Here is a 57,671-nt window from a genome sequence, read left to right as displayed (position 1 = left end):
ACAGGTCCAGCCTCACGCGCACTCGGCTTCGGCTGCGGATCCACTGTTCGACACCGCCGTCGAGGTGCCCGGCGACACGCAGTAGATCATGGCGGACAACGTGTCCGAACTCGCGCCCCCACACGGAGACCATGGCTGGCGGCCGGTGCGAGGCTGGTGGGTGACTCTGTCGAAGCGTGCGTCCTGGTTCCTGGCCGCTGTTGGTGTGTGGACGTGGGCGATCTGGCCGAATTTGTAGAACATTCACCTATGACCTAGGTACGGCGCTCCCAGAGCTTGTGTCGTGTCTCCTCGTGTCCAGGACGCCTTCTTTCACACGCGGATGTCTACGCTGGATCGCATACGTGATCATGGTGTGGAGGTGCGGGTGGAGGCGTTCTCTCGAACTGATGGTGACGGGTACCGCCGTCGGCGAGCCTTGATCTCCATGTTGTCGTGACGGGGGAGTTCCCATCGCTGAAGGCTCGGCAGCTCCTGCGCGTGCTCGGGCGGCTGGGGTACCAGGTGACCAGGCAGGACGGCTCGTCCCACCGATGGCTGGAGGCGGAAGGGCGCCCGCGGCTCCGGTTGGCGTTCCACGATCGTGTGACTGTTGGTCCGGGCCTGGTTCGTCAGATACTGGTGAAGCAGGTGGGCCTGACCGTGGAGGAGGCACTGGAGGTGATCCACGGTGGCTAGGGTGATCACGGTGATCGTGCGGCGGGACGGCGAGTCCTGGTCGGCATGGTCGCCGCAGTGCCCTGGTCTGGCGGTTGCGGAGCCGACCGCGGCGGAGCTGCGTGGGGCCCTGCCCGAGGCGCTTACCTGGTACTTCGACGGAGACTCCGACTTCGAGATCCTTGTGCATCTTGAGCAGGAGCTGCGCGGGGTCGTCGTTCGGATTGCTCAGGATGCCTTCGGGTGGGAGCGGCAACTGGTCGCGGAGCGGCTGGGTGCTGCGCTCGGCGTCGAGGACCAGGCGGAGCGGCTGCGTGCGGCGCCACCGAACTCCGCGGGGGAGATCGTTTATGTGTGCGCGCTGCCGACTGACCCGATCTCCTGGCTGACGGCTCAGGTTGACGACGTCGCCGATCCAGTTGTCGTTGCGCTGCCCGTGCCACAGTCGATGCTGTGGACCCTGCAGTTCGGTAACGGGAGCCGAGTTGGCGCCGGGCCGGTCGACGTCGGCTACCTGCCAGACACGACATTCGGCGAGATCATGACGACCTTCACCGGGCCCGGGCTGAAGCTCAGCGCATAGGGAGTCTCGGCGATCCGGCTTCTGGAGGTGGTTGTGCCCGCCGTGCTCGACCTCACGTGGTGCGACCGTCCTTGATCGGCTGGTCCGGTCGCTCGGGTGCGAAGCTGGTGGGGTGACTCTGTCGAAGCGTGCGTCCTGGTTCCTGGTCGCTGTTGGTGTGTGGACGTGGGCAATCTGGCCAAATTTCCTTCGGAACGTGTGGAAGGATGATCGTTCCTGGGACAATGGCCCGACCAGCTTCTTTACAGTCCACCTGGTCCTGACCGTCGCCTCCCTCGCCATCGGCTCGGTCGTCGGCTGGCTCGGCATTCGCGGGGCGCGCGCGGCCCGTCTCGGCGCCTCCAGCGAAGCTGTCGCGTCTGACCGATTGATCGGTTCCGGTCGCTGACGCCTCCAGCGGGTCCGATCCGCGGATTGCGATCGCGGCTCCTGCGCGGGAGAGTCAGTGGAGCTCGCACTCCCACGGTTCGAGCTCCGGTTCACCGGACGGATGGCGTCCCGTGCAGTACCGGTAGAGCCAGAGGGCAGCGCGGCGCTCGGCGTACTTCTGGTTGGTGGGTTCGCCCTGGTCGTCGAGTTCAAGGACGTTCGTGAAGATCGCGAAGCAGATCTCCATCTGGGATGGCGACTCCTTCAGCTCCGTCCAGTAGTCGATGCCGTCCAGCAGTGGATGGCCGACCGAACCCCTGGCGACCCACCCGGCGAAACGGCCGATTGCTCCCGACGCACCATGGCTGATCCGCTCAGACACGCCGGAACCCTACCTGCGGCACACCGCGCACACCGCGCACGGCAAGGACCCCGGCGGCCCGATGCGCCGACGGGGCCCACCTCGCTTCGCTCGACGCCCGTGCGTCGGAGCGTGTCCGAGTGTCGCCCGCTGATCCCGGCGGGCCGCGGCGTAGTTGCTTCTGCGCGTCAGGACACGGGAGATCATCGGCGTGTCGTCGGCCTCGGTCACGGCTCGAGGGCTCGGCTTGAAGTGGCAAGCGGATGGGTCAGCGTGGCCGCGGCAAGGCGTGGTCGGTCGGCAGGGCGACCTGGCCGGTGACGAACTCGCTCCACAGGCCGAACGAGTACGGGCCGTGTGGGTCGGCCGTCTCGACATAGCTGACCGGACGGCCGCCGGCGGTGGTCGTGGCACCGAAGGTGATGACGAACCGGGTGGTGCCCGGCCTGTTCTGCGGCGGGGTTTCGTTGGGTGGCAGCAGTTCGTCGATCGCCCAGGTGTACTCCCGCTGATACGGGATCGTGGCCCGCTCGAGCGTCTGCTCGAGTACGAGGCCGGTGGCGGGAAACGCGAGAAGGACGCCGGGGCCGCCGGCGACCTGGCTGTTCACCGCGACGGCCTCCACCTGGCTGCCGTCCAGGTAGGTCCCGACCGCCGAACCGACTCTCGACCCAGGCGGGCAGGCGGCAACGCCCTCGGTGTCAATGGTCTGCCTGGAACAGACCGGGAACGCGGTGGGATTGAAGCGGAGGGCCGAGTCGAAGAGAAAGACGAATCGCCGGGCGCCGGCCGGTATGCCGCCGTCGGCCGTGCGGCTGTGACGGTCGAATGTCACCCGCACGCCTCGGGGGGTTCCGGTGCGGCTGACCGAGACCTTCAGCCGGTCAAGATTCACCGGGCCTTCGACCTCCGGATCCGCAGGGCGCTGTGGTCCGAGTGGGGCCGGATCCGGTGGGGATGGAGATCCTGCGGCCGCGCCGGTGGCGGCGGTGAGAAGCCGCGAGGATATCCCTGCTACGCAGGCTGCGATTATCCGCGCGGACATCGCCGCGCCTCGACGCGGTCGCCCCGCGCGCCTGCCTGTACGGTTCGCCGACACCGCAGCGGACGTCCGTAATGCGGTTGGGTTTCCCATGCCAGCGGTAACGGCCGGAGTGTGTGTCAGGTTCCGAACGGTGGCGCGTGGGCGGACGATTCACGTGCTCCGCAGCTCTGCGTCGAGTCGTTGTGGCCAGTCCTCGTCAGCCAGGCCGCCGGCAACGAGAACGTCGCGCCAGTCGGTCCTCAACAGGCGCAGACCGGCGGCGAACCGGCGCCATGATCCAGCCGATGAAAGCACCAGCGCGGCCTGGACGCGCTCGACGTTCTGCCCACCGTAGAATTCCGTATCCAGGGCGCTGAGCTGCCCGATGATCTCGGTGCTCGTACCGGCGTCGAAGTCCCGGTCGATCCGGCTCGTCAGGCGCCTGCTGGGTTCGGCCACAGTCCCGCATTTTCTCGTGATGGTTACGGCAGCGGGACTGTACGCGTAGTGTCGCTGCCGGCACGGGCGCGGTTAACCCGGTCGAGCGGTTCCGAGTGTCCTGAGCCGATGATCCGGAGGGGACGTCGTGCGGGTTCGAAGCGCCGTTGTGTGTGGGGTCGCACTGGTATCGCTGGCCGGATGTATCTCGGCCGAGGACGGGGAGGCCCGGCCTCCCGCAGGTCCGACTTCCGTGGCAGGCCCGCTCGGGACGTTTCAGCAGCGGGTCGAGGTGACCGCCTTCGTGACTGCCTTCCGCGCGACGTTCCCCGCCCTGGCCGACGGCCGGTCAGACGAGGCCATCGCATCAAACGTGACTCAGGTCTGTCTGAACGACCTGCGGGACCCGTCTACGGGTCAGCCCGTGCCCGACGGGGAAGCTGTCGCCCTGCGGCGAATACCGAGCAGGTTTGAGTGGAACGGGATCACCCCGGACTGGACCATGTCGAGGACGATCCTGGCGCTGGCCACGGGCACGGCGTGCAGCCCGGTGGAGGGGAGGTCAGTGCGAGCTGGCGTCCTGAGCCACAGGCCGCAGCCTCGTCCGCCTACTGTCTGATGAATCGCACGCGACCCTAGTATCGACGGTGTGACCAGGACGGGTGCCCGGCCGGTGGCGGCTGAGCTGCTGCCGCATCTGCGCCGGGTCCGCGATCACATCGATCGGCACTACCGGGAGCCGCTCGACCTCGACGTGCTTGCCCGGGTCGGCCGGATGTCGAAGTTCCACCTGGTCCGAAGCTTCGAGGCGGCCTACGGGGAGACCCCGATCCGGTACGTCACGCGGCGCCGGATCGAGCGTGCGCAGGACCTGCTGCGGCACGCGAACCTCACGGTCACCGAGGTGTGCGTGATGGTGGGCTTCGCCAGCCTCGGGTCCTTCTCCGCCCGGTTCACCCAGCTCGTCGGGGAGAGCCCGACCGCGTACCGGAACCATTGGGCGGCCCGCGGCGGCCCGCACGTGCCGGGGTGCTACCTGTTCATGCGCGGCGCGATGGACCTGCGGTGCACCTCCGACACGACCTCGGACGGCGCAATCTGAGAGAAGCGTTCCCGCGGCCGCGCGGCGTACGGTTCCTGCATGATCACAAACATCTCGCTGGTCACGATCTACTGCCTTGACCAGGACAAGGCCCGTGACTTCTACGTCGACGTGCTCGGTTTCGAGCCGCGTACGGACGTCTCGATGGGCGGCGAGTTCCGCTGGGTCACGATCGGCCATCCCAGCCAGCCCGAGCTGGAGGCGACCCTGATGGTCCCGGGGCCGCCGCTGGACGCGGACGCCGCCGACTTCGTCCGCCGGCAGCTGGGCAAGGGGCAGATGGGCGGGCTCGGGCTGCGGGTCGACGACTGCCGCAAGACCTTCGAGGAGCTGAGCGCGAAGGGCGTCGAGTTCCTGCAGGAGCCCGCCGACCGCCCCTACGGGGTGGAGGCTGTGCTGCGCGACAACTCCGGTAACTGGCTGGTCCTGGTCGAGCCGAAGACCTTCAGCCCGGAGGACTTCGCCTGACGGCTCGCGCCCGCTCCGGTGACCGCACCCGCGTCGCGGGCGGTTCCGGCGGCCGCGGGCCAGGAGCTGTCGGTGGGGTCCGGTAGACAGGTGGCATGGCGGATCAGGCGACGGTCAGCGGGACACTGCGCGATCGGGCGGAGGAGCTGCTCCGGGCTCTGGCCGGGCCGGGCGCGGTCCTGCGTGACGACCAGTGGCAGGCGATCGACGCGCTCGTCAGCGGGCGGCGGCGGGTGCTGCTCGTCCAGCGCACGGGCTGGGGGAAGTCCGCGGTGTACTTCCTCGCCACGGCGCTGCTGCGCGGTCTCGGCGGCTCGGACCCGGGCGGCTCGGACCCAGGTGACTCGGGTTCAAGCGGTCCGAGGCCGGGCGGCGGTCCGGTGGCCCGGGTGGGGCCCACGGTGATCGTCTCCCCGCTGCTGGCGCTGATCCGCAACCAGGCGGCCGCGGCGGCACGGGTGGGCATCCGGGCCGGGGAGATCCATTCGGGGAACCTCACGGAGTGGGACGAGGTCTACGCCGCGCTGCGGGCGGGGGAGCTGGACCTGCTGCTCGTCGGCCCGGAGCGGCTGAACAACCCGACCTTCCGCGACGAGTACCTCCCGGAGCTCGCGGCCACGACGGGGCTGCTCGTCGTCGACGAGGCGCACTGCATCTCCGACTGGGGCCACGACTTCCGTCCGGACTACCGCCGGCTGCGGTCACTGATCGGCGGGCTGCGGCCGGACGTGCCCGTGCTCGCGACGACCGCCACGGCCAACGCGCGGGTGGTCGAGGACGTCAGCGAGCAGCTCGGGGCCGGCTCCACGAGCGCGGAGACCGTGGTCCTGCGGGGGTCTCTCGACCGGGAGAGCCTCCGGCTGGCGGTTGTGTCGCTTCCCGCGGCCGAGCAGCGGTTCGGCTGGCTGGCCGACCATCTCGCCGAGCTACCCGGCTCCGGGATCATCTACACGCTCACCAAGCCGGGCGCGGAGGAGCTGACCGCGTTCCTGCGCGGCCAGGGCCACGAGGTGACGACCTACCACGGCGGCACGGAGCCGGCCGAGCGCATCGCCGCCGAGGAGGACCTGCTCGGCAACCGGGTGAAGGCGCTGGTGGCGACGAGCGCTCTCGGGATGGGCTTCGACAAGCCCGATCTCGGGTTCGTCGTCCACGTCGGTGCGCCGAACTCGCCGATCGCCTACTACCAGCAGATCGGGCGGGCCGGGCGTGCGGTGGAGTCCGCCGAGGTCGTCCTGCTGCCCGCCACCGAGGACCGTGACATCTGGCGGTACTTCGCCGACACGTCGTTCCCCCCGGAGCCGGTCGCCCGGCAGGTGCTGGACGTCCTGGCCCAGGCCGGGCGGACGATGTCGACGCAGGCGCTGCTCGCCGCCGTCGACCTGGGGCACTCCCGGCTCGAGCAGATGCTGAAGGTGCTCGACGCGGACGGCGTCGTCCGGCGGGTCAAGGGCGGCTGGGAGGCGACGGGCGAGCCGTGGGTCTACGACGCCGAGCGCTTCCGCCGCGTCGCCGCCGCGCGGGCCCGCGAGCAGCAGGCGATGCTCGACTACATCGCCACGCCGTCCTGCCGGATGGAGTTCCTGCGCCACGCGCTCGACGATCCGTACGCGGTGTCGTGCGGCCGGTGTGACCGGTGCACCGGCCGGGTGTGGTCCACCGAGGTCTCCTCCCGGTCGCGGGACAGCGCCCGCGAGGAGCTGCGCCGGACGGGCGTGCCCGTCGAGCCGCGCCGGATGTGGCCGACGGGCATGCGCACGCTGGGGGTCGCCGCGTCCGGCCGGATTCCCGCGTCGGTCACCGCCGAGCCCGGCCGCGTGGTCGCACGGCTCAACGACCTGGGCTGGGGCAACCGGCTGCGCCAGCTGCTCGCCCCTCCTCCCGCGGCCCTGGACGGCCCCGTCCCCGACGACCTGTTCGAGGCGGTGGTGCGGACCCTGACCGAGTGGCGGTGGGAGCGGCGCCCGGCGGCGGTGGTGACCGTGGCGTCCAGGACACGCCCGCGCCTGGTGGCGGACCTCGGTGAACGGATCGCGGGGGTCGGGCGGCTGCCGTTGCTGGGGCAGCTCCCCCGCGTGGCCGGCGGGCCCGCGGCCGGCCGGGTGCACAACAGCGCCCACCGCCTCGCCGGCCTGTGGTCGGCCTTCGAGGTGCCACCGCCTCTCGCCGGCCCGCTCGCCGAGCTGACCGGGCCGGTACTGCTCGTCGACGACCTGATCGTCACGGGCTGGACGATGACCGTCACGGCCAGGGCGCTGCGCCAGGCCGGCGCGCCGGGCGTGCTGCCGTTCGCCCTCGCCGTCGAGACCGGCTGAGCGGGCGGCACCGTGCCGAGATCACAGTGCCGAGATCACAGTGCCGAGACCAGAGCGCCGGGATTACCACGCCGGGATCACCGCGTCGGCTGGCGAGCAGGCTCCTTCCGGGTGGGTCGCGGCGCGGTGCGGATCAGCTCTGCGGCTGGGCGTTCGGCTGTGGGTCGAGGTACCTGGAACCGGAGATCCCCGACGGGACCGTGGCGAGGGGAACCTCGAGCTCCTGGCGGTCGAGGACCGACGTGAGAATCTCGCCGGCCCGGACGGAGATGTTCGACAGCAGGGACGAGGAGATCCCATGGGAGTACTCGCTCGCGCCGGGCACGTAGACGCCGGCGGTGGTCCCCGCGACGGTGTCGACGCTGTAGTCGCGGCCGACCTGGAGCTGGCCGTCCTCGGCGGTGAGGCATGCCTCCGCCAGCCCGCCGAGCAGGCGCCGCGGATCGCGGGCGCGGTATCCGGTCGCGAGCACGACGGTGTCCGCGTCCACGGTGCGCTTCTCGCCGGTCGGCAGGTACCGGATGTGCACCCGGACGCCGTCCGACAGCTTCTCGAAGGATTCGGCGCGGGAGGCGCGCAGGAAGTGCAGCCGCCGGGGGCCGCGCACCTTCTCCTGATACGCACGGCGGTACAGCTCGTCGATGAGGTCCATGTCCACGGCCGAGTAGTTCGTGCCACGGTGGTAGCCGAGCAGCATGGCGCGGACGCTTTCGGGCGCGTGGTAGAACTCGTCGACGGCGTCCGGGTCGAAGATCTGGTTGACGAAGCCGCTGTTGTCCGCCGGGCTGAAGCCGTAGCGGGAGAACACGGAGAAGACCTCGGCCTGCGGGAAACGGGTGTGCAGGTGCTCGGTCACCTCGGCGGCGCTCTGGCCGGCCCCGACCACGACGAACCGGCCGCGCGGTGTCGAGGGCATCCGCGCGAGGCGGTGCAGCAGCTCGTGGTTGTGCCAGGTCCGGTCGTCTATCTCGACACCGTCGGGCAGTCTCGGCTCCAGCCCGGCCGCGATGACGACGTTGCGGGCGCGGCGTACGACCGTCCGGTCCGGGTCTCCCCGGTGCCGGCTGATCACGTCGACGTAGGCGATCTCGCCCTCGTGGGTCACCGGTCGCAGGTCCACGACCTCGGTGTCGTACTCGACGAGGTCGTCGAGCCGGCCCGCGGCCCATTCCAGGTAGTCGTGGTACTCGGAGYGCAGCGGATACATCGTCTTGTGGTTGATGAAGTCCACCAGGCGGTTCCTGGAATGGAGAAACGAGAGAAAGGTGAAGCTGCTCGACGGATTGCGCAGGGTCACCAGGTCCTTCAGGTAGGACACCTGCATGGTCGCTCCGTCGAGGAGCATCCCCCGGTGCCATCCGAAACGCACCTGGCGTTCAAGGAAGACGGCGCGCAGCGCCGCACCGGCGGAGACACTGCTGTTGTGTTCCTCGACTGCGATCGCCAGAGCGATGTTCGAGGGCCCGAACCCGACTCCGATGATGTCGTGCACACCGAGTTCCGCGGTCGGCGGACGGTCTACCACGGCTGCCCCTCTGGTCGGTCAATAGTAACCGGGCGTGTATTAAAGTTAACCTTACTTATATTCCGGGGTGGCGCGTCGAGCTGTCAAGGAGTTCCCCGAGGTCGGGCGGTTGGCGGCGGCCCCGCAGGGTCAATCACGCCGGGATCCATGCGGGTCGCTGAGGTCGTTCTTCGATGCGCCCGGCCCGGCCGTGGGGTGGCTGGGAAGCGGTCGAGGATTCCGGCCTGTCGTGGGGCCGTGAGTCGCCTGACGGATGTGTTCCCGCGGTGATCGTCTCGTGGGCGGTGGATGCCGGGCTTCGCTGTGGATGGGGAGCAAGTTAAGTGAGGCTAACTTAGGTGGGTTGGGGTTGATGGTCAAGTGGATCCGATGCGTCGGTTCTGGCGCCCGCCTGCCCTTGACCCGCAAGTTCGCATCTGATAAGGAAAATCTAACCTAACAACATCGCCTCGGCTGGAGGCCGCGGCCCGGCGGCGGCCGGGGGACGCGTTCCGCTGGTGACAGGAGGCCAGACCCCGCCAACGGACGGCTCGAAACCCGGTGGCCCGCACGTTCGGCGCGCGGGTGCCCTTGTGGGGCCCACAGCTCGGCACATGGGCGCGGCGCGCGGGATCGGCGGGCAGGCTGGCGCGGACCGTCGAGCGTTCCCGGCGGCGGTCGGCTGGGAGGCGCGGACCGCCGAATGTCCCTGGCGCCGGCCGGCCGGGCGGACATCCGACCGCTCAGCCGGCGCCGACAGTCATCGCCGCGGCATCCGCGGCTTCGGTCGCCTTCGTCGCGTCCGTCGTCTCTGCCTCCGAAGCGGCATCGGAGGCCGTCCCGTCGTGCTCGTTCGCGCGCCCGGCGAGCTGCCGGCGCCGGGCGCGGGAGGCGGGCACGACGAGCGGAGTTCCGGTCTCGGGGTCGGGAACCACGCTGCACGGCAGCCCGAAGACCTCCTCGACGAGCTCGGCGGTGACGATCTCGTTCGGGACTCCCTGCTCGACGATCCGCCCGCCCTTCATCGCCACCAGGTGGGTCGCGTACCGGCAGGCGTGGTTGAGGTCGTGCAGGACGGCCACCAGCGTGCGGGCGGAATCCTCGTGCAGGTCGGCGCAGAGATCGAGGATCTCGATCTGGTGGGCCACGTCGAGGAACGTCGTTGGCTCGTCCAGAAGCATGATCGGTGTCTGCTGGGCCAGCGCCATCGCGAGCCAGACCCGCTGGCGCTGCCCACCGGAGAGCTCGTCGACGTACCGGTCGGCGAGGTCGTCGGTCCCGGTTGCGGCCAGTGCCTCGCGCACCGCCGCCTCGTCGTCGCGGGACCACTGGCGAAGCAGCCGCTGGTGTGGGTACCGCCCCCGCGCGACCAGGTCGGAGACGAAGATGCCGCTCGGCGCGATCGACGTCTGCGGGAGCAGCCCGAGCCGGCGGGCCACCTCCTTGGACGGCAGTGACCGGATCAGTGCCCCGTCGAGGTACACGGCGCCGGTGCGTGGGCGCAGCATGCGGGCCAGCGCGCGCAGCAGCGTCGACTTGCCGCAGGCGTTCGGCCCGACGATCACGGTGAAGGAGTTGTCCGGGATCTGCAGCCCGAGACCGGTGGCGACGACGCGCTGCTCATAGGCCAGCGTGAGGTTCTCGGCGCGCAGCCGGGCCTCCCCGGACCGGCCGGGTCCCCCCGCCTGCCCCGGAGTCGCCGCACCGGCCGGGGTTACCGCGTCGGCTGGGGTCACCGAGCCGGCCGGGGCCGCTACGTCGCCCGCCGCCACGCCCTCGCCCGTCCCGCTGCCTCCGGACTCCCGCGCCGCGCGCGGCGCGGGAGTCCGTGGTTGTCTACGTCCTGTACCCAAAGCGCCGCAACCCCGATTCGATTAAGTTAGCCTCACTTATCGTGTGGGCAGCTCCGTCCCTGGTCAAGGTCGGTCCGAAACGGTCGGGCCCGCGGCCGTCGCTCCTCATGGCAGCGGTTGACTGGAGAAGGTTAGCCTGCCCTAAATAGCCTCCGTGAATCAGGGAGCGGTGGTCCGGGTGGCCGCGGAGCAGACCGTGCTGGTGCCACAGCTGTCGGGGCACGCGGACGGGCGCGCCCGGGAGCCGGCTGACGCGCCGGTCTGGCGCCCGCCGCGTGCGGCCGGACTCGTGCTGGCGTTCGGGCTGCTCGCCGTCGTCGGCATGCTGAGCATCGCCGTCGGCGCGAACCACCTGCCGCTGTCGGACGTCTGGCGCGTGCTGTGGCACGACGACCGGTCGGAGACCGCGGTCATCGTTCACGACCTGCGGGTTCCGCGCACGCTGGTCGGCCTGGTCGCCGGGGTGGGGCTGGGGGTCGGCGGCGCGCTGGCGCAGGCGCTGACGCGCAACGCGCTGGCCGACCCGGGCATCCTCGGCGTCAATCTCGGCGCTTCGGCCGCGGTCGTCGCGGCGGTGTCCTTTCTCGGCGTGACCACCCCCGCCGGCTACGTCTGGTTCGCGATGGCGGGTGCCGCCGTCGCGGCGAGCGCGGTCTACGTCCTGGGCGCCACCGGACGGGCGGCCGTCGCGCCCGAGCGGCTCGTCGTGGCCGGGGCCGCGTTCAGTGCGGTGCTCGGCGCGTTCACCTACGGAGTCGCCTTCCTGGATCACCAGACGTTCGACCGGCTGCGCTTCTGGGACGTCGGATCCCTGGCCGGCGCTGGATCGTCCCAGCTCGGCGCGCTCGCGCCGTTCGCCGGCGTGGGGCTGGCCGTCGCCTTCGCGATCGCCGGCCCGCTCAACGCGATGGCGCTGGGCGATGACGCCGGGCACGGCCTCGGTGTCGGCCTGGTGCGCACGCGGGCGCTGGGCGTGCTCGCGATCGCCCTGCTCTGCGGCACCGCGACGGCCGCGGCCGGCCCCATCACCTTCGTGGGGCTGGCTGTGCCACACGTCGCCCGCACGATCTGCGGGCCGGACCAGCGGTGGGTGATCGCCTATTCCGCGGTCCTCGCGCCGGTGTTGCTCCTGGCCGCCGACGTCCTCGGGCGGGTGGTCATCGCTCCCGCCGAGCTCGAGGTGGGTGTGGTCACCGCCTTCGTGGGCGCGCCAGTCTTCATCGTGCTGTGCCGTCGAGCACGGTTGGGCCGGTTGTGAGCGGACCGGACACCGATGCGATGACGATGACAGTGCGATGGCGATGACAACGACGGACGGGCAGGAGGCGGCGAGGGTGGCTTCGGTGGCGGGCCTGCCGGCGGGCGGCACGGCACGGGTCGGCCCGGCGGCGGTCGGCGCGGCGGCGGGCGGCCTGGCGCCGCGCGGATGGGTCCTGCGGGACCGTGCCGACCGGCTGTCCCTGCGGGTGGACGGCCGTTCGGTCGCCGTCTGCGGCGCGCTGCTCGCCGTCCTCGCCGCGGTCTGCGTCGCGACGATGATCACGGGGGAGTACGCCGTCTCGCCCCGCGAGGTGTTCGACAGCCTGCGCGGCCAGGGCAGCGCCGGGACGGACTTCGTCGTCGTCACGCTGCGGCTGCCGCGGCTGCTGACCGGCCTGATGGTCGGCGCCGCCCTGGCCGTCAGCGGGGCGATCTTTCAGACAATGACCGCGAACCCGCTCGGCAGCCCCGACATCATCGGGTTCACGGCCGGCTCGGCGACCGGAGCGGTCGTCGTCATCCTGGTGCTGCACGGCACCGTCTACGAGACCTCGCTCGGTGCCGTCGCCGGCGGTGTCGTGACGGCGGTGGCGATCTACCTGCTCTCGTTCCGGCGCGGGGTGGCCGGGCCGCGGCTCATCCTGGTCGGGATCGGGGCCGCCGCGATGCTGACGGCGCTGAACTCCTACCTGATCACCAGGGCCACCCTCGGGGACGCGATCACGGCGCAGACCTGGCTGCTGGGCAGCCTGAACCGCCGCGGCTGGGACGAGGTCCGCCCGCTCGCCGTCGCGGTGGCCGTCCTGCTGCCCGCCGCAGCCTGCTACGGACGGCGCATGTCGATGCTGACGATGGGCGGCGACACCGCGAAGGCGCTCGGCGTGCCGGTCGAGCGCAGCCGTCTCGCGCTGCTCGCGGTGGGCGCGGCCCTCGCCTCCTGCGCGACGGCCGCGGCCGGCCCGATCGGCTTCGTTGCGCTGGCGGCGCCGCAGCTGGCCCGGCACCTGGCCAGGTCGCCGGGCGCCGCGCTGCTGCCGACGGCGTTGCTCGGCGCGCTGCTCGTCGCGTCGAGCGACCTCGCCGCCCAGCGGGCGTTTGCGCCCACCCAGCTCCCGGTCGGCGTGGCCACCAACGCCGTCGGCGGGATCTACCTCGTCTGGCTGCTCTCCCGGCAGCGGCGGGGGCTCTGAGCACGCCGTCATGCCGGCCCATCGGTTGACGCTGACCTGCGACTTAATTAACCTTTACCTAAGTTATGTCGCTGGTGTGGTCTGTCGCCGACTCTGCGAACTCTCGTCTCTTCTTGGCCCGCGCACCGGGACGCGTCACCACGGCGCCACTCGCGTGCCCTGGCCCAGCACCCACCCTGGAGCGGTCCTGGATGGCCATGTCGGCAGGCAACACCGTGTTGTGGGCGCAGCTCCGCTCGATGCCCGGACTGCTCTCGCTGAGCGCGCTGGCAACCTTCACGCAGCAGGTGGCGATGCTGGCGCTGCCCTGGTGCGTCCAGCACGCCCTCGACGACGGCATCACCCCGCTGGACGTCGCGGCCACGGTGCGGTGGTCACTCATCACCGCGCTGGTCTCGATCGCCTTCCTGCTCGGCGGGGCGGGCGGGCAGTGGTGGTCGGGCGTCACGGCGAACCGGATCGCGCACTCGCTGCGCGAAGCGCTGGTGGGCAAGGTGGTGACGCTGGACCGGCCGGCCCTGACCCGCTTCGGCCGCGGTGACCTGGCGATGCGCGTCACCCGGGACGTCGACCTCATCCGGCTGTGGGTGCAGAACCTCGGGCTGTGGGTGCGGGTCGTGGTGACCGTGGTAGTGGTCCTCCCGGCGACCGGGCTGCTCGACCCGATGCTGCTCGTCATCGTGATAGTCACGTTTCCGCTGGTCGGCCTCGCGAACGCGCTCTTCCCCGGCCGCTACGACGCGGCGAACGAGGCGCTGTCCGAGGCGCACGGCGCCCGCGCGGACGCGGTGGAGGATCTGCTGGCGGCCAGCGCCGCGGTGCGCGGGCTGGGCGGCGAGCGGGTGCTCGTCCGCCGCCACCACGACCTGTCCGGCGCGGTCACCTCCACGGCCCTGCGGGTCGCCGGGGTCTCCGCCTGGTGGTCGTCCGTCCCGGCGGCCCTGCCACGGCTGGCGATCGCGGCCGGCCTGGGCATCGGCGGCGCCGCGGCGATCAACGGCGACATCACCGTCGGCGGCCTGGTGGCCTTCACGTCCTGGATGGCCACGCTGGCGCTGGCGATCGCCGTCCTGGTGGATCTGCTGACCGGGCGTGGCCAGGCACGCGTCGCCGCGGGCCGGATCGCCGAGGTGCTCGACCTGCCGGGGACGGCCGCCGACGACCGCGACGCGGTGCCGCTGCCGGCCGGCGGCGTGCTGCATGCCGGCGGCGTGGTGGTCCGCCGGGACGGGCGCACCGTCCTCGGGCCGGCCGAGCTGTGGGCGGCTCCGGGCGAGCTCGTCGCCGTGACCGGGCCGACCGGTTCGGGCAAGTCCACCCTGGCCCACCTGCTGTGCCGGCTCGAGGACCCGGACTCCGGGACGGTGACGTTCGGCGGCGTGGATCTGCGCGCCGCGGCCCGGACGGAGGTGCTGGCCAGGATCGGGCTCGTCCCGCAGCGCCCGCTCGTGCTCTCCGGGACCGTCGCGGACAACCTGCGCCTGGGCCGCGAGCTGGAGCTGGCCGAGCTGCGTGCGGCCTGCCACGCCGCCGCGCTGGACGAGTTCGTGATGAGCCTGCCCGACCAGTACGACACCGTGCTCGGTGAGCGCGGCGGCACGCTCTCCGGCGGGCAGGGGCAGCGGCTGGCACTGGCCCGCGGCCTGCTCGGCCGCCCGGCGGTCCTCGTGCTCGACGACGTCACATCGGCGCTCGACGCGGAGACCGAGGCGGCGGTCCTCGAGCGGCTGCGGGCCTGGAACCCGGCCGCCGCGATCGTGATGATCTCGCACCGGCCCGCGGTGCTGGCCGCCGCCGACCGGACAGTCACGCTGCACCCGCCGGACCGGGGCGCCGCCGGCGGGCCGCCCGGCGGCGGTGCCGTGCTTCCAGACGACGACAGCTCCCTGCTCGGTGATGGTGCCGCGCTGCCCGCCGGAGGTAACCGTGGCTGAGGTGCGTCTTCTCGCCGACGAGCCGGACGTCCGCGGCGCGGCGCGCTGCGCGCTGCGCCACCTGCGCCCGCACCGGCGGATCCTGGTGCTGGCGATCATGGGCACGATCGCCAGCACCGCCTCCCTCGTCGCGATCGCGCCGGTCGTCGGCCGCGGCGTCGACGCGGTGCTCGCGCACGACCGCACGGCGCTGTGGGTGTCGGTCGCCCTGCTCGTCGTGGTCGTGCTCGCCCGCCTGCTCCTGCTGCGGTGGTCGGAGGTGGTGCTCGCCCGCGCGGGCGAACGGATCGTGCACGACCTGCGCGATCTCGTGGTGGAGCGGCTGGCGAGCGCCCCGCTGCGGTTCGTGGAGGCGCATCGGACCGGTGACCTGCTCCGCCGGGCCACCGGCGAGATCGCCGACCTGTCGCTGTTCATCCGGGAGCAGTTGCCCAACCTGCTCGGTCTCGCACTCACCGTCGTGCTGACGACGGCCGTCCTGATCGTGTACTCGCCGTTGCTGTCCCTGGTGCTCGTGCTGCTGTTCCTCCCCGCCGCGGTGGGGGTCATCCGGTGGTTCAACGCCTCGGCCAAGGTGGTCTTCGGGCGGCAGGCCGCGGCCGACGCCGCGATGACCGCGACCTTCACCGAGACCCTGGCGGCCGGTGAGGCTCTGGTGGTGGCCGGGCGGCCGGGCGAATGGGTGAACCGGTTCCGCCGCGACAACGACGAGCTGCTGCGGGCGTCGAACGCGACGGTCGGTGCCCAGAACCGGCTCGAGCTGTTCAACCTCCTCGAAGGGCTGGCGACCGCGGTCCTGCTGCTGCTGAGCGTGTGGCTGGCCCGGGCCGGCCACCTCGGGGTCGGCACGGTCGTGGTGTTCGTGCTCGCGACCCGCAACCTGTTCGACGGAATGATGGGGCTCTCCCGGCTGGTCGGCGAGCTGCAGACCGCCAAGGTGGGCCTGGCCCGGCTGGCCGACCTGCTGGGCGCGACCGAAGCGGCCCAGACAGCCGCCGCGCGGGCGGTGCTGCCGTCGCGGGGCGAGCTCGTCGCGAACGGCGTGCGCTTCGGATACGCGGAGGGCGACGACGTGCTGCGCGGCGTCTCGGTGCGGTTCCCGGCTGGTGACCGCGCCGGCCTGGTGGGCAGCACCGGCTCCGGGAAGACGACGCTCGCGAAGCTCCTGTGCGGCCTCTACCAGCCGGACGCCGGCCTGGTGACGTTCGGCGGGGTCGACCTGCGGACGGTCCCGGCGGCCGAGATCCGCCGGCGGATCGTCCTCGTCCCCCAGCAGGTCCACATCATCACCGGAACGCTGGCGGAGAACCTGGCGCTGGCCCCGGGCGAGCCGGACCGGGCGGCGATGGAGCGGGCGGTGGAGGCCCTCGGCCTCACCGAGTGGGTGGCCGGGCTGTCCGGCGGGCTGGACGCCTCCGTCGGCTCGCGCGGGGAGCTGCTGTCCGCCGGTGAGCGGCAGCTCGTCGGCTTGGTGCGGGCCGCTCTGGTCGACCCGCCGGTGCTGCTGCTCGACGAGGCCACCGCCGATCTGGATCCCGCCGTCGCACGGCGGCTCGAGACCGCGGTGGAGCGCATCCGCCCCGGACGGACGCTGATCGTCATCGCGCACCGGCAGTCCACCATCGACCGGCTGCCGCGGCGGGTGCGCCTTGCGTCCGGGCTGATTGTCGCCGGTGATGTGGCCGGTGTTGTGGCCGGCGTGGTTGACGAGCCAGGTTTCTCTGTACCCGGTCAGCCACAGAACGGGCACGTCACAACCGATCGGTCGTAACGGCTGACAAAGCGACAGGAGTTAGGCTAGCCTTACTTAACCGCCGCTTAGGTGGGCCTTACCTGTAGGCGCGACCCGAGGAGACGGCAGTCATGTCGACGAATCCCTTCGACGACGAGAACGGCACCTTTTTCGTCCTGGTGAACTCGGAGGGTCAGCACTCGCTGTGGCCGAGTTTCGCCGCGGTGCCGGCGGGCTGGACCGTCGTCCACGGCGAGGAGACCCGTCAGTCGTGCCTCGACTACGTCGAGGCCAACTGGACCGATCTGCGTCCCCGCAGCCTGGTTGAGCAGATGGAGAAGGACGCGGCCGGCTCCGACGTCTCCGCGTCGCGGTGAGAGCGCAAGGGAGTTACCGCAGCAGGTCGGTCCCGCTCGACCAGTCGCCGCAGGCCGCCGCCGCGGGTCTCGTGCGCGGGCTGGCCGCGCCGTTCGTGCTCTACGAGCGCGACGGAGAGTGGTCCTGCGGCTCGGGGGTGCTCGCCGAGGTCGTGCTGAGCGCCACCGAGGTGAGGCACCGGACGGGCAGCGGCGACTGGCGGTCCGAGCCGGCCGGAGCCACCCCGCTGCGCCAGGTCGCGGACGTCCTCGGCGGCCTCGAGGCGACCGGGTGGCGGGCCTACGGCTGGGCGGCGTTCGAGCTCAGCCTGCTCCTGCAGGGCCAGCCGGTGCCGGCCGGCGACGATCCGCTGCTGCACGTGATCGTGCCAAGGCGGGAGGTGCGGCTGATCGACGGGGTCGCCGTCCTGCGCGCCGTCGACACCGCCGATCTGGCGGAGCTGGCCGAGCTGCTCGCCGCCGTGTCGGGCCCGCCGGCGGCCAGCGCCCCGCGCGCCGTCGTCGACCTCGAGCACGGGGTCGACGAGTACCGCCGGATCGTCGCGGCGGCCGTCGCCGACATCCGCGCCGAACGACTGCGCAAGGTGATCCTCTCCCGCGTCGTGCCCGTGGCGGGCGACGTCGACCTGGTGGCCACCTACGAGGTCGGCCGGGCCGGGAACAACCCGGCGCGGTCGTTCATCGTGGACACGGGCCACCTGCGGGCCACCGGGTTCAGCCCGGAGACCGTCGTCGAGGTGTCCGCGGACGGCCTGGTGTCGACCCAGCCGCTGGCCGGCACCCGGGCGCTGACCGGCGATCCCGCCGTCGACCGCGATCTGCGCGAGGTGCTGCTCTCCGATCCCAAGGAGATCTACGAGCACGCTGTCTCCGTACAGGCCTGCCAGGACGAGCTGCTCCAGGTCTGCCGGCCCGGGTCGGTGGTCGTGGACCAGTTCATGAACGTGCTGCCCCGCGGCAGCGTCCAGCACCTTGCCTCGCGGGTGGCCGGCCGGCTCGCCGCCGGCCGCGACGCCTGGGACGCACTGGGCGCGGTCTTCCCCTCCATCACCGCCTCCGGCGTGCCCAAGCCGGTCGCGTGCGCGGTGATCGGCGACTACGAGGGGGAGCTCCGCGGCCTGTACAGCGGCGCGGTGCTGATCGCTGACTCCGACGGCGGGCTCGACGCGGCGCTGGTGCTGCGCACGGTGTTCCAGCAGGACGGCCGGACCTGGCTGCGCGCCGGGGCCGGCATCGTCGGCCACTCCGACCCCGACCGCGAGGCGGAGGAGACCCGGGAGAAGCTGCGCAGCGTCAGCCGTTTCCTGGTCGCGGCGCCCGCCGCGCCGGACGCCCCGGCTGTTCCCGCCGCGCGGGCGGGCACCCCCGGGTACCAGCTCGAGGATGTCCGCCGCATCGTGGCCGAGCTGATCGACGAGGATCCGTCGGCGATCGGCAACGAGGCGAACCTGTTCGAGCTGGGCCTGGAGTCCATCGCCCTGATGAAGGCCGTCGGCCGCTGGCGCCGGGCCGGGATGGCGGTCTCGTTCGCCGAGCTCGCGGAGAATCCGACCGTCGACGGCTGGTGCAAGCTCCTGTCGATGCGGGCGCCTGCCGAGCCCGCCGGCGTGGGTGACGCCGCGGCGTCCGGCGGCGCGCTGGGCCTCGCGGGACGCGACGGCGGCCAGCGGGCCGGCGGCCAGCCGGGAGACGGCGCCGATCCGGCGCCCGGTACGGCCGCGGCGCCGGCGGGCGCCGAGGCGTCAGAGGCGGCCGAGTCGTCCGGGGCATTCGGGGCATTCGGGGCATCCGCCGGGTCCGGGCTGGACCTGGCCTCGGAGCCGTCCGACGACCTGTCGATCTCCACCGCGGACGACGGCGCGGAGGCCGGTGACTTCCCGCTCGCGCTCATGCAGCATGCCTACTGGGTCGGCCGGGACGGCGGGCAGCCGCTCGGCGAGGTCGCGGCGCACCTCTACACCGAGTTCGACGGCGCGGGAGTCGACGTCGACCGGCTGCGCACGGCGATCGAGGCGCTCGTCGCACGGCACGACATGCTGCGCGTGCGGATCACGGACAACGGGAGCCAGGTCGTCGAGGCGACCTCGGGCTGGCGCGGTCTCACCGTGCACGACCTGCGCGAGCTCGGCCAGGCCGAGACCCAGGCCCGGCTCGCCGCCGTGCGGGACCGGATGTCGCACCAGATGCTGGACATCGAGCACGGCGAGGTGTTCGCCACCGCGCTGAGCCTGCTGCCGGAGGGCCGGACCAGGCTCCACCTGGACGTCGACATGGTCGCGGCGGACGCCGTCAGCTACCGGGTGCTGCTCAACGACCTCGCGCGGTTCTACGACCGTCCCGGCGAGGCGCACCCGCCGCTGGGCTACACCTTCCGCGAGTACCGCGCCGCGCGGGGCCCGGCCAGGCGCGCGGCGGCACGCGCGGCCGCGGAGTGGTGGCAGGGCCGGCTGCCGGGCCTGCCCGGCGCGCCCGGCCTGCCCCGCCTGGCCTCGCCCGACGACGCGGGCACCGCCGGGAGCGCCGGCGCCGCGAGCACGGCGGGCGCTACCGGCTCCACCGGCGAGCCGCCGCGGGTGACGCGGCGTCACTTCGTCCTGGGGCCGTCGGCGCGCCAGGCGTTGCAGCGCGCCGCCCACAGCCGGGGCGTCACCCCGGCGATGGCGGTGGCGACCGCGTTCGCCGAGGTGCTCGCCGGGTGGAGCACCGAGTCCCGGTTCGTCCTCAACGTGCCGATGTTCGACCGCGACCAGGTGCACGCGGACGTCAACCAGGTGGTCGGGGACTTCACGAGCTCGGTGCTGCTCGAGGTCGACCTGGCCGAGCCGCAGCCGTTCGCGACCCGGGTGCGCCAGGTCCAGGCCCGGCTGCACGCCGACGCGGCGCACGCGGACTACTCCGGTGTGGAGGTGCTGCGCGACCTGACCCGCCGCACCGGCGAGCAGGTGCTGGCGCCCGTGGTGTTCACCAGCGCGCTCGGGCTCGGAGAGCTGTTCGGCCCCGGGGTCCGCCAGCACTTCGGCGACCCGGTGTGGATCATCTCGCAGGGCCCCCAGGTGCTCCTGGACGCGCAGGTCACCGAGCTGGACGGCGGCCTGCTCGTCAACTGGGACGTCCGCGACGGCGAGTTCGCCCCGGGCGTGGTCGACGCGATGTTCGGCGCCTTCGAACGGCTGGTGCGCGGCCTCGCCGACACCGCGGGCACCTGGGACACGGCGGTCGACGGCCTGGTGCCGGAACCGGCCCGTGCCATCCGCGCCGCGGCCAACGACACCGCCGGGCCGGTGCCGACCCGGCTGCTGCACGAGGGGTTCTTCGAGAACGCCGTGCTGGCCCCCGACGCCCCCGCGCTGCTGTGGGACACCGCCGGCGGCCCGGGCTCGCTGGCCTACGGCGAGCTGCGGCGCCGGGCGCTGGGGCTGGCCGGCGCGCTGGCCGCCCACGGCGTGCGCCGCGGCGACCTGGTCGGAGTCAGCCTGCCCAAGGGGCCGTCCCAGGTGGTCGCCGTCCTCGGCGTCCTGGCGGCGGGCGCGACGTACGTGCCGGTCGGCATCGAGCAACCCGCCGCCCGGGTGGAGCGGATCGCGGCCGCCGCCGGGTTCGGGGTGCTTATTACCGAGTCGCCCCGGGACGGCGTGCCCGCCGGGGTCGTCCAGCTGGCGCCGGACCAGCCCGCCGAGCCGGCGCCGGTACCGGATCTAGCCGCGCCCGGCGAGCTCGGGGGGCTGGACCGGCCGGCCTACGTGCTCTTCACCTCCGGATCGACCGGTCAGCCCAAGGGCGTGGAGGTCGGGCACCGGGCGGCGATGAACACGATCGCCGACCTGATCGAACGGCTGGGCCTGGGCACCGACGACCGGACGCTCGCCGTGTCGGCGCTGGACTTCGACCTCTCGGTGTTCGACATCTTCGCCCCGCTGTCGGCCGGCGGCGCCGTGGTGCTCGTCGACGAGGACTCCCGCCGGGAGGCCAGCCGGTGGGCGGAGCTGATCCGCGACCACCGCGTGACCGTCATCAACTGCGTCCCCACGGTGCTGGACCTCGTCCTCTCCGCCGGGGTGGCGCTCGGGGACAGCCTGCGGGCGGTCCTGCTCGGCGGCGACAAGGTGGGCGTGGACCTGCCGGGCCGGCTCGCCGCGGCGGTGCCGGGCTGCCGGTTCCTGGGCCTGGGCGGCACGACTGAGACGGCCATCCACTCGACGATCTGCGAGGTGGAGGGGACGTCCCCGCTGCCGCCGCAGTGGCGCTCGGTCCCCTACGGGACGCCGCTGCGCAACGTCCGGCTGCGGGTGGTCGACCCGCTCGGCCGCGACTGCCCCGACCACGTGGCCGGGGAGCTCTGGATCGGCGGTGACGGCGTCGCCCGCGGCTACCTGGGCGATCCCGAGCGCACCGCGGACCGCTTCGTCGAGCACACCGGAACCCGGTGGTACCGGACGGGTGACATCGCCCGGTACCTGCCGGACGGCACGGTGGACTTCCTCGGCCGGCGCGACGACCAGGTGAAGATCCGCGGCTTCCGGGTCGAGCTGGGCGAGGTGGAGGCAGCCTTGACCGCGCTGCCGGAGGTCCGGGTGGGGGTGGCGGTGCTCGTGCGCGGCGCGTCCGGGCGGTCCGCCGTGCTCGGCGGCGGCGTCGTGCCGGCCACCCCCGCCACGGGCGAGGCCGACGGCGGCGGGGCCGGCGGCGGCGAGAGCTCCGGCGACGGCGCGGGCATCGCCGGCGCCGTGCGCGAGGGGCTGCGCCGCGCGCTGCCGCCGCACATGGTCCCGGACCTGGTGGTCGCGCTCGACAGCCTGCCGCTCACCGCCAACGGGAAGATCGACCGCCGGGCGGTGACGGCTGCCGTCGAACAGGCGGTGGCCGGCCGGGCGACCGACCACGCACCGCCGCGCACCGACCTGGAGCGGGTCGTGCACAACGTCTGGCGCGAGGTGCTCGGGGTGGCCGAGTTCGGGATCACCGACGAGTTCTTCGCGTTGGGTGGTGACTCCGTCCTCGCCACCGCGCTCGTCACGCGGCTGCGCGACGAGCTGGACACCACCGCCGTCACAGTGCGCTCGGTGTTCGGGGCGCCGACCGTCGCCGCGCTCGCCGAGCGGATCCGCGCCGCCGACACCGTCCCCGGCCGGGCGGAACGGGTCGCCGCGATCGCGCTGGAGATCGCGGCGATGTCGGACGACGAGGTCGCGGCCGAGCTGGTCGACCCGGACACGCTCCCCGCCGACTCCGGCGGTGCGTCGTGACCGCCCCGGCGCCGGCGCCGGTGGACGAGGGCTGGACACGCTGGCCGGCGGAGCTCGAGCGGCGCTACCGGGACGGGGGGTACTGGGGCGACCAGACCCTGGGTGACCTGCTGCGGGAGTGGGCGCGCCGCTTCGGGCCGGCGACGGCGCTCGTCTCGGGACCCGACCGGATCAGCTACGCCGAGCTGGACGCGGCCGTGGACGATCTCGCTGCCGGGCTGGCCACCATCGGCATCGGTCCCGGTGACCACGTGGTGGTGCACCTGCCCAACCGCGCCGAGTTCGTGACCGTGTTGTTCGCGCTGCTGCGCCGGGGCGCGATCGGCGTCCTCTCGCTGCCCGCCCACCGCAGGGTCGAGATCGAGCACCTCACGCGGCTCTCCGGCGCGGTCGGCTATGTGATCGCCGACCGGCACGAGGGCTTCGACTACCGGGAGCTGGCCCGGGAGGTCACCGAGGCGGTTCCCGCCGTGCGCCACGTCCTGGTGGCCGGTGAGCCCGGGCCGTTCACCGCGCTGTCGGCGCTCGCCACGGCCGGGCGCGCCGCCCGGCTCGGCGGCGGCGCACGGACCGGGGCGGCCGGCGGTGTTGTCTCCGTCACCGCGGCCGGCTCCGCTACCGACGACGCCGGTAGCGGCGGGGCGGGCCCGGATCTCGGCGCCGAGCGACCGGATCCGGGCGGTATCGCGGTGCTGCTGATCTCCGGCGGCACCACCGGCAAGCCGAAGCTGATCCCGCGCACCCATCGCGACTACGCCTACAACGCCCGCGCCAGCGCGGACGTCTGCGGGCTGACGGCGGACGACGTGTACCTCGTCGCGCTGCCCGCCGCCCACAACTTCCCGCTGGCCTGCCCGGGGCTGCTCGGCGCGTTCGGCGTCGGGGCGACGGTCGTGATGGCTCCCTCCCCGAGTCCGGACGTCGCCTTCGACCTGGTCGCCCGCGAGCGGGTCACCGTCACCGCGCTCGTCCCCCCGCTGGCCCGGCTGTGGGTCGAGGCGGCCGGGTGGGAGGGGCCGGACACGACGAGCCTGCGGCTGGTCCAGGTGGGCGGCGCCAAGCTCGACGAGGGCCTGGCGCGGCGGATCACGCCGACCCTCGGGGCGAAGGTCCAGCAGGTCTTCGGCATGGCCGAGGGCCTGCTGAACTACACCCGCCTCGACGACCCGGACGAGCTCGTGTTCACCACGCAGGGCCGGCCGCTGGCCGCGGCCGACGAGGTCCGGGTGCTCGACGGGTCCGGTGCCGGGGTGGTCCCGGGCGAGGTGGGCGAGCTGTGGACCCGCGGGCCGTACACGATCCGCGGGTACTACCGGGCCGCCGAGCACAACTCCGCCGTCTTCGACGGCGACGGGTACTTCCGCACCGGTGACCTCGTCCGCCAGCTCCCGACCGGCCACCTCGTGGTCGAGGGCCGGGTCAAGGACGTGATCAACCGGGGTGGCGAGAACGTGTCCGCGGGTGAGCTGGAGGAGCACCTGCTGACCCATCCGGCGATCGGGCAGGTGGCGGTCGTCGGCATGCCGGACCCGGACGTGGGCGAGAGCGTCTGCGCGGTGGTGGTCCTCGCGCCGGGCGAGGCCCTCCGGCTCAAGCAGGTCAAGAGCTACCTGCAGGAGCGCGGCCTGGCCCGGTTCATGCTCCCCGACCGGCTCGAGGTCGTCGGCGAGTTCCCGCTCACCGCCGTCGGAAAGATTGACAAGCGGGAGCTGCGGAGCTGGCTGGACCCCTGAGCCTTCCGCTCTGACATCGACGGCGCTCGCCCCTGCCTCCCGGCGGGCGCCGTCGGAACATCGCCGACCATCGCATTTTTCTACCCGTCTCCCGCGCCGCCGCCGTCGTGCCTCGGCGTTGTCCGGGCGGCGGGGTCCGCGCGGCTCGCCCGCGTCGCATCCGGAGGTAGTGGACACGTGGCCAGCCCCGAGACCCAGGAGCGCAAGCGCGAGCTGCTCCGTCGCCGCCTCGCGGCGGAACAGCTCGCCGCCACCGACCCGGCGGCGCCGCCCGTGCGCGGCCGGCGGGTGCCAGGCCAGGGCCATCCGCTCAGCCCGGGCCAGCTCCGGATGTGGTTCCTGCAGCAGCTCGACCCGTCCAGCGCCGCGTACAACGTCGCCGCCGCCTTCGACCTCACCGGTCCGGTCGACGCCGACGCGCTGCACGCGGCCCTGCGCGCCGTCGCGCGCGGTCACGAGATCCTGCGCACGACCTACCGGGTGCCCGCCGGTGGCCGGCCCGAGCAGGTCGTCCACGCCGAGCTGGACCCGCAGTGGTCGAGCCACGACGTCTCCGGGGAGCCCTCGGCCAGCCGGGAGCGGCTCGCCGACGAGATCGCGCGGCGCGCGGCCCGCCGTCCCTTCGACCTCACCAGCTCCTCGCCGCTGCGGGTGACGCTGATCAGGCTCGCCGCCGACCGGTTCGTCCTCGTGGTGGTCGCCCATCACGTGGCCTGGGACGACGCGTCCTGGGAGATCTTCTTCCGGGAGCTGTTCGCCCACTACGACAACCTCCGGGCCGGCGACGGCCCGCTGCCCGCCGACGAGCGGACGGCGCAGTACATCGACGTGGCCGGGCAGCCCAGGGGCGCTGACGCGCAGGACCCCGACCCGGCGGCGCTGGACTACTGGCGCGGCCAGCTCACCGCGCTGCCCGAGCCGCTGCGGCTCCCCGGCGGCGAGCCCGTGGCGGCCGCCACCGCCGCCGGGGCCGACCCGGGCAAACCGGCCGACCCGGGCGGCCAGGTCGTCCACCAGGCGGCGGCCGGGCTCGGGCGGCGGGTGCGCGCGTTCGCGGTCGAGCACGGCGCCACGCCCTTCATGGTGTTGCTGGCGGCCTTCGCCGCGGTGCTGCACCGGCACACCGGGGCCACCGACATCGTGGTCGGCTCGCCCGTGGTCAACCGGGACCAGCCCGGTGCCGACCGCCTCATCGGCTATTTCGGCAACACGGTCGCGCTGCGGGTGCGGGTCCGCCCCGGTGACTCCTTCCGGGACCTGCTCGCGCGGACCAGCGAGACCTGCCGCGGCGCCTTCGCCCACCAGCACGTCGACCTGGAGGACGTCGTCCGCGCGGTCAACCCGGACCGCTCCGACGGCGTCTCGAGCGTGTTCACCACCCTGTTCGCCGTGCGGACGGCCGCTGCCGAGCACCTCGGCGCGCGCGAGCTGAGCGGCGCGCGCCGGCCGCTGCACACCGGTGACGCCCAGTTCCCGCTGGGAGTCACCGTGGAGATCGGGGCCGACCAGCTCGATCTGGAGGCCGGGTTCCTCACCGCCGCGGTCACCGCCGGCTCGGCCGGGGCCGTGCTCCGCCACCTCGAGACGTTCCTCGACCATGCGACGCGCCATCCGCGGCGGCCGCTCGCCGCCGTCGATCTGCTCACCGATTCCGAGCGCCGGCGGACGCTGGTCGACTGGAACGACACCGCGGCGCCGAGCCCCGACGCGACCTGGGCCGAGCTGCTCGCGCGGCGCGCCGCGCGCGCTCCCGGGCACGCCGCCGTCGTCACGTCCGGCGGCACCCTGACCTACGGCGAGCTGGTCGGACGGGCCGACGCGCTCGCCTACCGGCTGCGCGGCCTGGGCGCCGGCCCGGGCACCATCGTCGCGCTGGCGCTCCCGCGCACGCTCGACCTCGTCGTGGCCCTGGCGGGGGTGACCCGCGCCGGCGCCGCCTACCTGCCGGTGGACCCGGGGTACCCGGCCGACCGGATCACGCTCGTCCTCGAGGACGCCGCGCCCTCGCTGCTCATCACCACCCGCGAGCTCGCTGCGACGCTGCCCATCCCCGCCGGCGTCACCGTCGTCCTCGTCAACGGGCCGGCCGCCGGGACCGAGTCCGGGGCCGAGCCCGGGTCGGTGCCCGAACCGCCGGCCGTGGCCGCGGTCCCGGCGGAGCTGGGAAGCGCCGCCTACGTCATCTACACGTCCGGCTCGACCGGGCGTCCCAAGGGCGTGGTGGTGCCGCACCGCGCGCTGACGAACTTCCTGGCCAGCATGGTCGACCAGTTCCAGCTGGGTGACGGCGACCGGGTGCTGGCACTGACGACGCTGTCGTTCGACATCGCGGCGCTGGAACTGCTCGCCCCGCTCACCGCCGGCGCCACCGTCCACCTGGCCGGCCAGGACGAGGCCCGTGACCCGACCGCGCTGGCGGCGCTGCTGGCGGGCGGCGGGATCACCGTCGCGCAGGCCACCCCCTCGATGTGGCAGTCGATCCTGGCGGCGAGCGACGACCGTTTCCCCGGGGTGCGCGTGCTCAGCGGCGGAGAGGGCCTGCCGCCGGCGGTGGCGACCACGCTCGCCGAACGGGCCGACGAGGTCGTGAACCTGTACGGGCCGACCGAGACGACGATCTGGTCGACGGCCGGCCCGGTCGCCGGCGACGGACGGCCGACCGTGGGCCGTCCGATCCGCTCGACCCAGGTCTACCTGCTGGACACCGCGCTGGCCCCGGTCGCCCCCGGCATGCCCGGCGAGCTGTACATCGGCGGGGCGGGCGTCGCGGACGGCTACCTGCGCCGGCCCGGCCTGACCGCGTCCCGCTTCGTCGCCGACCCCTTCAGCGCCGGGGGGCGGCTCTACCGCACCGGCGACCTGGCGCGCTGGACCGCCGACGGCGAGCTGGACGTCCTCGGCCGGGTTGACGACCAGGTCAAGGTGCGCGGGTTCCGGATCGAGCCGGGCGAGATCGAGGCGGTGCTCGGGCGGCATCCCGCGGTGGCGCGCTGCGCGGTGGTGGCCCGGGACGACGGCCCGGCGGGGCGGCACCTCGTCGCCTACGTGGTGCCGGCCGCGCCGGGGACCGTGGTCGACCCGGCGCTGCTGCGTGAGCACCTGGCGGCGGCCCTGCCGGAGCACATGGTGCCGGGAGCGTTCGTCCAGCTGGCGGCCCTGCCGACCACGCCGAACGGGAAGCTTGACCGGCGCGCGCTACCCAGGCCGGACTTCGCCGCGGCGGCCGGGTCGCGGGCGCCGGCCACCGCCGCCGAGTCGCTGCTCTGCGATCTGTTCGGGACGGTTCTGGGCATCGAGCGGGTCGGCGCCGACGACTCCTTCTTCCACCTCGGCGGCGACAGCATCCTGGCGTTCCAGGTGGTCGCCGGTGCCCGCGCCGCCGGCCTGGCCTGCGTGCTGCCGGACATCTTCCGCCACCCCACCCCGGCGTCCCTCGCCGCCGCGGCGGAACAGGCCACTGTGCCACCGCCCGCCGACACAGCCCTCGACGCGGATCTCGCCGGGGTGAGCGCCGTCGACCTGGAGCGCTGGCGGGCCCGGTACCCGGATCTGACCGGTGTCCGGCCCGTGTCGCCGCTGCAGGCCGGCCTGGTCTTCCACTCGCTGCTCGGCGACGGGTCCGGGACGGTTCCCGGCGCGGCCGGTTCCGACGCCTACATCCTGCAGTTCGTCGTCGACCTGCGTGGACGGCTCGACCCGGCCCGCCTGCGCGCGGCGGGCCGGGCCCTGTTCGAGCGGCACGAGAACCTGCGCACCGCCTTCCTGTACGACGGCGACGCGCCCGTCCAGATCGTGCTGGCCGATCTCGCGCCGGCCGCCTTCGACGAGGTGTGGACGGAGGTCGACCTCGCGGGCTGGCCGCGGGCCGAGGCGCTGGCGGAGGCCGAGCGGCTGGGACGGGCCGACCGGCAGACCCCCTTCGACCTCACGGCGCCGCCGCTGGTGCGCTTCCTGCTGCTGCGCACCGGCCCGGACGCCTGGCGGCTCGTGCTGAGCCCGCACCACGTGGTGCTCGACGGCTGGTCCGTCCCGCTGCTGCTGCGTGAGCTGTTCCGCCGGTACGAGCTCGCACAGTCACAGTCACAGGCACAGGCGGACGGGCTGGCCGCCGCGCTGCCGCCGGCGCCGTCCTACTGGGAATACCTGCGCTGGCTGGCCGGCCGGGACCGGGACGCCTCCCGGCGGGCCTGGGCCGCCGCGCTGGCCGGCGTCACCGAGCCGACGCTGCTGGCCGCGGCCACCGCCCGCCCGAGCACCCCGACCCAGACCGCGGCCCACGCCCCGGACCAGGTCCCCGAGCAGGCTCCAGATCAGGCCGTGGATCAGCGGGACACGGTGGACGGCGGGGTGACCGCCGCGGTGGAACGTCACGCCGACGCCGCCCTGACCGCCGGCCTGGGAACCTTCGTCCGCGAGCGCGGGCTCACCCTCAACACCGTGCTGCGCGCCGCGTGGGCGGTCGTGCTCGGCCGCGCGGTCGGGCGCGACGACGTCGTGTTCGGGACGTCGGTGGCCGGCCGGCCGGCGGAGCTGCCCGGCGCCGCGGAGATGATCGGACTGCTGCTCGCGACGGTGCCCGTCCGCGTCACCCTCGACCCGGCCGAGAGCTTCGTGGGCCTGCTCGACCGGGTGCGCGCCGACCAGACGGCGACCCTCGAGCACCACCACCTGGGCCTGACCGACATCCACGCGGCCGTGGGGCTRCCCGAGCTGTTCGACACCCTGTTCGTGCTGGAGTCCTACCCGTTCGACCCGGCCGGCCTGCTCGGGCCGGACAGYGGCCTGCGCCTGGAGGGCCTGGACGGCCACGACGCCACGCACTACCCGCTGACGATCCGGGTGATCCCGGGGGAGCGGCTGCGTATCACCTTCGGCTACCGGCCGGAGCTGCTCTCCGGGGCTACCGTCACCGCGCTCGCCGACCAGCTCCTGGACCTGCTCGCCGCGGCCATCGCAGATCCGGACAGGCCCGTCGGCGCCATCGGCGCGCCCGCCGGGTCCGTGGCGTCCGCCGGCACCGTCGGCGCCGCCCCGGCCGCGACCCGTCCGGAGGAGGACGAGCCGACCGGTGCGTGGGCGACCGACACGACACTTCCCGAGCTGTTCGAGGCCCAGGCGGCGCGGGTTCCCGACGCCGTCGCGGTCACCTGGGGCGAGCGGCGGCTGACCTACGCCGAGCTGGACGCCGCCGCGAACCGCCTCGCCCGCCTGCTGGCCACCCGCGGGGTGGAGCCGGAGTCGCTCGTCGCCGTGGCGCTGCCGCGCTCGATCGACCTGGTCGTCGCCCTGCTCGCGGTGCAGAAGGCGGGCGCGGCCTACCTGCCGCTCGACACCGCCTACCCCGCCGACCGGCTCGCCTTCATGCTTTCCGACGCGGCACCGGTGTGCCTGGTGACCTCCACCGAGGCTCTGCCGGCCCTGCCCGCGCGCACCCGGGTGCCGATGATCGCGCTGGACGCGCCGCCGGTCGTGGCCGCGCTCGCGGAGCAGTCCCCGGCCCGGCTGCCCGCCGCCGGCCGGGCCCGGCCGGAGAACGCGGCCTACGTGATCTACACCTCGGGCTCGACGGGACGTCCCAAGGGCGTTGTCGTCCCGCACCAGACGGTCACCAGGCTGTTCGCGCACACCCAGCCGTGGTTCGGCTTCGACGAGACCGACGTGTGGACGATGTTCCACTCCGCGTCGTTCGACTTCTCCGTCTGGGAGCTGTGGGGCCCGCTGCTGTACGGCGGCCGCCTGGTCGTCGTCGACCACCACGTCTCGCGGTCGCCGGAGCTGTTCCTGGACCTGCTCCGGCGGGAGTCGGTGACCGTGCTCAGCCAGACCCCGTCGGCGTTCAGCCAGCTCATCGAGGCCGACCGGGCGGGCGGGGAGGACCCGGTGGAGCTGGCGCTGCGGTACGTCGTGTTCGGGGGCGAGGCGCTCGACCTCGGCCGGCTGCCCGCCTGGTACGCCCGCCACCGCGACGACGCCCCGGTGCTCGTCAACATGTACGGCATCACCGAGACGACGGTGCACGTCACCTACCTGCGGCTGGACGAGGCCGTCGTCGCGGCGGCGCGGGCCAGCCTGGTCGGCGGGCCCATCCCGGGGCTGCGGGTGCACGTCCTCGACCAGCACCTGCGGCCGGTGGCGCCGGGCGGCCTCGGCGAGCTGTACGTCAGCGGCGGGCAGCTCGCCCGCGGCTACCTGGGCCGGCCCGGTCTCACCGCCACCCGCTTCGTCGCGGACCCGTTCGGCGGGCCGGGTGCCCGGATGTACCGCACCGGCGACCTCGCCCGCCGAACCGCCGACGGCGGCTTCGAGTACCTCGGCCGGGCCGACGACCAGGTCAAGGTGCGAGGCTTCCGCATCGAGCTCGGCGAGATCCAGGCGGCGATCGCGACCCACCCGGCGGTGGAGCAGGCCGTGGTGCTGGCCCGGGAGGACCAGCCGGGGCAGCGGCGGCTGGTCGGTTACGTCGTGGCCGCGCCGGGGCGCCGGGTCGACTCCGAGGAGCTGCGCCGGCACGCCGCCGCCATGCTCCCCGAGTTCATGGTGCCGGTTGCCGTGCTGGCGCTGGACGCCTTCCCGCTCACCGGCAACGGCAAGCTCGACCGCGCCGCCCTGCCGGCGCCGGATCTGGCGAGCGTCTCCACCGGCACCCGCGCCCGCACCGAGCGGGAGCGAACGCTGTGCGCGGTGTTCGCGGGCGTGCTCGGCCTGGACGAGGTGGGGGTCGACGACGACTTCTTCACCCTCGGCGGCGACAGCATCAGCGCGATCCAGCTCGTCAACCGTGCCCGGCGCGAACAGGTCGGCTTCACGCCCCGGGACGTCTTCACCCACCGCACCCCGGCTAAGCTCGCGGCCCGCACCGAGCCCGCCGCCTCCGCCGTTTCCACCGCGCCCGACGGGCCGGCCGCATTCGCCGGACCTGGCGCCGCGCCTGACCGCCCTGGCGGAGCGGGAACGGGCCTGGGTGCCGATCCCGAGGCGATCGGCGTGTTCACCCCGCTCCCGATCGTCTCCCGGCTGGCGAGCTGGGGCGGGCCGGTGCGCCGTTTCAACCAGGCCATGCTGGTCTCGACGCCGGCCGGCGCCACCGTGGACCTGCTGCGGGACGCCGTCCAGGCCCTGCTCGACCAGCACGACGCGCTGCGGGCCCGGCTGCTGCGCCTGTCGCCCGCGCTGTGGCTGCTGGAGACCCTGCCGGTCGGTTCGGCGCGTGCCGGCGACCTGCTGCGTCGGGTGGACATCGCCGGCCTCGACGAGGCCGGCCTGCGCGCCGCCGTCGCGGCCGAGTCGGCCGCGACGGCCGACGGGCTCGACCCCGAGGCCGGCGCGATGCTGCGGGTGAGCTGGCTCGACGCCGGCTCCGACCAGCCCGGGCGGCTGCTGCTGGTCGCACACCACCTCGTCGTCGACGGGGTCTCCTGGCGGGTCCTGCTCGCCGACCTGCGGACCGCCTTCGCGGCCGTGCTCGCCGGGCGAGCTCCCCACCTGGACCCGGTCGGGACCTCGCTGCGCGCGTTCGCCCGGATCACCGCCGAACGCGCCCAGGACCCGGCCCGCCTCGCCGAGCTCGCGCACTGGACGGCGACCCTCGCCCCGGGCGGTCGGCTGCTGGGCGGGGCCGCGGCGGCTCCCGGAGCGGCCCCCGCTGCGGCCGGCACGATCGCCGACACCGACCGCCTCGTCGTGGAGCTGCCCGCGCGAGCCACCGCGCCGCTGCTCACCTCCGTTCCCGCGGCGGCGGGAACCGACGTCACCGCGGTGCTGCTTGCCGCGCTGCGTGCCGCCGTCACCGGCTGGCGCCGCGAGCGGGGCTGGGACGGATCGTCCGACCTGCTCGTGGATCTCGAGCGCCACGGCCGCGACCCGATCGAGCCCGAGGTCGACCTCTCCCGGACGGTCGGCTGGTTCACCGCCATCTCACCCGTCCGGCTGCCGGCCTCCGGCGGGCTGGCGTCCGGCGGGCTGGCGGGCACGCTCGAGGCCGTGGCGGGCCGGCTGCGCGAGATCCCCGACGGCGGGGCCGGGTTCGGGCTGCTGCGCTACGCCAACGCGGCCGCGGCGCCGGTGCTCGCCGGGGCGGAGCACCCGGAGGTCCTGTTCAACTATCTCGGGCGGTTCGGCGCAGACGCGGCCGACGCCTGGGCGCCGGCACCGGAGTTCGACGCGCTCGCCGCCGAGCCCGACCCGGCCATGGGCGTCGCCTACCCGCTGACCGTGGACGCCGTCAGCGTCCAGACGCCTGACGGGCCCGTGCTGCGGACCACCCTCACCTACCTCACCACGGTGATCGACCGGACCGCGGCCGACGCCCTGGCCACCGCCTGGCTGGCCGCGCTCGACGGCCTGGCCGGCCTGGCCGACGATGCCGTCCTGGCTGGCGCCGCTGCCCAGGCTGACACCGCTGGTCCGGCCGCCGTCACCGGTGCGGACGGCGCCGCCGGCCCGGCAGCGACCGGTGACCTGGTCGAGCTGTCGCCGGCCGAGCGGGCGCGGGTCGAGCGGGTGAGCCCGGGGCCCGTCGCCGAGATCTGGCCGCTCTCGCCGCTACAGGAGGGCCTGTTCTTCCACTCCGCCTTCGACCGCTCCAGCGACGCCTACACCGCCCAGTTCGCGCTCGACTTCGGCCACCGTTTCGACGTCGACCGGCTGCGCCGCGCCTGCGAGACGTTCATGCGGCGCAACCCGACACTGCGCGCCGGCTTCCTCGGCGACGGGCTGCCCGCGCCGCTGCAGTTCGTCGTCACCGAGCTGCCCGCGCCACTGGAGGAGATCGACCTCACCGGCCTGCCCGCGGCGGAACGGGCCGAGCGGGCCGAGCTGCTGGCGCGCCGCGACCGGGAGCGCCCCTTCGACGTCTCCAACCCGCCGCTGTGGCGGCTCACCCTGCTGCGCCTCGGCCCCGACCACGACCGGCTGGTCTTCAACCGGCAGGTGCTGGTCTGGGACGGCTGGTCCGGCGCCCTGGTCATCGACCAGCTCCTCGGGCTCTACGAACGTGGCGGCGGTGACGAGGGGCTGCCCGTCCCGGCCGGCTCCTACCGCGACTTCCTGGTCTGGCTGCGGGCCCGGGACACCGCGGGCGCCGAGGATGCATGGCGGGCCGCGCTCGCCGACCTCGACGGCCCGACGCTGGTGGTGCCCGAGGCCCGCGGGCTGCCGCCGATCGAGCCCGAGCGGATCACCACCGAGCTGGCCGAGTCGACGGCGCGCGCGGTGCGGGAGCTCTCCCGCCGCCACGGCATCACCGTCAACACGGTGTTCAACGCCGCGCTGGCGCTCGTCCTCGGCAACGCCGTCGGCTCCGGCGACGTCGTGTTCGGCACCACGGTGGCCGGTCGGCCCACCGACGTCGAGGGCATCGACGAGGTGATCGGCCTGTTCCTGAACACCGTGCCCGTCCGGGTGCGGCTGGACCCGCGTGAGTCGGTGCTGGACCTGCTCCGCCGGGTCCAGGACCAGCGGGTCGACGTGATGGACCACGAGTACCTGGGGCTCGGCGACATCCAGCGCGCCAGCGGCCGCACGCAGCTGTTCGACACGCTGTACGTGCTGCAGAACTTCATCGACGAGGTGGCCACCGAGCAGAGCAGCGACCGGTTCGGGATCACCGGCGGCACCAGCATCGACCACACGCACTACCCGCTGACGTTCGTGCTGTTCCCCGGCACGCGGATCACGATGCGCCTGGAGTACCGGCCGGACGTCGTCGGCGCGCAGCGGGCTGCGGCGCTGTTCGACCGGTTCCGCGGGCTGCTCGACGAGCTGGTCCGGGACGTCACCGTCCCGGTCGGGTCGGTCGAGGTGCTGCTGCCGGCCGAGCGGGCGGAGCTCGCGGCGAGGTGGGCCGAGCCGTTCCTCCCGGTCGGCACCGAGACCGTCGCCGACATGCTCGCCGCGCAGGTCGCCCGCACGCCCGATCTCACCGCGCTGGTGTTCGGCGACGAGCGCGTCAGCTACGCCGACCTGGACGCGCGGGTCAACCGGATGGCCCGGCTGCTGCTCGCGCGCGGCGCCGGCCCGGAGACGGTCGTCGCGCTGGGGCTCGGCCGCTCGGTGAACATGGTGGTGGCGCTGTTCGCGGTGCTGCGCACCGGGGCCGCCTACCTGCCCCTGGAGCTCGACCACCCGCCCGCCCGCCTGCTCGGCATGGTCGCCGACGCCGGGGCGGCGCTGCTGGTGGCGACCGATGCCACCGCCGCCTACCTGGACGGCGCCGGCGCCGGGCCCGACGAGCCGGTACCGAGACTGCTGCTCGACGACCCCGCGGTGGCCGCGGAGCTTGCAGCCACCGGCGCCGGAGAGCTGTCCGACGCCGAGCTCGGGCTGTTCGCCCGGGACCGCGCCGACCGCCTCGACCACCCCGCCTACGTCATCTACACCTCGGGGTCGACCGGGCGTCCGAAGGGAGTGGTGACCCCCTACCGGGGACTGACCAACATGCAGCTCAACCACCGCGAGGAGATCTTCGCCCCCGCGGTGGCGGCGGCCGGCGGGCGCCGGCTGCGGATCGCGCACACCGTCTCCTTCGCCTTCGACATGTCCTGGGAGGAGCTGCTCTGGCTCGTCGAGGGCCACGAGGTGCATGTGTGCGACGAGAACCTGCGCCGTGACGCCGAGGCCCTCGTCGCCTACTGCGACGTCCACCGGGTGGACGTGGTGAACGTGACGCCCACCTACGCCCACCACCTGTTCGAGCTCGGCCTGCTCGACCGCGCCGAGGACGTTCCGGCGGGGCCGCCCGCGACCGTGGGCGCCACCGCGGAAGCCGGGAGCGGGCCCGGGGGCCTGCACCGGCCGCCGCTGGTCATGCTCGGCGGCGAGGCGGTCTCGGAGGCGGTGTGGAACCGGCTGCGCGACACCGCGGACACCGCCGGGTACAACCTGTACGGCCCCACCGAGTACACGATCAACACTCTGGGCGCCGGCACCGCCGACAGCCCGACGCCGACCGTCGGCCGGCCCATCCGCAACACCCGCGCCTACGTCCTGGACGGCTGGCTGCACCCGGTGCCCGACGGGGTCCCAGGCGAGCTCTACATCGCCGGCGACGGCCTGGCCCGGGGCTACCTCGACCGCTTCGCCCTGACCGCCACCCGCTTCGTCGCCGACCCGCGGGTCCCCGGCGGGCGGATGTACCGCACCGGTGACCTGGTCGTGCGCGGCGCCGCTGACGGGAACCTCGACTTCCTCGGCCGCACCGACGAACAGGTCAAGATCCGCGGCTACCGGGTGGAGCTCGGGGAGATCACCGCGGCGCTCGACCGTCATCCGCGGGTCAGCCAGGCCGCCGTCGTCGCGGCCGACGACACCGGGGCGCCGGGAACCCGGCGGCTGGTCGCCTACGTCGTGCCCGCGGAGCTGACCGCCGCCGACCGGGCCGCCGTCGAGGCCGACCAGGTCGGCGAGTGGCGCCAGGTCTACAGCGACGAGTACGTGCAGATCCCGACCGCGGTGCACCGCGAGGACTTCGCCGGCTGGGACTCCAGCTACGACGGGCAGCCCATCGCGCTGGAGCACATGCGGCAGTGGCGGGCGGCGACCGTCGAGCGCATCCGCGAGCTCGCCCCGCGTCGCATCCTGGAGATCGGCGTCGGCACCGGTCTGCTGCTCGGCCAGCTCGCGCCGGAGTGCGACAGCTACTGGGGGACGGACTTCGCCGCCCCGGTGATCGACAAGCTCCGGGCCGAGACCGCCGGTGACCCCCGCTTCGCCGGCCTGGAGCTGCGCTGCCAGCCGGCGCACGTCACCGACGGCCTGCCGGCCGGGCTCTTCGACACCATCGTGATCAACTCGGTGGTGCAGTACTTTCCCAGCCCCGAGTACCTGCGCGGGGTGCTGCGCGCCGCGCTGGAGCTGCTCGCCCCCGGCGGCGCCCTCTTCGTCGGGGACGTGCGAAACCTCGCCAGGCTGCGGGCCTTCCACACCGCGATCGAGGTGAGCCGGTCCGGTCTCGGCGGGCTCGCCGAGCCCGCGGGCGGCCTGCGTGACGCCGACCTCGCCCGGCTCGCGCCGGCCGTCGACCGCCGGGTCCGGCTCGACAAGGAGCTGGTGCTGGCGCCGGAGTTCTTCACCGCGCTCGCCAGCGAGACCGGCGCCGAGCTCTCGCTGCGGGTCAAGCGGGGCTCGTTCCACAACGAGCTCACCCGGCACCGGTTCGACGTCGTGCTGCGCCGGCCCGCCGCGCCGCCGGAGCCGCCCCCCGAGCCGCCGGTCTCGTCGGCCGAGCGGCCGATCCCGTCCGCCGCGCCGCCGGTGCGTCTCGGTGAGGCCCCCGTGCTGGTCTGGGGGCATCCGGTCGCCGGTACCGACGCGATCGAGGCGCATCTGCGTGACCGCCGCCCGCCGATGCTGCGGGTCGCGGCGATCCCCGACGCGCGGGTGGCCGGCGAGCTCGCCCTCGCGGCCCGGGTCGCCGGGCGGGACGTCCCGGGCGGTGCCGCCGCGCCCGAGCGCGCGGTCGACGCTGAGCACGCGGTCGACCCCGAGGAGCTGTTCGCGCTCGCCGACCGGCTCGGCTACGAGCAGCACCTCACCCTGTCCGCGGCCGGTCCCGGCCTGTTGGACGCGGTGTTCGTGCGCGCGGTCGACGTCGGCGCCGGCCCCCGCGTGGACGGCTACCTGCCGGACCCGGCGGGCGGCGAGGCCGTGCCTCCACTCGCCAACGACCCGACCGCGGCCCGCGGTGCCGCGGCGCTGGCGGCGCTGCTGCGCGCCGACCTCACCACCGCCCTGCCCGACTACATGGTGCCGGCCGCCTATGTCACGCTGAGCGAGATTCCGCGCACCGCCAACGGCAAGCTGGACGTCGCCAGCCTGCCCCCGGCCGATCCCGCCGTGGCCCTGGTGGCCTCGCGCCCGGCGTCGTCACCGGCGGAGGTCACGCTCTGCGAGCTGTACGCCGAGGTGCTCGGGCTGCCCGAGGTCGGCGTCGAGGATGACTTCTTCGCGCTCGGCGGCCACTCGCTGCTGGCCACTCGCCTGGTCAGCCGGGCCCGCGCCGCGCTCGGCGCAGACCTGGCGATCCGTGACCTGTTCGAGGCCCCGACGGTGGCCGCGCTGGCGGCCCGGGTCGGATCCGCGGCCGGCACCGGGCCGGCGGCGTCGACCCGGCCGCCGCTCGTCCCGGTCGACCGGCCGGAACGGATTGCGCTGTCACCGGCGCAGCGCCGGCTCTGGCTGGTGGACCGGTTCGCGGACGGCACCAGCGCCTACAACTATCCGCTGGTGATCCGGCTGCGCGGTGAGATCGACGTCGACGCGCTGAGCGCGGCCGCGGCGGACGTCTCGGCCCGCCACGAGGTGCTGCGCACCGTCGTCGAGGAGCATGACGGCGAGGGCTACCAGCGGATCCTCGATCCCCTCCAGGCGCGTCCCGAGGTCCGGGCCGTCGACTGCTCCCCGGCGGACGCCATCCCCGGCGGGGCCATACCCGACGGGCTGGACGAGCTCCTTGCCCAGGCCGTCGCCGAACCGTTCGACCTGCATACGGACCCGCCGCTGCGGCTGGCCGTGTTCCGGCTCGGCCCCGCCGACTCGGTGCTCCTGATCGTTCTGCACCATATCGCGACCGACGAGTGGTCCGACCGGCCGTTCCTGGAGGACCTCGACGCCGCCTACACCGCGCGCCGGGCCGGCCGGGCGCCGGGCTGGGAGCCACTGCCGGTGCAGTATGCCGACTACACACTCTGGCAGCGCGAGCTGCTGGGCGAACCGGCCGACCCCGGGTCGGTCGCGGGAGGCCAGCTCGTCTACTGGGCGCAGGCGCTGCGGAACCTGCCTGAGGAGATCGCGCTGCCGCTGGACCGGCCCCGGCCCGTGGAGCGCGACGGCGCCGGCGGCCGCGAGGTCCGCGAGCTGCCCGCCGCCACAGCCACGGCGCTGCGCGCCCTGTGCGCCCGGACCGGCGCGAGCATGTCGATGCTCGCCCACGCCTCGGTCGCCACCCTGCTGCACCGGCTCGGCGCCGGCGACGACGTCCCGCTCGGCGTGCCGATCGCCGGTCGCAACGACATCGCGCTCGACCGGCTGGTCGGTTTCTTCGTCAACACCCTGGTACTGCGCTCGGACCTCTCCGGTGACCCGACGTTCGCCGAGCTGCTGGCCAGGACCCGGGAGACCGACCTCGCCGCGTTCGACAATTCCGACGTCCCCTTCGAGCAGGTGGTCGCGGCCATCAACCCGCGCCGCTCGGCCGGGCGCAACCCGCTGTTCCAGGTGATGACCGGCTATCACCATCTCGCCGACGACGAGCACACCCTGCTCGGCCTGCCGACCGAGTGGCTGCGCACCGAGGCCGGCACGGTCAAGTTCGACCTCGACGTCACCTTCGTCGACCGCAGTACGAGCAACCAGATCACGCTGCTCGTCCAGTACGCGCGCGACGTCCTCGACACCGACACCGCGCGGCGGCTGGCCGACCGCATGGTCGACCTCCTCGGCCAGCTCGCCCGGGACCCGGACCGGCGGGTCAGCCAGCTGGCGGTCCTCGACGACGCCGAGCGCGACCTGGTGCTGGCGTCGTTCAACCGCACCCACCGGGACGTCGTCGAGCTGACCTGGCCCGCCGCCTTCGAGGCGCGGGTCGACCGGTCACCGGAGTCGGTGGCGGTGGTCTGCGAGGACGTCGAGCTGACCTACGCCGAGCTGGACGCGCGGGCGAACCGGCTGGCCCGCCTGTTGGCGGACCGCGGCACCGGACCTGAGGACGTGGTCGCTGTCGCGGTGCCGCGTTCAGTCGACCTGGTCGTGGCGTTGCTGGGCGTGATGAAGGCGGGTGCGGCCTACCTGCCGCTCGACCTCGACCATCCCGCCGACCGCGTCACCTTCATGATCGAGGATGCGGATGCCCGGCTGCTGGTCTCCACCCGTGGCCACGCCGAGGAGCTGATGGCGCTCGGTGCGCTGGGCTGGGCCGAGTCCGGGCCGGATCTCGTACTGCTCGACGAGCCCGCGACGATGGCCGAGCTGGCCGCGCGCGAGCCCACCAGGCCGAGCGTCGGTGCGCTGAGGGCGGCCGGCCTCGACGGCGCCGCGTATGTCATCTACACCTCGGGCTCCACTGGGCGTCCGAAGGGCGTCGTCGTCACGCACGAGGGGGTGGGCAGTCTCGTCGCTACCGCGGTCGACCGGCTGGGCGTGGACGAGAACTCGCGTGTCGTGCAGTTCGCCTCGGTCGGTTTCGACGTCGCGGTCTTCGACCTGTGCATGGCGCTGTGCGTCGGTGGCCGGGCGATCATCGTGCCCGCCGAGCGCCGCGTCGCCGGGCCGGAACTCACTGACTACCTCGCCCACCACGGCGCGACGCACATGATCCTCCCGCCGTCCCTGGTCGCCGCCCTGCCGGCGGACTGCGAGCTGCCGGCCGGCGCGGTGCTGGTGGTGGGCACCGAGACCGTGCCGATCGAGACGGTGCGGCGCTGGTCGCGCGACCTGCGCGTGGTCGCCGCCTACGGCCTGACGGAGGCGACGGTCAACTCCACCCTGTGGCCGGCGGACCCGGACTGGTCGGGCTCGGTGCCGATCGGGGTGCCCGACCCCAACACACGGGCCTACGTGCTGGACACGGCACTGCACCCGGTCGGGGTCGGCGTGGTCGGTGAGCTGTACGTCGGTGGCCGCGGGCTGGCCCGCGGTTATCTCGGGCGCGCCGGTCTCACCGCGCAGCGATTCGTCGCGGACCCGTTCGGGCAGCCGGGTGGCCGGCTGTACCGGACCGGGGACCAGGCGCGCTGGCGCCCCGGCGGGGTCCTGGACTTCCTCGGCCGGTCGGACGACCAGATCAAGATCCGGGGTCACCGGATCGAACCGGGCGAGGTCCAGTCGGTGCTGATGCGCCACCCCGGCGTGCGCCAGGCGATCGTGCTCGCCCGGGAGGACCGCCCCGGCTCACCCCAGCTCGTCGCCTACGTCGTGCCAGCCGACCCGGCGGCGGCCGACCCGGCGGCGCTGCGCGCGCACGCGGCCGAGCACCTGCCCGAGTACATGGTGCCGGCGGCGGTGGTGCTCGTCCCGGGACGGCTGCCGATGACTCCCAACGGCAAGCTCGACCGGGCGGCGCTGCCGCCTCCCCGGTTCGCGCTCCCGGCAGCCGGCCGCGCGCCGGCCTCGGCGACCGAGGCGCGCCTGTGCGAGCTGTTCGCCGAGGTCCTCGGGCTGGGCGACAGCCGTCGCGGGCCAGCGGCACAGGAACAGGCGGGGCGGCAGCCCGCTGTCGGCGTCGACGACGACTTCTTCGCCCTCGGCGGCGACAGCATCATCTCGATGCGGCTCGTCAGCCGGCTGCGGGCCGACGGGTTCGTGGTCCGGCCGGCCCAGGTGTTCCGGCACCGGACGCCGGCCGAGCTCGCGGCGGCGCTCACCGGGGCCGGGGCGCTCCCGGGCACGGTCACCACGACCGGGGCCGGGCCGCTTCCTCGTGCCGTCGCCACGGCCGGTGCCGTAGCTACGGCTGTGGACGGCGTCGGTGTGGTGCCGCCGACCCCGCCGCTGCTCGCGCTGCGGGCCGCCGGCGGCGGTGTGGACGGTTTCTCCTCGCCCATGCTGCTGCACGTCCCGGCCTCGGTCACCCTGCCGGCGCTGCGGGCCGTCCTGGCCGCGGTGGCGGAGCGGCACGAGATCCTGCGAGCTCGGCTGGTGCGTGCGGCCACCGGCACCGTCCCCGACGGCCTGCCGGCGACCAGCGCCGACGGCGGTGAGGCGTGGTACCTCGACGTGCCCCCGCCTGGCCCGGCCGGTGTCGGCTCGTGGCTGCGCCGGGTGGAGGTGGGCGCGGACGACGACCTCGACCGGACGCTCGCCGCCGAGGCGCTGGGCGCCAACCGGGAGCTCGACCCCGACGCCGGCGCGATGGTCCGCGTCGTCTGGTTTGACGCCGGGCGCAGCAGTCCGGGCCGGCTGCTGGTCCTCGTGCACCACCTGGTGATCGACGGGGTGTCCTGGCGGATCATCCTGGACGATCTCGCCGCGGCCTGGAACGTCCTGACCGGAGGCGGCGTACCGGCCCTCGCGCCGGTGCCGACGTCCTACCGGCGGTGGGCGCTGGGTGTCACCGAGCAGGCCCTGCGACCCGAGCGGGAGGCGGAGCTGGCGTACTGGCTCCGGACCGTCGAGGGCGGCGCGCCGCTACCTCGCCCGGCCGGTGCGCCCAGCGAGCTCGCGACGGGGGAGGACAGTCGGCTCGCCGCGACGATTCCCGAGACCTGGGCCGGCGACGTGCTGGTGGTCGCGCCCGCCGTCTGGGGCGTCGGGGTCGACGAGATCCTGCTCGCCGCGCTGGCGCTGGCGGTGGCCGACTGCCGCCGCCGGTGGGAGGGCACGCAGGCCGTCGGGCTCGTGGTCGCCCTGCAGAGCCATGGCCGCGTCGACCCGGAGGCGGACGAGGCGGACCTGACCCGCACTGTGGGGTGGTTCGCCGACGTCCACCCGCTCTGCCTGGATCAGCGGCCGGTCGACCTCGGCGACCCGGCGGCCGGCGCGGCGCTGGACGCCGCGGTCGCCGCCGTCCACCGGCGCAAGGCCGAGACCCCTCGGGGCGGGAGCGGCTACGGCCTGCTGCGCCATCTGAACCCGCGCACGGCGCCGGTCCTCGCCCGCGCCGGCCAGCCGGCGGTCTACCTGAACTACGAGGGCAGGTGGTCGCGGCCCGAGCCGGCTGACTGGGATGTCGCGCGCGAGAACGAGGGTCTCCTCGCCGGCTGGAACTCCGAGCGCGCCGACCCCTTCCCGCTCACGGTGATCATCCGGGCGCTCGACCTGCCCGGCGGCCTGCGGCTGGTCACCCGGTGGACGTCCGGCGCCGGCGGGCTCCCGGCATCCGCGGTCAGTGATCTCGCCACGGCGTGGACGCGTGCCCTGGCCGCGCTCGCCGCGCGGGCCCGGCACCTGCGCTGACCCGCTCGCGGACATCGCGCCCGCGGCAAATCGACGGCCCCGTCCCTGTCGCATCGAATTTGCCGCAACGAATTTTTGGTTAATCCGACCAAAATCCAGCCAGGCAGCGATTTCGCTGCATAACTAGTTACGGAAGGTTGATGTTGCGGTGCGGGGTATAAGAAAATCGCTCGCGGCGATATGCGTCGCGGCGGCCGTCATGGTCGGAATCGTGGCCTGCGGCAGCGATGACGACGGGGTCGCGTCCCAGGAGGGGGGCACCGCGGCGGCGGCCGGGTTCCCGGTCACGATCAAGCACGCGTTCGGATCGACGACCATTTCCGCGGAACCGAAGAAGATCATCGCGCTGAGCTACGAGGAGGACACGCTCGCGACGCTCGGAATCACGCCGATCGCCTACGGTCAGAACCCCTACAAGCCGGACGGGGACTTCCCCTGGCTCGAGGGCAGGATCGACCTCGCCGACAGCACGGCGCTCGACACCAGTGGCGACCTCAACCTCGAGCAGATCGCCGCACTCGATCCCGACCTGATCCTCGCGACGAACTTCTACGGGCTGGCGGACTACTACGACCGCCTCGGCGAGATCGCGCCGACCGTCGCCTACGAGACCGACGCCGGTATCTCGACCTGGCAGGACGTGAGCACGTTGATCGGGAGGGCGGTCGGTCGTGAGGCCGACGTCGCGAAGGCGATCGAAGCCACCGAGAAGATCGTCTCCGACACGGCCGCGGAGCTGTCCGGGCTGGCGGGCAAGACTTTCAGCTACAGCTACTACTACGAGTCCAACGGGCTCGCCGTGATCGACGACCCGAAGACGATCTCCGTCCAGCTCTACGACCAGCTCGGGATGAATCTGTCGCCGCGGGTCACCGCGAGCGTCGTCGACCGCGCGCTGAGCTTGGAGAAGATCGGTGAGCTCGACGCCGACTTCATGATGATCGGCTTCGCGACCGACGAACTGCGCACCGAGATGAAGGCCAACGATCTGTACACGAGGATCCCGGCGGTCGTGGACGGCCGGGCGCAGGAGGTCGACGCCTTCACGGCGGGGGCGGTCAACAACCCGACCATCCTGAACATCCCCTGGCAGCTCGAGCAGCTCAAGCCCACCCTGGCCAAGGTCGCGGCGGCGGGCTGACCAGTCGGGATCACGTCCGGGCGAGCCGGGTGACGCGCGGCGTGCGCGTCACCCGGCTCGTCGCCGCTACGGCTGCCGTGTGAGGTAGCCGCCCATCGTGGTGAAGTACTCTGTCGCCGGCAGCTCGCGCCCGTCGTCGGTGCGGACCGTCCGGACCAGCAGCCCGTGGCTGCGGCCGCGCCGCGCCTCGGCGCCGGCCACGATGACGACCCCGTCGCCCTCCCGGATGAAGATCCGTCCCGGTGTGCCGCCGTAGATGCCCTTCGACACCTCCGCGGAGACGATCCGCAGCCGCTCGCCGTTGCGGTACGTGTAGGCGTTGGGGTACGGGTCGCACTGGGCGCGGACGAGCCGGTCGAGCTCCTCGGCCGTCCAGGTCCAGTCGATGAGGCTGTCCAGCGGCGATCGCTTGTGGAAGAAGCTCGCCTTCGAGCGGTCCTGCTTCGCCCACTCGGTGCGCCCGGACGCCATCAGCTCCAGGCCCTCCACAGCCATCGGGCCGAACAGGGCCAGGGTGCGGTGGAACAGGTCGGCCGTCGTGTCGCGCGGGCCGACCGGCACCCGCCGCTGCAGGACGACGTCACCGGCGTCGAGGACGTCGGTCATCATGTGCGCGGTCACGCCCACCTCGGGCTCGCCGTTGATGAGCGCCCAGATCAGCGGTGCGAACCCGGCGTAGGCCGGCAGCAGCGAGTCGTGGATGTTCAGCGTTCCCAGCCGGGGCAGGTTGAAAATCTGCGGCGGAATCCAGGTGCGCCAGTTCGTGGCGACGATGACGTCGGGGTCGGCCGCCTTGAGCAGCGACATCAGCTCCTCGTCATCGGGGCGGTTCCGGATGGCCACCGGCACGCCGGCCTCGGTGGCGAGATCGGCGACCGAGTCGTCCCAGATCTTCTCGTAATCGCCTTCGCCCTTCTCGTGCGTGACGACGAGAGTGACGTCATTGTCGGAGTCGAGCAGCGCCTGCAGTGTTCGATGTCCCCAGGTCTGATATCCGAACATTACAACGCGCATGTCGATGCTTCTCCTCTGATCGGTGCTTCGTGCGGGGGCGCGCCGCGCCGCCGGCCCGCGTGGAATCCGACCCGTCGGCGGACTGGCGGGCGACCGCTCGCGGAATACCGGGGCCCGGCGCGGAAGCCACCACCGGAGCCCGGCCCTCGCGCGGCGACGGTGTTGCCGGCCGGAAAGCGGCTGCCGAACTTAGGTGAGGCTTACCTATGTTGGGATATTCTGTGTCGCCTGTCAAGCGAATCCGACATGGACGGACACGAACGGCGGCGTCGGGGCGCATCCCGACGTCACAACACCGCACCCCCAGGGAGCCCGGCCGTGATCAGCCGCCGACGGGCGGGGTGGGAACGACCGGGGGAGTCGTGGGCCCACCCCCCGCCGGCGGTGTGGTCACCGGCGGTGTGGTCGCGGGTGCCGACGATGCCGGCGCGGTGGTCACCGGTGGTGTTGTCGGCCCCGCCGTGGGAGTCGTCTCGGGCGGATCGGTCTCCGCCGGCGGGGGCGGAGGCGTCGGAGTGGTCGTCCGCCGTGCCCGGGGCGTGTAGGCCGGCCGGTTCGGCGTCTGAACCGGCTCGGTGACGACCACGTCGGTGGTCGGCAGCGGGTCCGGTGTCCGCGGGGCGAACGACGGCGAGGGAGACGTGCCCTCCGCGCTGGTGCCGTCGGAGTCGCCCCCGTTGCCGGTGAACAGCAGGGTGAGCGCGACAGCGAGACCCGCCAGCATCGCCACCGCCGCGCCGGCGACGATCGCGATCGTCGGCGGCCGACCCTTGCGGGCCGATCCGCGGGGGGCGTCGCCGCGGTGGTCGCCGCGCCCCGCGGCCGGTGCCCGGTGCGAGACACCGCCCCCGCGACCGGCGCGTTCGCCGTCCCGGTCCAGCGAGAGCAGGCCGGCGGCCATGTTGGCGTCGTCCTGGTCGAACATGTCGACGGCCGCGGCGAGCGCGCCGATCTGGGTGACGTCGTCGTGCGGGCCAGTGCTCGCCACGCCCGGCCCGGTCACCGGCGCGTGCCCGACGGCCGTCAGATCGTCGCCCGGGGTCGACAGGTCCGCCCGCGGCGGCAGGGGCGTCATCTCCCGGCCCGGCATCAGCCGGTCGGTCACCCCGATGTCGCCGCTCGGCGCCGGCTGGCGGTCGGTCGGTGGCAGCGACGACGGGGCCAGGTTCTCCAGGCCGTCGTCCGATGACGGTTCGTCCGCAGCGGGTTCGGACTGGCGGCTGCGCGGATTCGTGACGACCGCCGGGACGGGCGTGGCGTTGCGCGCGATGGGGGTCAGCCGGCGGCGGATCTCGTCGACGTCCGGGCGCAGCTCGGCGGGACGGTCGAGCAGGTCGGTGAGCAGCCCGCGCAGCGGCCCGGCGAGCCGGAACGGCCGCCGCCGGCCCTCCACCACGGCGCTCAGCACCGCGTAGGTCTCCGGGCCCTCGAAAGGCGGGCAGCCCTCGACCGCCGAGTAGAGCGTCGCGCCGAGGCCCCACAGGTCGCTCGCGGGCGTGCCCGAGGAGCCGCGCACCCGCTCCGGGGCGATGTAGGCCGGCGAGCCGACGAGCGCGCCCGTCCCGGTCAGGGTGACGTCGCCCTCGGTCGCGGCGATGCCGAAGTCGGTGAGGCGGACCCGGTTGTCCCGGCCGAGCAGGACGTTGCCCGGCTTCACGTCGCGGTGCAGCACCCCGGCCGAGTGGGCGGCGGCGAGGGCGTCGGCCAGTGCCAGCCCGATCGCGGCGACCTGGTCGAACGGCAGCGGGCCGTGGTTCTTGATGGTGTCGCCGAGGCTGTCCGCGTCGACGAGCTCCATGACGATCCAGTGCCGCTCGTGCTCCTCGACGACGTCGAAGACCGAGACGATGGCCGGGCTGTGCAGCCGGGCCAGCGCACGCGCCTCGCGCAGCACCCGGGCCCGGATGGCGTCCCGTTCCGCCTGCGCGCCCGCCATCGGCACGAGGATTTCCTTGATTGCGACTGGCCGCTGGAGCAGCTCGTCCTCGCCGCACCACACAACGCCAGCGCCACCGCGCCCGATAGGTGTGTCGAGGCGGTAGCGCTGCGCTACGTAGCGGGGTGTGCCGTGCCGAGAGGTGTCGGGGGGCACGCTCGCCGATCTGGCCATCGAGTCAAGTCTGACAGACGAATTGACTGGACCGGACGCAACCCCGTCGGCCGCCGGACCCGTCAGGCCGGCAACCGGCCCTGAGGCTCCTCATGAGGCCGGCCTGAAGGTCGCGAAGAGCTGTCGCATGAGCGGCTGATCCGCCTCCCACAGCTCCTCGGCCGTGTACCAGTACAGAGCGTATCCATGCCCGTTTCGCACCGCGCCACGGTTGAGCACATGCACCGTCCCCCCACCGGAGGCGTAGGTGAACTCCCAGTCGGCCTGTGTCGCGCCGTCCGCCCCGTCACCTGGTTCGATCCGTACCCGCCGGTAGTCCCGCACTCGATCCCGGAAGCTGATTTCGTTCGTGCGCCAGTCCTCAATGGCGGAGGTGTTCGCACTCGCGATGCTCCCGATGCGCAAGAACGTACCAGTAGCCGGATCCACGAAGTCCGTATTCCCCTCGCCCCCGGGTCCGGGCCGCCGCTGCCAGCGCGACGGGTAGGCGATCGACCAGCCCGTCGGATCGACGTAGGAGACCCAGCCCGGAGGCGCCGTGACCGGCTCCGAATTCGACGCGACCAGGTCTCCAGCCTGGACTGCCGCGGCTTCCTGGTCAGCCTGGACGGTCGGGCGCGGCCCGGCGCCGGCCGGCTCCGCACCGTCGTCACCCCCGCCGAACACCAGGACGGCGGCGACGACCGCAAGCGCGATCACGACGACGGACGCGACGAGGATCACAGCCAGGCGACGTCCGCGGCTGTGCGTAACGGCGCTCGCCCCGTCCGGACGTCCCAGCACCCCACCCGGGTGCCGCCGCTCCTCCGGCTGCCGTTCGGAGGGCGGGCGGAACAGGTTCTGCCCACTCGTCGGCGGCTCCTGCTCCGGCTCCCGCCGCGGAGGGGCGGCGGCGCGGGGTGCGCTCGGCGGACCCGAGGAGATCCCCGGACCGGAATCGCCGGAGGCCGTGGACCTGCCCGGCCGGGAGAACAACGCCGCGGCCGCCGAGTACCGGCGCCCCACAGCGGACGTCGGTTCCGCGGCGGTGCCTGGCGTTCCCGTGGCGTCGGGCGTACTCCTCGTCCCGGCTGTCCCGGTGGCCTTGGCTGTCCCGGTGGCCGTGGTGGCGGCCGGTTCGGTGCCCGCGGAACCGGCCGGGTCCGGCGCCGTTCCCGTCGCGGCCGATGCCGCACCGGCGCCGGGTATCGGCAGGCCGCCGGTCATCGGATCCAACGAGTCCTGGGATGTCCGCGCCCGCGCCGGGATGCCGCCGAGTGCCCGCATGCGGTCGACCGGTCGCAGCCGCTCAGCGCCCCGGGGACGCTCAACCGTCGCGCCCCGCCGCCGCTCCATCGCCCGGAGCCGCTCCAGCCGACGGGTCAACCGCGGGTGCGCACCAGCCGTTCCCGACTGTCTCGCCGTTCCCGCCGGCCGTGCGTCGCTCGTCGCCGGGTCGCCTGCCCCGACCCGGCTCGCCGTGGGTTCGACGGCCGCCGAGTCCGGTGTCGGGGAGCCGGCCTCCTCCGCGGCGATGACCGCCGCGCTGTCTGTACCGATGTCGGTGCGGGTGTCATTGTCCGCGTCGGCCCGGGTGTTGCCCGTGCTCGCCGGCGACGTCCGGGTCAGCATGGTTCCGTCCGGCGATGCCTCGGCCAGCACGGTGTCGTCCGCCAGCACCCCGCCGGGCACGGTGTCATTCGGCGGCGCCTCGCCGGGCAGGGCGCCGGGCAGGGTGTCGTCTGATGGTGTCTCGCCGGGCAGGGTGTCGTCCGACAGTGGGTCGCCGGGCACGGTGTCGTCTGACAGTGCCTCGCCGGGCACGGTCTCGTCCGGCGGTGCCTCGCTGGGCGCCGCGTTCATCAGCACGGTGCCGGCCAGCCCCGGGGCGGCTGGCGGTGGGCCGGCGGGTGCGCCGCCGGCCGGTGCCGTCGTCGTGCCCGTGAGCAGCGCGGTCAGGTCCGCGCCGCCGTCCTCCGGGGACGAGTGGTCGTCGGACGTTCCGTCGTCCTCCGCCATGGCGTTGTGCGTCTCACCGGCGCGCGCGCCGGCGGTCGCCGGTCCGCCGAGGACGGACTCGCCGAGGACGGTGGTCTCGTCGGGCCCGGCATACTGGCTGACCACGGTGTCCTGGTCGGCCGGGGATGCGCCGCCCGTGAATGCTCCGCCCGTGGTTGCTCCGCCCGCGGTGAACGTGTCACCGCCGTCCGCCGCGAACCCGGCCGGGATCGGGGCCGTCGGAGGTCCGGGGGCGACGGGTGTGGGGGCCGCGGGCGCGGGGGCCGCGGGTGTGCCCGACGTCGGAGTGATCGCCGTTACCGCGGGCCGGGATGGTCGGCTGCGGGCCCGGGAGGGCCGGGTGTCCCCGCCGCGTTCGAGGATGTCGCGCAGCCGCGAGCGCACCGTCGCCAGACTCGGCCGGCGTGCCTGGTGGGTGGCCATGAGATCGTCGATCACGGGCGCGAGCCGCCCGGCGGCGCGGAACGGCCGGCGCCGGCTCTGCACCACTGCGGCGAGAATGGAGATCGGGTCGTTCCCGGGGAATGGGGAGACCCCCTCGACGCTGGTGAACAGCGTGGCGCCCAGCCCCCACCGGTCGCTGGCGGCCGTTCCGGCGTCGCCGCGGGCCCGCTCGGGTGCCAGGTAGGCCGGGGAGCCGAGAACCATCCCGGTGCTGGTCAGTCGAGGGTCGCCATGGCTGACGGCGATCCCGAAGTCGGTGAGCCGGGCGCGTTCGTCCGCTGTCACCAGGACGTTGCTCGGCTTCACATCACGGTGCACGATGCCCAGGCGGTGGGCGGCCTCCAGCGCGTAGGCGAGGCTGATGCCGATGCGGCAGACCTCGCCGACCCCGAGCCGCCCGCGCTCCTCGATGATCGCCGACAGGGACCGCCCGTCGACGAATTCCATGACGATCCAGGGCAGGTCGCCCTCGGCGATGACGTCCAGGACCGCGACCGCGCCGGGATGATGCAGCCGGCCGGCGGCGCGCGCCTCCCGCAGCACCCGCTCCCGCGCGAGCTCCCGCTCCCCCTCGCTGCCGTCGGTGGGGAGCCGGACCTCCTTGACGGCGACCTGCCGGCCGAGCAGCTCGTCGGTGGCCCGGTGCACGACCCCGAAACCGCCTTGGCCGATCACCCCGTCGAGCCGGTACCGACGCCCGACGAGAGCTCGTGGACCGGCTGGACCGGGATCGCCCCGGCGCTCGCCTGACATCGGTTGTCCTCTCCGCTCAGCGTTGACGATTCCATCAAGACTGCCCGAGGAGACTGACGCCCTCAGGTGTCGGGGGAATTGGGTACGGACTGTAACTCTGATGGATGTACGTCGCTGGTGGACTCGCATCATGGTGCGGCGGGTGACAGCGGGTGACAGCGGGTGACGGCGACCTCGGGTATCACGTCGTGTGGTGCCTGGAGTACCGCCGCCCCGTGCTCGCTGGTCCTGTCGGTGACCGCTGTGACGAGCTGATCCGGCAGATGTGCGCCGAGCACGATGGCACGGTCGTTGCGTTGGAGGTCATGCCCGGCCAGGTGCACCTGTTCGTCGAGGCTCACCCGGAGCACTCCCCGTCGTATGTCGCCAACCAGGTCAAGGGGTTGACGTCCCGGGTGCTACGCGGGGAGTTCCCGTACCTGCGTTCCCGGTTGCCGGCCCTGTGGTCGCGGTCGTACGTTGCCGCCACCTTCGGCACGGTCCGCGCTGACACCGCCCGCCGGTACGTCGACACCCGGTACGGGCGGCCGTGGCGCGTGGAGCGCACCCGGTGAGACGGGCTTTCAAATTTCTGCTCCGTCCGACGGTGAAGCAGGCCGCCGCGCTGACGGCGATGCTCGATGATCATCGGGCGCTTTACGACGCCGCGTTGCAGGAACGACGCGACGCCTACCGGCATCCGTCGAGGGTGACGGTCCGTTACGGCGACCAGTAGTCCGCGCAGCTTAAGGAGAGCCGCGCCTACGATCCGGATCAGGGGCGCTGGTCGTTCTCCTCCCAGCAGGCTACCCTGCGTCGCCTCGACAGGGCGTTCGCCGCGTTCTTCCGCCGTGTCAGGGTAGGTCAGACGCCTGGCTATCCGCGGTTCAGGAGTGCGGGGGATGTGGGTGTGGCGTCGCTGGTGACTCTCTCCGATGGTCGTCATGTCGGTAACCCGCGCTTTCTTGTCGCGGCGGCCAGTCGGCTTGCGCGTGCGCAACGGGAGCTGACCTGTAAGAAGCGGGGGTCGACCCGGCGCCGGAAGGCCGTCGCGAGGGTGGCCGCGCTGCACGGCGGGGTTCGCCGGGCCCGGCTCGATCTCGCCCACAAGGCCGCACTCGAACTGGTCCGCGGCCATGACCTGATCGCGGTGGAAGCGTTGCGGATCGTGAACATGACCCGCCGTGCCGCGCCGAGACCCGACCCGGACCGGCCCGGGGTGTTCCTGCCGAACGGGCAGGCGGCGAAGTCCGGGTTGAACAAGAGCGTTCTCGACGCGGGGTGGGGGGATGTAACTGCTGGGCAGGTAGCGCTCTACAGAATTCTATGGCGCTCTATCATGGTCCCGTGAACCTCGAGCCCGGCTCCGGCGAGGTTGAGTGAGTGCCACCGTTCAGGCGTACCGTTTCGCCCTCGATCCCACGCCGGCGCAGTTCGCCGCGATGTCCCGGCACGCGGGCGCGGCGCGGTTCGCGTTCAACTGGGGTCTGTCCCGGGTGAAGGCCGCCGTCGAGCAGCGGGCCGCTGAGGCGAGCTACGGCGTGCCCGAGGCCGAGCGGACGCCGGTCCCCTGGACGATGCCGACGCTGCGTCGCGAGTGGAACCGCGCCAAGGGCGACGTCGCCCCGTGGTGGTCGGAATGCTCGAAGGAGGCGTACTCGGCGGGGCTGGACCGGCTGGCGCGCGGCCTCAAGGCGTTCTCCGACTCCCGCACAGGCAGACGGAAGGGCAGGCGGGTCGGTTTCCCCCGGTTCAAAAAGCGCGGCCGGGCGCGCGACGGCTTCCGGTACACCACCGGCGCCTACGGCCCGGCCGGCGACCGGCACGTGACGCTGCCCCGGGTCGGCCGGGTGAAGGTCCACGAGCCGATGACCGCGTTGACGGCGCGGCTGGCGGACGGCCGGGCGCGGCTGCTCGGCGCCACCGTCTCGCGTACCGCCGGGTGCTGGTACGTCTCGTTCACCGTCGAGGTGGAACGCCCCGTGCCGGCCGGACCGTCCCGGCGCCAGCGCCGCGGCGACGCCGTCGGCGTCGACCTCGGCGTCAAGCACCTGGCGGTGCTGTCCACGGGCGAGATGGTGGACAACCCGAAACACCTCGCCGCCTCGCTACGGAAGCTGCGCAGGGTGTCGCGTGCCTACGCCCGCAGCAAACGGGGCAGCGCCGGGCGGCGCCAGCGTGCGGCGAGGCTGGCGAAGATCCACGCCCGGGTCGCCAACCAGCGCCGCGACGGCCTACACAAGCTCACCACCCGCCTGGCCACGTCCCACGACGTGATCGTAATCGAGGACCTGAACGTCGCCGGAATGGTCCGCAACCGACGGCTGGCCCGCGCCGTCTCCGACACCGGCATGGCCGAGGTCCGCCGCCAGCTCACCTACAAAACGACGTGGTACGGCTCGCGGCTGGTCGTCGCGGACCGCTGGTATCCATCGAGCAGGACCTGTTCGGCCTGCGGCTGGCGAAACCCAAGCCTGACGCTGTCGGACCGCACGTTCGTCTGCAAGGACTGCGGCCTCAGCATGGACCGTGACCTCAACGCCTCGTACAACCTGAGAGCGTTGACGGGTGCCGGAGTGGCCGGATACCCGGACGTCCCCGTGACGTCGAACGCCCGTGGAGCCGACCGTAAGACCCACCTCGGTGGGCAGGTGGCCGTGAAGCGGGAACCCGGCACGGCCACGGCCGGTCAGACCGGGACCCTCGCCCCGAGAGGGACGACTGCAGAGCAGGTGAGCGCTAATGCCCACTGAGCTGCAACGGAACGTGGACGACAGCGGCTGGGAGCACCTGCGCGACGAGGCGGTGCGGGTGGCGCGGCACGCCTACGCGCCCTACTCCGGCCTGCGGGTCGGCGCGGCGGCGATGGTCGACGACGGTCGGGTCGTCGTCGGCTGCAACGTCGAGAACGCCTCCTACGGGCTCACATTGTGCGCTGAATGTGGTCTTGTCTCGGCGCTGCGGGCCAGCGGTGGTGGCCGGCTGGTCGCCTTCGCCTGTGTGGACGGCACGGGCGTGCCGCTCACGCCGTGCGGTCGCTGCCGCCAGCTTCTCCACGAGCACGGAGGTCCCGAGCTCGAACTGGCGACCGCGGACGGAATCCGTACCCTGGGCGAGCTCCTCCCCGGCGCCTTCGGCCCGGCGGACCTGCCGCCCGCGGCGGAGCGGGCACCTGCGGCGGAGCGCGGAGCATGAGCGCTGATGCCCCCGGCAGCGGTCACGGCGGTCCTGCCGCGTCCCACGACGTCGTCGACCTCATCCGGGCCAAGCGTGACGGGGCGGCGCTGCCGGCGGACGCGGTCGCCTGGCTCATCGACGCCTACACCCACGGCCGGGTCGCCGACGAGCAGATGTCCGCCTACCTGATGGCCGTGGTCTGGCGCGGCATGGCCTCCGACGAACTGGATCACTGGACGTCGGCGATGATCGCCAGCGGCGAACGGCTGGACCTGTCCGGCCTGACCCGCCCGACGGTCGACAAGCATTCCACCGGCGGGGTCGGGGACAAGGTCTCGCTGGTCCTCGCCCCGCTGGTGGCCGCGTGCGGAGCGGCCGTCCCGCAGCTGTCCGGCCGGGGGCTCGGGCACACCGGCGGGACGCTCGACAAGATGGAGGCCATCCCCGGCTGGCGCGCGGATCTCGACCCGGACACCATGCGTGCCGTGCTGGCGGACGTCGGCGCCGTCATCTGCGCCGCCGGCCCCGGCCTGGCTCCCGCGGACCGCAGGCTGTACGCCCTGCGCGACGTCACCGGCACGGTCGAGTCCATCCCGCTGATCGCCTCCTCGATCATGAGCAAGAAGATCGCCGAGGGGACGTCCGCGCTGGTCCTGGACGTCAAGGTCGGCACCGGCGCCTTCATGACCTCACTCGCCGACGCCCGCGAGCTCGCGCGGACGATGGTCGGCCTGGGCACCCGCGCCGGGGTGCGCACCGAGGCCCTGCTCACCGCGATGGACACCCCGCTGGGCCGCACCGCGGGCAACGGCCCCGAGGTGACCGAGGCGGTCGAGACCCTGCGCGGGGCGGGCCCGCCGGACCTCGTCGAGGTCACCGTCGCCCTCGCCCGCGTGATGCTGGACATCGTCGGCCTCAGCGGTGGTTCCGGTGCCAGGCCGGATCCGGCGGAGGTCCTGGCCTCCGGAGCGGCATACGACGTGTGGCGCGCGATGGTCGCCGCCCAGGGCGGCGACCCGGACGCCCCACTGCCGAGCGCCGCGTTCACCCGCACCGTCCCCGCTCCGGCGGACGGCTACCTGAGCCGCCTCGACGCCCGTGCCCTGGGCATCGCCGCCTGGCGCCTGGGCGCGGGGCGCGCGCGGAAGGAAGATCCCGTCTCGGCGGCGGCGGGACTGCGGTGGCATGCGACGGTGGGGGAGCAGGTCCAGGCCGGCGCCCCCCTGATCGAGCTCTACTCCGACGACGAGGCGACCTTCCCCCGGGCACTCGCCGCACTCGCGGACGCCGTCTCGGTCACCGACGAACCGCCCGCTCCCACCCCACTGGTCCTCGACCACATCCGCTGACCCGCGCCCCGCCCCGCGCTGCTGATCCGCGCGACTGCCCCGCGCACCGAGCCCGACCTCTGGCCCAGGACCGCCAGCTGTCTTGCTTGCCAGAAAGCGTCCCGCCATCCGCCGGCTTTCAACCCTCGGGTTTTCCGTCGCCCCGCCCCCACCGGCTCGAGTCGCCCGAAGTGTGGCGGGTGAGTGAGTCCATAGACTCATTCACCCGCCACACACCATTTTGGTGTGTATGGATTGTTTATATTTGGGTTATTTGTGAATCTGCTGGGTGGCTGGTGAACCGCGGTGCGCTGGGATGCGTGGGCGACGGTGTGCCGGGCTGTGGGTTGCGGTGTGCCGGGGTGCGGGGTGCGGTGTGCCGGGGTGCGGGGTGCGGGGTGCGGTGCATGGGGGTACGGGGGTGCAGGTGGTGCGGGTGTGGTGGATTGGGGCGCGGTGTCTGCTCGTCGTCATGTGGCGGACGGCGAACTGTCGGTGGGGTGGCCTACCGTCAGGGAGGTGAGCGTGGACATCCCTGCTGGCAAGGCCAGTGCTGACAAGGCCAGCGAGAAGATCACTGAGGCTGCGATCCGCCGGGTTCCCAAGGTCCTGCTGCACGATCATCTTGATGGTGGCCTGCGGCCCGCGACCATCGTCGAGCTGGCTGACGCCACCGGGTACACCAGGCTGCCGACGACCGATGTCGACAAGCTCGGTACCTGGTTCCGTGGAGGTGCGCACACCGGGTCGCTCGTGCGGTACCTGGAGACGTTCAGCCACACGGTGGGCGTCATGCAGACACCCGAGGCCGTGGCCCGGGTGGCCCGCGAGTGCGCCGAGGATCTGGCCGCCGACGGGGTCGTCTACGCGGAGGTCCGGTTCGCCCCGGAACTCCACGTCGAGCAGGGCATGTCGCTCGACGAGGTGGTCGAGGCCGCGTTGGACGGCTTCCGCGCCGGCTCGGCGGGAACCGGCCTGCATGTGCGCGCGCTGGTGACCGCCATGCGCCACCAGGCCCGCTCGCTGGAGATCGCGGAGCTGGCCGTCCGGTGGCGGGAGGCCGGGGTGGTCGGGTTCGACATCGCGGGGGCGGAGGCGGGCAACCCGCCGACCCGCCACCTGGACGCGTTCCAGTACATCCAGCGGGCGAACGGGCACTTCACGATCCACGCGGGTGAGGCGTTCGGGCTGCCGTCGATCTGGGAGGCGCTGCAGTGGTGCAACGCCGACCGGCTGGGGCACGGCGTGCGCATCGTCGACGACATCACGGTCGACCCGGACGGAAACGCCACCCTCGGGGATCTGGCCGACTACGTGCGCGATGTCCGTGTCCCGCTGGAGATGTGCCCGTCGTCGAACGTGCACACCGGGGCGGCGCCGAGCATCGAGCGCCATCCGATCGGTCTGCTGCGCAGGCTGCACTTCCGGGTCACGGTGAACACCGACAACCGGCTGATGAGCGGGGTGACGCTGTCCAGCGAGTTCGCGACCCTGGTCGAGACGTTCGGCTACGGCTGGTCCGACATCCGCTGGCTGACCGTGAACGCGATGAAGTCCGCCTTCCTCCCATTCGACCAGCGTCTCGCACTGATCAACGAGGTCATCAAGCCCGGCTTCGAGGGGCTCGTCCCGTGACCGGGTTGTCCGACCTGGCAGCCGGGGTGGACGGGCGGTCGCGGTGTCCCTGGGGGCTGTCGACGCCGCTGTACGTCGAGTACCACGACACCGAGTGGGGCCGGCCCGTTCGGGACACTGTCGGCCTGTTCGAGCGGATGACGCTGGAGGCGTTCCAGTCCGGGCTGTCGTGGCTGACGATCCTGCGCAAGCGTCCGGCGTTCCGGGCGGCGTTCGCGGGGTTCGATCCGGCCGCCGTCGCCGCGTTCGGCGCGGGCACGGTCGAGGCACTTCTCCTGGACGCCGGCATCGTCCGCAACCGGCGCAAGATCGAGGCGACGATCGCGAACGCCCGCGCGGTGCTCGCCCTGACCGAGCCGCTGGAGGAGTTGGTCTGGTCGTTCGCGCCGCCGCCCCGCCCGGCCCCGGCCCGGCTTGCCGACGTCCCGGCGGTGACCGCCGAGTCCAAGGCGCTGGCGAAGGCGCTGCGGGGGCACGGCTTCGTCTTCGTCGGCCCGACCACCGCGTATGCGCTCATGCAGGCGTGCGGGCTGGTGAACGACCACCTCGCCGGCTGCGCGGCGCGGGACGCGGCCGTCGAGCCCGCCGCCCAGCCCGCCGGGCTGACCGTGCCTGCGGGCTGACCGCATCCCCGGCGGCCCGCCGGGGTCAGGTCATCCAGCTGCGGGGGCCGAAGGTCTGGACGGAGCGGGCGGCGACCCGTGAGGCCTCGCCGAGGGCTCCGACCAGCTCGTCGGTCGCGAGCGCGCCGTGGGCCATCATCCAGGCGAAGGCGCCGTGGAAGACGTCACCGGCGCCCAGGGTGTCTCGGGCGGCCACCACCGGGGGCAGCACGTGGCCGCGCCGTTCCGCCGTGGCCCAGCGGATGGGCCCGGGGCCGTCCGTGACGGCGACGAAGAACGGCCCGTAGCGCAGCAGCAGGCCGAGGATGTCCGCGCCGGGGTCGAAGCCCGGGGGGCGGAACGCGGTCGAGCAGATCACGACGTCGACGAACGGCAGGATCTGCTCGGTGCCGGGCTTCCAGCTTCCACCGTCGAGGAGGACCGGCGGGCCTGAGCCGCGCAGCGTGCGGAGCAGGCCGATGGCGGCGTCGACCTGGTGGCCGTCGAGCACGACCACGTCGGCGTCGGCGACCGCGGCCGCGGCGGAGGTGTTCGCGGTGCACCGGGGGACCATGCCGTGCGTCGAGGTCACCGCACGCTCGCCGGTCTGCGAGGTCACCATGACCGCTGACATCGGGAGGGCGTAGGACATCGCCGACTGGCCGGCCAGGTGGCCGGCGGCCGCTGTGTTCGGCCCGGTCTGGACGGCACCGGCCAGGCCGGCCATCCCGCCGAGGACGCCGGCTCCACCGAGCCCGGCCCCGCCGGCCACCCCGTGGCCGCTGATTCCGCCGTGACCGCCAGGCCCACCGTGGCCACCGCCGGGTCCGCTGCCGTGCCCACCGTGCCCGCCGCCGTGGGCGCCGCCGACCGGGCCGTGCACGTGGCCGGCCGGCTTGACCGCCCCGGCGGGGCTGTGGGCCGCGCCGCCGGGCAGGCCGGGCCCGCCCCGGCCGCGTACGTGCGGGTATCCGGTGAGCGGTCCCGCCGGGCCGTAGCCGGAGCGGGTGCCGCCGGAGCGCAGTCCGGTGGGCTTGCCGGGCGGGCCGTGCTGGCTGGCGGGACCGGCCACTCCCTGCGCGGCGAGGGCTCCGTAGGGACCGGCTGCACCGTCGCCGGACTGCTCCGGCACCAGCTCGATGTGTCGGACCCCGTAGCGCGCGAGATCCGCGTGCACGAGCGCCGCGGCCGGGGACGTGCCGATGGCGCTCACGAGGCAGGCCCGCCCGCCGAGGTAGGCGAACGTCACCGCGGCGTTCGTCGCGGGCCCGCCCGCATTCATGGCGAAATCCCGCGCCACACACTTCTCGTCGGCACCTGGAAGCCGATCCACGAGGTAGACCGAATCAAGCGTCGTCAGGCCGACGAAGACGCCTTTCATGGGCCCATTATCCGGCCTGGGCCGGAGTGACAGGCCTGTTCAGGCGGGGGTGTCGAAGCCGGCGAACAGGTCGCGCGGCC

33 protein-coding genes are annotated in these 57,671 nt (G+C 73.6%); 24 read left to right on the top strand and 9 right to left on the bottom strand.

The window, feature by feature from the left end; translation table 11 throughout:
- Positions 1 to 88 precede the first annotated feature (88 nt).
- The 4 genes from BBK14_RS43010 to BBK14_RS27150 all read left to right on the top strand — a co-directional run bounded on the left by BBK14_RS43010 (position 89) and on the right by BBK14_RS27150 (position 1,628).
- A complete protein-coding gene (locus BBK14_RS43010; RefSeq protein ID WP_157904349.1) occupies positions 89 to 238 on the top strand; it encodes a hypothetical protein in 150 nt (49 codons plus the stop codon).
- Between the two features lie 197 nt (positions 239 to 435).
- A complete protein-coding gene (locus tag BBK14_RS27160; protein WP_071066079.1) occupies positions 436 to 678 on the top strand; it encodes a type II toxin-antitoxin system HicA family toxin in 243 nt (80 codons plus the stop codon).
- Complete coding sequence (locus BBK14_RS27155; RefSeq protein WP_071066078.1) at positions 671 to 1,240, top strand: hypothetical protein; 570 nt, start codon at positions 671 to 673, stop codon at positions 1,238 to 1,240. The genes BBK14_RS27160 and BBK14_RS27155 overlap by 8 nt, the downstream gene beginning before the upstream one ends.
- 112 nt (positions 1,241 to 1,352) lie before the next feature.
- Positions 1,353 to 1,628 (top strand): SCO4848 family membrane protein, encoded by a 276-nt coding sequence (locus BBK14_RS27150; protein ID WP_071066077.1) that lies wholly within the window; start codon positions 1,353 to 1,355, stop codon positions 1,626 to 1,628.
- A gap of 54 nt (positions 1,629 to 1,682) precedes the next feature.
- Here the strand turns inward: BBK14_RS27150 and BBK14_RS27145 are convergent, their stop codons facing one another.
- The 3 genes from BBK14_RS27145 to BBK14_RS27135 form a co-directional block, all read right to left on the bottom strand.
- On the bottom strand, positions 1,683 to 1,991 hold the full coding sequence (locus tag BBK14_RS27145; protein WP_071066076.1) for a DUF7677 family protein: 309 nt from the start codon (positions 1,989 to 1,991) through the stop codon (positions 1,683 to 1,685).
- 247 nt (positions 1,992 to 2,238) lie between these two features.
- Complete coding sequence (locus BBK14_RS27140; RefSeq protein ID WP_146776793.1) at positions 2,239 to 2,805, bottom strand: hypothetical protein; 567 nt, start codon at positions 2,803 to 2,805, stop codon at positions 2,239 to 2,241.
- 360 nt (positions 2,806 to 3,165) lie between these two features.
- A complete protein-coding gene (locus tag BBK14_RS27135; RefSeq protein WP_071066074.1) occupies positions 3,166 to 3,453 on the bottom strand; it encodes a hypothetical protein in 288 nt (95 codons plus the stop codon).
- A gap of 628 nt (positions 3,454 to 4,081) precedes the next feature.
- On the opposite strand from BBK14_RS27135, the gene BBK14_RS27125 reads away from it, so the two are divergent.
- The 3 genes from BBK14_RS27125 (at position 4,082) to BBK14_RS27115 (ending at position 7,317) form a co-directional block, all read left to right on the top strand.
- Positions 4,082 to 4,534 carry a helix-turn-helix domain-containing protein gene (locus tag BBK14_RS27125; RefSeq protein WP_083391284.1) on the top strand — a complete coding sequence of 151 codons (453 nt, stop codon included), beginning with the start codon at positions 4,082 to 4,084 and terminating at the stop codon, positions 4,532 to 4,534.
- Positions 4,535 to 4,573: 39 nt separating this feature from the next.
- Positions 4,574 to 5,002, top strand: a complete 429-nt coding sequence (locus tag BBK14_RS27120; RefSeq protein ID WP_071066071.1) for a VOC family protein — start codon at positions 4,574 to 4,576, stop codon at positions 5,000 to 5,002.
- A 95-nt stretch (positions 5,003 to 5,097) separates the two neighbouring features.
- Positions 5,098 to 7,317 carry a RecQ family ATP-dependent DNA helicase gene (locus BBK14_RS27115; protein ID WP_071066070.1) on the top strand — a complete coding sequence of 740 codons (2,220 nt, stop codon included), beginning with the start codon at positions 5,098 to 5,100 and terminating at the stop codon, positions 7,315 to 7,317.
- 133 nt (positions 7,318 to 7,450) lie between these two features.
- Here BBK14_RS27115 and BBK14_RS27110 read toward each other — a convergent pair whose 3' ends face one another.
- Both BBK14_RS27110 and BBK14_RS27105 read right to left on the bottom strand, forming a co-directional pair.
- A complete protein-coding gene (locus BBK14_RS27110; protein WP_071066069.1) occupies positions 7,451 to 8,842 on the bottom strand; it encodes a lysine N(6)-hydroxylase/L-ornithine N(5)-oxygenase family protein in 1,392 nt (463 codons plus the stop codon).
- Positions 8,843 to 9,564: 722 nt separating this feature from the next.
- Positions 9,565 to 10,593 carry an ABC transporter ATP-binding protein gene (locus BBK14_RS27105; RefSeq protein WP_476739409.1) on the bottom strand — a complete coding sequence of 343 codons (1,029 nt, stop codon included), beginning with the start codon at positions 10,591 to 10,593 and terminating at the stop codon, positions 9,565 to 9,567.
- A gap of 250 nt (positions 10,594 to 10,843) precedes the next feature.
- Between BBK14_RS27105 and BBK14_RS27100 the strand changes: the two genes are divergently transcribed.
- The 9 genes from BBK14_RS27100 (at position 10,844) to BBK14_RS27060 (ending at position 43,170) form a co-directional block, all read left to right on the top strand.
- The gene (locus BBK14_RS27100; protein WP_071066172.1) at positions 10,844 to 11,932 is read left to right on the top strand and encodes a FecCD family ABC transporter permease; all 1,089 of its coding nucleotides are present in this window, start codon (positions 10,844 to 10,846) and stop codon (positions 11,930 to 11,932) included.
- Positions 11,933 to 11,969: 37 nt separating this feature from the next.
- On the top strand, positions 11,970 to 13,124 hold the full coding sequence (locus tag BBK14_RS27095) for a FecCD family ABC transporter permease (RefSeq protein WP_241831877.1): 1,155 nt from the start codon (positions 11,970 to 11,972) through the stop codon (positions 13,122 to 13,124).
- 191 nt (positions 13,125 to 13,315) lie between these two features.
- Positions 13,316 to 15,058, top strand: a complete 1,743-nt coding sequence (locus BBK14_RS27090) for an ABC transporter ATP-binding protein (protein ID WP_071066068.1) — start codon at positions 13,316 to 13,318, stop codon at positions 15,056 to 15,058.
- On the top strand, positions 15,051 to 16,829 hold the full coding sequence (locus tag BBK14_RS27085) for an ABC transporter ATP-binding protein (RefSeq protein ID WP_071066170.1): 1,779 nt from the start codon (positions 15,051 to 15,053) through the stop codon (positions 16,827 to 16,829). The genes BBK14_RS27090 and BBK14_RS27085 overlap by 8 nt, the downstream gene beginning before the upstream one ends.
- A 92-nt stretch (positions 16,830 to 16,921) precedes the next feature.
- Complete coding sequence (locus tag BBK14_RS27080) at positions 16,922 to 17,167, top strand: MbtH family protein (RefSeq protein WP_020463386.1); 246 nt, start codon at positions 16,922 to 16,924, stop codon at positions 17,165 to 17,167.
- Positions 17,164 to 22,410 (top strand): salicylate synthase, encoded by a 5,247-nt coding sequence (locus tag BBK14_RS35970; protein WP_083391283.1) that lies wholly within the window; start codon positions 17,164 to 17,166, stop codon positions 22,408 to 22,410. Before BBK14_RS27080 ends, BBK14_RS35970 begins: the two co-directional genes overlap by 4 nt.
- Positions 22,407 to 24,143, top strand: coding sequence for a (2,3-dihydroxybenzoyl)adenylate synthase (locus BBK14_RS27070; protein ID WP_071066067.1), 1,737 nt, complete (start codon positions 22,407 to 22,409; stop codon positions 24,141 to 24,143). The genes BBK14_RS35970 and BBK14_RS27070 overlap by 4 nt, the downstream gene beginning before the upstream one ends.
- 330 nt (positions 24,144 to 24,473) lie before the next feature.
- Positions 24,474 to 42,029, top strand: coding sequence for an amino acid adenylation domain-containing protein (locus BBK14_RS27065; protein WP_420849199.1), 17,556 nt, complete (start codon positions 24,474 to 24,476; stop codon positions 42,027 to 42,029).
- 148 nt (positions 42,030 to 42,177) lie between these two features.
- The gene (locus BBK14_RS27060) at positions 42,178 to 43,170 is read left to right on the top strand and encodes an ABC transporter substrate-binding protein (protein WP_071066065.1); all 993 of its coding nucleotides are present in this window, start codon (positions 42,178 to 42,180) and stop codon (positions 43,168 to 43,170) included.
- 66 nt (positions 43,171 to 43,236) lie between these two features.
- On the opposite strand, the gene BBK14_RS27055 is transcribed toward BBK14_RS27060, so the two are convergent.
- From BBK14_RS27055 to BBK14_RS27045, 3 genes are all read right to left on the bottom strand, one after another.
- Positions 43,237 to 44,184, bottom strand: coding sequence for a methionyl-tRNA formyltransferase (locus BBK14_RS27055; protein ID WP_071066064.1), 948 nt, complete (start codon positions 44,182 to 44,184; stop codon positions 43,237 to 43,239).
- A 322-nt stretch (positions 44,185 to 44,506) separates the two neighbouring features.
- On the bottom strand, positions 44,507 to 46,294 hold the full coding sequence (locus BBK14_RS27050) for a serine/threonine-protein kinase (RefSeq protein WP_071066063.1): 1,788 nt from the start codon (positions 46,292 to 46,294) through the stop codon (positions 44,507 to 44,509).
- 90 nt (positions 46,295 to 46,384) lie between these two features.
- Entirely contained in the window at positions 46,385 to 49,489 is a 3,105-nt protein-coding gene (locus BBK14_RS27045) for a serine/threonine-protein kinase (protein WP_071066062.1), read from the bottom strand.
- A 152-nt stretch (positions 49,490 to 49,641) separates the two neighbouring features.
- Here BBK14_RS27045 and tnpA point away from each other — a divergent pair, with 152 nt between their 5' ends.
- The 8 genes from tnpA to BBK14_RS27010 all read left to right on the top strand — a co-directional run bounded on the left by tnpA (position 49,642) and on the right by BBK14_RS27010 (position 56,231).
- Positions 49,642 to 50,043, top strand: coding sequence for an IS200/IS605 family transposase (tnpA, locus tag BBK14_RS27040; RefSeq protein ID WP_071066061.1), 402 nt, complete (start codon positions 49,642 to 49,644; stop codon positions 50,041 to 50,043).
- Positions 50,040 to 50,204 (top strand): helix-turn-helix domain-containing protein, encoded by a 165-nt coding sequence (locus BBK14_RS43005; RefSeq protein WP_241831876.1) that lies wholly within the window; start codon positions 50,040 to 50,042, stop codon positions 50,202 to 50,204. Before tnpA ends, BBK14_RS43005 begins: the two co-directional genes overlap by 4 nt.
- 174 nt (positions 50,205 to 50,378) lie before the next feature.
- Positions 50,379 to 50,819 carry a transposase gene (locus tag BBK14_RS43000; protein ID WP_241831875.1) on the top strand — a complete coding sequence of 147 codons (441 nt, stop codon included), beginning with the start codon at positions 50,379 to 50,381 and terminating at the stop codon, positions 50,817 to 50,819.
- A gap of 28 nt (positions 50,820 to 50,847) precedes the next feature.
- A complete protein-coding gene (gene tnpB, locus BBK14_RS27030; RefSeq protein WP_083391282.1) occupies positions 50,848 to 52,221 on the top strand; it encodes an IS607 family element RNA-guided endonuclease TnpB in 1,374 nt (457 codons plus the stop codon).
- Positions 52,211 to 52,663, top strand: a complete 453-nt coding sequence (locus BBK14_RS27025; RefSeq protein ID WP_071066060.1) for a cytidine deaminase — start codon at positions 52,211 to 52,213, stop codon at positions 52,661 to 52,663. Before tnpB ends, BBK14_RS27025 begins: the two co-directional genes overlap by 11 nt.
- On the top strand, positions 52,660 to 53,994 hold the full coding sequence (locus BBK14_RS27020; protein ID WP_071066059.1) for a thymidine phosphorylase: 1,335 nt from the start codon (positions 52,660 to 52,662) through the stop codon (positions 53,992 to 53,994). The genes BBK14_RS27025 and BBK14_RS27020 overlap by 4 nt, the downstream gene beginning before the upstream one ends.
- Before the next feature lie 504 nt (positions 53,995 to 54,498).
- Entirely contained in the window at positions 54,499 to 55,608 is a 1,110-nt protein-coding gene (locus BBK14_RS27015) for an adenosine deaminase (RefSeq protein WP_476739408.1), read from the top strand.
- On the top strand, positions 55,605 to 56,231 hold the full coding sequence (locus BBK14_RS27010) for a DNA-3-methyladenine glycosylase I (RefSeq protein WP_071066058.1): 627 nt from the start codon (positions 55,605 to 55,607) through the stop codon (positions 56,229 to 56,231). Before BBK14_RS27015 ends, BBK14_RS27010 begins: the two co-directional genes overlap by 4 nt.
- 25 nt (positions 56,232 to 56,256) lie before the next feature.
- On the opposite strand, the gene BBK14_RS27005 is transcribed toward BBK14_RS27010, so the two are convergent.
- Complete coding sequence (locus BBK14_RS27005; protein ID WP_071066057.1) at positions 56,257 to 57,591, bottom strand: PfkB family carbohydrate kinase; 1,335 nt, start codon at positions 57,589 to 57,591, stop codon at positions 56,257 to 56,259.
- Positions 57,592 to 57,671: the final 80 nt, after the last annotated feature.

This window comes from Parafrankia soli (genome assembly GCF_001854695.1).
Lineage (GTDB): Bacteria > Actinomycetota > Actinomycetes > Frankiales > Frankiaceae > Parafrankia > Parafrankia soli.
This window is presented reverse-complemented; position numbering and strand designations above follow the sequence as displayed.

Excerpts from the sequence above, each read along its gene's own strand:
- BBK14_RS27090 (WP_071066068.1), top strand. The coding sequence starts at position 13,316 with ATGGCCATGTCGGCAGGCAACACCGTGTTGTGGGCGCAGCTCCGCTCG.
- BBK14_RS27045 (WP_071066062.1), bottom strand. The coding sequence starts at position 49,489 with ATGTCAGGCGAGCGCCGGGGCGATCCCGGTCCAGCCGGTCCACGAGCT.
- BBK14_RS27055 (WP_071066064.1), bottom strand. The coding sequence starts at position 44,184 with ATGCGCGTTGTAATGTTCGGATATCAGACCTGGGGACATCGAACACTG.
- BBK14_RS43010 (WP_157904349.1), top strand. The coding sequence starts at position 89 with ATGGCGGACAACGTGTCCGAACTCGCGCCCCCACACGGAGACCATGGC.
- BBK14_RS27025 (WP_071066060.1), top strand. The coding sequence starts at position 52,211 with ATGCCCACTGAGCTGCAACGGAACGTGGACGACAGCGGCTGGGAGCAC.
- BBK14_RS27080 (WP_020463386.1), top strand. The coding sequence starts at position 16,922 with ATGTCGACGAATCCCTTCGACGACGAGAACGGCACCTTTTTCGTCCTG.
- BBK14_RS27120 (WP_071066071.1), top strand. The coding sequence starts at position 4,574 with ATGATCACAAACATCTCGCTGGTCACGATCTACTGCCTTGACCAGGAC.
- BBK14_RS27050 (WP_071066063.1), bottom strand. The coding sequence starts at position 46,294 with ATGGCCAGATCGGCGAGCGTGCCCCCCGACACCTCTCGGCACGGCACA.
- BBK14_RS27095 (WP_241831877.1), top strand. The coding sequence starts at position 11,970 with ATGGCGATGACAACGACGGACGGGCAGGAGGCGGCGAGGGTGGCTTCG.
- BBK14_RS27115 (WP_071066070.1), top strand. The coding sequence starts at position 5,098 with ATGGCGGATCAGGCGACGGTCAGCGGGACACTGCGCGATCGGGCGGAG.
- BBK14_RS27020 (WP_071066059.1), top strand. The coding sequence starts at position 52,660 with ATGAGCGCTGATGCCCCCGGCAGCGGTCACGGCGGTCCTGCCGCGTCC.
- BBK14_RS27005 (WP_071066057.1), bottom strand. The coding sequence starts at position 57,591 with ATGAAAGGCGTCTTCGTCGGCCTGACGACGCTTGATTCGGTCTACCTC.